53 protein-coding genes and 1 pseudogene (1 of these 54 only partly in view) are annotated in these 57,472 nt (G+C 42.2%); 29 read left to right on the forward strand and 25 right to left on the reverse strand.

What is annotated here, in order from left to right:
• Both trhO and aimA read left to right on the forward strand, forming a co-directional pair.
• A protein-coding gene (gene trhO / locus ACLGGR_RS12825; protein WP_142946547.1) for an oxygen-dependent tRNA uridine(34) hydroxylase TrhO crosses the window boundary here: on the forward strand, positions 1-197 show its 3' end. Its footprint begins 772 nt before the window's first position; only the last 197 of its 969 coding nucleotides appear in the window; the start codon falls outside the window, past its left edge; it ends in the stop codon at positions 195-197.
• A 337-nt stretch (positions 198-534) separates the two neighbouring features.
• The gene (gene aimA, locus ACLGGR_RS12830; RefSeq protein ID WP_251216782.1) at positions 535-2,154 is read left to right on the forward strand and encodes a glutamate/serine transporter AimA; all 1,620 of its coding nucleotides are present in this window, start codon (positions 535-537) and stop codon (positions 2,152-2,154) included.
• Between the two features lie 35 nt (positions 2,155-2,189).
• Here aimA and ACLGGR_RS12835 read toward each other — a convergent pair whose 3' ends face one another.
• Entirely contained in the window at positions 2,190-2,390 is a 201-nt protein-coding gene (locus ACLGGR_RS12835; protein ID WP_142946545.1) for a hypothetical protein, read from the reverse strand.
• A 187-nt stretch (positions 2,391-2,577) separates the two neighbouring features.
• Here ACLGGR_RS12835 and licT point away from each other — a divergent pair, with 187 nt between their 5' ends.
• From licT to ACLGGR_RS12850, 3 genes are all read left to right on the forward strand, one after another.
• The gene (gene licT, locus ACLGGR_RS12840) at positions 2,578-3,414 is read left to right on the forward strand and encodes a BglG family transcription antiterminator LicT (RefSeq protein ID WP_048238207.1); all 837 of its coding nucleotides are present in this window, start codon (positions 2,578-2,580) and stop codon (positions 3,412-3,414) included.
• Positions 3,415-3,649: 235 nt separating this feature from the next.
• Complete coding sequence (locus ACLGGR_RS12845) at positions 3,650-5,509, forward strand: beta-glucoside-specific PTS transporter subunit IIABC (protein WP_410973200.1); 1,860 nt, start codon at positions 3,650-3,652, stop codon at positions 5,507-5,509.
• Between the two features lie 19 nt (positions 5,510-5,528).
• A complete protein-coding gene (locus tag ACLGGR_RS12850) occupies positions 5,529-6,950 on the forward strand; it encodes a glycoside hydrolase family 1 protein (RefSeq protein WP_410973201.1) in 1,422 nt (473 codons plus the stop codon).
• Positions 6,951-7,139: 189 nt separating this feature from the next.
• On the opposite strand, the gene ACLGGR_RS12855 is transcribed toward ACLGGR_RS12850, so the two are convergent.
• Both ACLGGR_RS12855 and ACLGGR_RS12860 read right to left on the reverse strand, forming a co-directional pair.
• Positions 7,140-8,075 (reverse strand): MBL fold metallo-hydrolase, encoded by a 936-nt coding sequence (locus ACLGGR_RS12855; RefSeq protein WP_410973202.1) that lies wholly within the window; start codon positions 8,073-8,075, stop codon positions 7,140-7,142.
• 548 nt (positions 8,076-8,623) lie between these two features.
• On the reverse strand, positions 8,624-9,028 hold the full coding sequence (locus ACLGGR_RS12860) for an Rrf2 family transcriptional regulator (protein ID WP_251216787.1): 405 nt from the start codon (positions 9,026-9,028) through the stop codon (positions 8,624-8,626).
• Between the two features lie 167 nt (positions 9,029-9,195).
• Here ACLGGR_RS12860 and ACLGGR_RS12865 point away from each other — a divergent pair.
• Together ACLGGR_RS12865 and arr are read left to right on the forward strand one after the other, a co-directional pair.
• Positions 9,196-9,414, forward strand: a pseudogene (locus tag ACLGGR_RS12865) (FMN-dependent NADH-azoreductase); the annotation flags it as partial.
• A 459-nt stretch (positions 9,415-9,873) separates the two neighbouring features.
• Positions 9,874-10,290 (forward strand): NAD(+)--rifampin ADP-ribosyltransferase, encoded by a 417-nt coding sequence (gene arr / locus ACLGGR_RS12870; protein WP_024424404.1) that lies wholly within the window; start codon positions 9,874-9,876, stop codon positions 10,288-10,290.
• 54 nt (positions 10,291-10,344) lie between these two features.
• Here the strand turns inward: arr and ACLGGR_RS12875 are convergent, their stop codons facing one another.
• From ACLGGR_RS12875 to ACLGGR_RS12900, 6 genes are read right to left on the reverse strand one after another with little or no spacing between them, the layout of a single operon-like run.
• Positions 10,345-12,264 (reverse strand): BglG family transcription antiterminator, encoded by a 1,920-nt coding sequence (locus tag ACLGGR_RS12875; RefSeq protein WP_410973203.1) that lies wholly within the window; start codon positions 12,262-12,264, stop codon positions 10,345-10,347.
• Positions 12,261-13,145, reverse strand: coding sequence for an ROK family protein (locus ACLGGR_RS12880; protein ID WP_410973204.1), 885 nt, complete (start codon positions 13,143-13,145; stop codon positions 12,261-12,263). Before ACLGGR_RS12880 ends, ACLGGR_RS12875 begins: the two co-directional genes overlap by 4 nt.
• A 57-nt stretch (positions 13,146-13,202) precedes the next feature.
• The gene (gene mngB, locus ACLGGR_RS12885; RefSeq protein WP_410973205.1) at positions 13,203-15,866 is read right to left on the reverse strand and encodes a mannosylglycerate hydrolase; all 2,664 of its coding nucleotides are present in this window, start codon (positions 15,864-15,866) and stop codon (positions 13,203-13,205) included.
• A 28-nt stretch (positions 15,867-15,894) separates the two neighbouring features.
• Positions 15,895-17,013 (reverse strand): PTS fructose transporter subunit IIC, encoded by a 1,119-nt coding sequence (locus tag ACLGGR_RS12890; protein WP_024424401.1) that lies wholly within the window; start codon positions 17,011-17,013, stop codon positions 15,895-15,897.
• Between the two features lie 36 nt (positions 17,014-17,049).
• Entirely contained in the window at positions 17,050-17,379 is a 330-nt protein-coding gene (locus tag ACLGGR_RS12895; RefSeq protein ID WP_024424400.1) for a PTS fructose transporter subunit IIB, read from the reverse strand.
• A complete protein-coding gene (locus tag ACLGGR_RS12900; protein WP_410973206.1) occupies positions 17,376-17,897 on the reverse strand; it encodes a PTS sugar transporter subunit IIA in 522 nt (173 codons plus the stop codon). The genes ACLGGR_RS12895 and ACLGGR_RS12900 overlap by 4 nt, the downstream gene beginning before the upstream one ends.
• A gap of 179 nt (positions 17,898-18,076) precedes the next feature.
• On the opposite strand from ACLGGR_RS12900, the gene ACLGGR_RS12905 reads away from it, so the two are divergent.
• Both ACLGGR_RS12905 and ACLGGR_RS12910 read left to right on the forward strand, forming a co-directional pair.
• Positions 18,077-20,743: a S8 family peptidase gene (locus ACLGGR_RS12905; protein WP_410973207.1), complete on the forward strand. Its 2,667-nt coding sequence runs from the start codon at positions 18,077-18,079 to the stop codon at positions 20,741-20,743.
• Between the two features lie 108 nt (positions 20,744-20,851).
• Positions 20,852-21,334 (forward strand): Ig-like domain-containing protein, encoded by a 483-nt coding sequence (locus ACLGGR_RS12910; protein ID WP_251216794.1) that lies wholly within the window; start codon positions 20,852-20,854, stop codon positions 21,332-21,334.
• Between the two features lie 170 nt (positions 21,335-21,504).
• On the opposite strand, the gene mmuP is transcribed toward ACLGGR_RS12910, so the two are convergent.
• Positions 21,505-22,908: an S-methylmethionine permease gene (mmuP, locus tag ACLGGR_RS12915; RefSeq protein WP_142946533.1), complete on the reverse strand. Its 1,404-nt coding sequence runs from the start codon at positions 22,906-22,908 to the stop codon at positions 21,505-21,507.
• A gap of 46 nt (positions 22,909-22,954) precedes the next feature.
• A complete protein-coding gene (gene mmuM / locus ACLGGR_RS12920; RefSeq protein WP_251216796.1) occupies positions 22,955-23,893 on the reverse strand; it encodes a homocysteine S-methyltransferase in 939 nt (312 codons plus the stop codon).
• Positions 23,894-24,229: 336 nt separating this feature from the next.
• Between mmuM and ACLGGR_RS12925 the strand changes: the two genes are divergently transcribed.
• The 4 genes from ACLGGR_RS12925 to ACLGGR_RS12940 all read left to right on the forward strand — a co-directional run bounded on the left by ACLGGR_RS12925 (position 24,230) and on the right by ACLGGR_RS12940 (position 26,223).
• Positions 24,230-25,060 carry a YitT family protein gene (locus ACLGGR_RS12925; protein WP_034283328.1) on the forward strand — a complete coding sequence of 277 codons (831 nt, stop codon included), beginning with the start codon at positions 24,230-24,232 and terminating at the stop codon, positions 25,058-25,060.
• A 98-nt stretch (positions 25,061-25,158) separates the two neighbouring features.
• Entirely contained in the window at positions 25,159-25,476 is a 318-nt protein-coding gene (locus ACLGGR_RS12930; protein ID WP_024424392.1) for a PadR family transcriptional regulator, read from the forward strand.
• Entirely contained in the window at positions 25,469-26,056 is a 588-nt protein-coding gene (locus ACLGGR_RS12935; RefSeq protein WP_251216797.1) for a DUF1700 domain-containing protein, read from the forward strand. Before ACLGGR_RS12930 ends, ACLGGR_RS12935 begins: the two co-directional genes overlap by 8 nt.
• Positions 26,053-26,223, forward strand: coding sequence for a hypothetical protein (locus ACLGGR_RS12940; protein ID WP_196774883.1), 171 nt, complete (start codon positions 26,053-26,055; stop codon positions 26,221-26,223). Before ACLGGR_RS12935 ends, ACLGGR_RS12940 begins: the two co-directional genes overlap by 4 nt.
• 210 nt (positions 26,224-26,433) lie before the next feature.
• On the opposite strand, the gene ACLGGR_RS12945 is transcribed toward ACLGGR_RS12940, so the two are convergent.
• Positions 26,434-27,651: a multidrug effflux MFS transporter gene (locus tag ACLGGR_RS12945; protein WP_251216798.1), complete on the reverse strand. Its 1,218-nt coding sequence runs from the start codon at positions 27,649-27,651 to the stop codon at positions 26,434-26,436.
• Positions 27,652-27,865: 214 nt separating this feature from the next.
• Between ACLGGR_RS12945 and ACLGGR_RS12950 the strand changes: the two genes are divergently transcribed.
• A complete protein-coding gene (locus tag ACLGGR_RS12950) occupies positions 27,866-28,414 on the forward strand; it encodes a GNAT family N-acetyltransferase (RefSeq protein ID WP_142946529.1) in 549 nt (182 codons plus the stop codon).
• Positions 28,415-28,461: 47 nt separating this feature from the next.
• Here ACLGGR_RS12950 and ACLGGR_RS12955 read toward each other — a convergent pair whose 3' ends face one another.
• Positions 28,462-28,665, reverse strand: coding sequence for a hypothetical protein (locus tag ACLGGR_RS12955; RefSeq protein WP_142946528.1), 204 nt, complete (start codon positions 28,663-28,665; stop codon positions 28,462-28,464).
• Positions 28,666-28,776: 111 nt separating this feature from the next.
• On the opposite strand from ACLGGR_RS12955, the gene ACLGGR_RS12960 reads away from it, so the two are divergent.
• On the forward strand, positions 28,777-29,316 hold the full coding sequence (locus tag ACLGGR_RS12960; protein WP_410973208.1) for a DUF402 domain-containing protein: 540 nt from the start codon (positions 28,777-28,779) through the stop codon (positions 29,314-29,316).
• Positions 29,317-29,357: 41 nt separating this feature from the next.
• Here ACLGGR_RS12960 and ACLGGR_RS12965 read toward each other — a convergent pair whose 3' ends face one another.
• Entirely contained in the window at positions 29,358-30,971 is a 1,614-nt protein-coding gene (locus ACLGGR_RS12965; RefSeq protein ID WP_323650085.1) for a S8 family peptidase, read from the reverse strand.
• A 187-nt stretch (positions 30,972-31,158) separates the two neighbouring features.
• Here ACLGGR_RS12965 and ACLGGR_RS12970 point away from each other — a divergent pair, with 187 nt between their 5' ends.
• The 3 genes from ACLGGR_RS12970 to ACLGGR_RS12980 all read left to right on the forward strand — a co-directional run bounded on the left by ACLGGR_RS12970 (position 31,159) and on the right by ACLGGR_RS12980 (position 34,377).
• Positions 31,159-32,640: an amidase gene (locus tag ACLGGR_RS12970; RefSeq protein WP_410973209.1), complete on the forward strand. Its 1,482-nt coding sequence runs from the start codon at positions 31,159-31,161 to the stop codon at positions 32,638-32,640.
• 37 nt (positions 32,641-32,677) lie between these two features.
• On the forward strand, positions 32,678-33,250 hold the full coding sequence (locus tag ACLGGR_RS12975; protein WP_410973210.1) for a TetR/AcrR family transcriptional regulator: 573 nt from the start codon (positions 32,678-32,680) through the stop codon (positions 33,248-33,250).
• 104 nt (positions 33,251-33,354) lie between these two features.
• The gene (locus ACLGGR_RS12980) at positions 33,355-34,377 is read left to right on the forward strand and encodes a quercetin 2,3-dioxygenase (protein WP_410973211.1); all 1,023 of its coding nucleotides are present in this window, start codon (positions 33,355-33,357) and stop codon (positions 34,375-34,377) included.
• A 407-nt stretch (positions 34,378-34,784) separates the two neighbouring features.
• Here the strand turns inward: ACLGGR_RS12980 and ACLGGR_RS12985 are convergent, their stop codons facing one another.
• Positions 34,785-35,222: a MarR family winged helix-turn-helix transcriptional regulator gene (locus tag ACLGGR_RS12985; RefSeq protein ID WP_012008812.1), complete on the reverse strand. Its 438-nt coding sequence runs from the start codon at positions 35,220-35,222 to the stop codon at positions 34,785-34,787.
• Between the two features lie 263 nt (positions 35,223-35,485).
• Between ACLGGR_RS12985 and ACLGGR_RS12990 the strand changes: the two genes are divergently transcribed.
• The 4 genes from ACLGGR_RS12990 (at position 35,486) to ACLGGR_RS13005 (ending at position 39,882) form a co-directional block, all read left to right on the forward strand.
• Positions 35,486-36,994 carry a class I adenylate-forming enzyme family protein gene (locus ACLGGR_RS12990; protein WP_410973212.1) on the forward strand — a complete coding sequence of 503 codons (1,509 nt, stop codon included), beginning with the start codon at positions 35,486-35,488 and terminating at the stop codon, positions 36,992-36,994.
• Positions 36,995-37,060: 66 nt separating this feature from the next.
• Positions 37,061-38,443, forward strand: coding sequence for an amino acid permease (locus ACLGGR_RS12995; protein WP_073203643.1), 1,383 nt, complete (start codon positions 37,061-37,063; stop codon positions 38,441-38,443).
• 100 nt (positions 38,444-38,543) lie between these two features.
• Complete coding sequence (locus ACLGGR_RS13000) at positions 38,544-38,909, forward strand: VOC family protein (protein ID WP_410973213.1); 366 nt, start codon at positions 38,544-38,546, stop codon at positions 38,907-38,909.
• Positions 38,910-39,021: 112 nt separating this feature from the next.
• Positions 39,022-39,882, forward strand: a complete 861-nt coding sequence (locus ACLGGR_RS13005; RefSeq protein ID WP_251216808.1) for an alpha/beta fold hydrolase — start codon at positions 39,022-39,024, stop codon at positions 39,880-39,882.
• A 38-nt stretch (positions 39,883-39,920) separates the two neighbouring features.
• Here the strand turns inward: ACLGGR_RS13005 and ACLGGR_RS13010 are convergent, their stop codons facing one another.
• Together ACLGGR_RS13010 and ACLGGR_RS13015 are read right to left on the reverse strand one after the other, a co-directional pair.
• Positions 39,921-41,348, reverse strand: coding sequence for an alanine/glycine:cation symporter family protein (locus ACLGGR_RS13010; protein ID WP_142946521.1), 1,428 nt, complete (start codon positions 41,346-41,348; stop codon positions 39,921-39,923).
• A gap of 33 nt (positions 41,349-41,381) precedes the next feature.
• Positions 41,382-42,362 carry a glutaminase gene (locus tag ACLGGR_RS13015; protein WP_044333602.1) on the reverse strand — a complete coding sequence of 327 codons (981 nt, stop codon included), beginning with the start codon at positions 42,360-42,362 and terminating at the stop codon, positions 41,382-41,384.
• Positions 42,363-42,879: 517 nt separating this feature from the next.
• Between ACLGGR_RS13015 and ACLGGR_RS13020 the strand changes: the two genes are divergently transcribed.
• The 3 genes from ACLGGR_RS13020 (at position 42,880) to ACLGGR_RS13030 (ending at position 46,386) form a co-directional block, all read left to right on the forward strand.
• Entirely contained in the window at positions 42,880-44,166 is a 1,287-nt protein-coding gene (locus tag ACLGGR_RS13020) for an ATP-binding protein (protein WP_410973214.1), read from the forward strand.
• 4 nt (positions 44,167-44,170) lie between these two features.
• Positions 44,171-45,109, forward strand: a complete 939-nt coding sequence (locus ACLGGR_RS13025) for a response regulator (RefSeq protein WP_142946519.1) — start codon at positions 44,171-44,173, stop codon at positions 45,107-45,109.
• Between the two features lie 191 nt (positions 45,110-45,300).
• The gene (locus ACLGGR_RS13030) at positions 45,301-46,386 is read left to right on the forward strand and encodes an SEC-C metal-binding domain-containing protein (protein WP_212044191.1); all 1,086 of its coding nucleotides are present in this window, start codon (positions 45,301-45,303) and stop codon (positions 46,384-46,386) included.
• Positions 46,387-46,433: 47 nt separating this feature from the next.
• Here the strand turns inward: ACLGGR_RS13030 and ACLGGR_RS13035 are convergent, their stop codons facing one another.
• From ACLGGR_RS13035 to ACLGGR_RS13050, 4 genes are all read right to left on the reverse strand, one after another.
• Positions 46,434-47,474: a DUF4352 domain-containing protein gene (locus ACLGGR_RS13035; protein WP_047203442.1), complete on the reverse strand. Its 1,041-nt coding sequence runs from the start codon at positions 47,472-47,474 to the stop codon at positions 46,434-46,436.
• Positions 47,475-47,787: 313 nt separating this feature from the next.
• Positions 47,788-48,444 carry a response regulator gene (locus ACLGGR_RS13040; protein WP_410973215.1) on the reverse strand — a complete coding sequence of 219 codons (657 nt, stop codon included), beginning with the start codon at positions 48,442-48,444 and terminating at the stop codon, positions 47,788-47,790.
• Positions 48,441-49,655, reverse strand: coding sequence for a sensor histidine kinase (locus ACLGGR_RS13045; RefSeq protein WP_410973216.1), 1,215 nt, complete (start codon positions 49,653-49,655; stop codon positions 48,441-48,443). The genes ACLGGR_RS13040 and ACLGGR_RS13045 overlap by 4 nt, the downstream gene beginning before the upstream one ends.
• Before the next feature lie 18 nt (positions 49,656-49,673).
• Positions 49,674-50,138: a DUF1453 domain-containing protein gene (locus tag ACLGGR_RS13050; RefSeq protein ID WP_410973217.1), complete on the reverse strand. Its 465-nt coding sequence runs from the start codon at positions 50,136-50,138 to the stop codon at positions 49,674-49,676.
• Between the two features lie 159 nt (positions 50,139-50,297).
• On the opposite strand from ACLGGR_RS13050, the gene ACLGGR_RS13055 reads away from it, so the two are divergent.
• Complete coding sequence (locus ACLGGR_RS13055; protein WP_410973218.1) at positions 50,298-51,227, forward strand: aldo/keto reductase; 930 nt, start codon at positions 50,298-50,300, stop codon at positions 51,225-51,227.
• Between the two features lie 31 nt (positions 51,228-51,258).
• Here ACLGGR_RS13055 and ACLGGR_RS13060 read toward each other — a convergent pair whose 3' ends face one another.
• A complete protein-coding gene (locus tag ACLGGR_RS13060; RefSeq protein ID WP_410973219.1) occupies positions 51,259-52,224 on the reverse strand; it encodes a sensor histidine kinase in 966 nt (321 codons plus the stop codon).
• A gap of 11 nt (positions 52,225-52,235) precedes the next feature.
• Entirely contained in the window at positions 52,236-52,937 is a 702-nt protein-coding gene (locus ACLGGR_RS13065) for a LytR/AlgR family response regulator transcription factor (protein ID WP_410973220.1), read from the reverse strand.
• A 161-nt stretch (positions 52,938-53,098) separates the two neighbouring features.
• On the opposite strand from ACLGGR_RS13065, the gene ACLGGR_RS13070 reads away from it, so the two are divergent.
• From ACLGGR_RS13070 to ACLGGR_RS13080, 3 genes are all read left to right on the forward strand, one after another.
• Positions 53,099-53,839 carry an ATP-binding cassette domain-containing protein gene (locus ACLGGR_RS13070; RefSeq protein WP_025092774.1) on the forward strand — a complete coding sequence of 247 codons (741 nt, stop codon included), beginning with the start codon at positions 53,099-53,101 and terminating at the stop codon, positions 53,837-53,839.
• A complete protein-coding gene (locus ACLGGR_RS13075) occupies positions 53,839-55,014 on the forward strand; it encodes an ABC transporter permease (protein ID WP_251216816.1) in 1,176 nt (391 codons plus the stop codon). Before ACLGGR_RS13070 ends, ACLGGR_RS13075 begins: the two co-directional genes overlap by 1 nt.
• A gap of 133 nt (positions 55,015-55,147) precedes the next feature.
• On the forward strand, positions 55,148-55,483 hold the full coding sequence (locus ACLGGR_RS13080; protein WP_251216817.1) for a hypothetical protein: 336 nt from the start codon (positions 55,148-55,150) through the stop codon (positions 55,481-55,483).
• Positions 55,484-55,528: 45 nt separating this feature from the next.
• On the opposite strand, the gene ACLGGR_RS13085 is transcribed toward ACLGGR_RS13080, so the two are convergent.
• Together ACLGGR_RS13085 and ACLGGR_RS13090 are read right to left on the reverse strand one after the other, a co-directional pair.
• Positions 55,529-55,864 carry a hypothetical protein gene (locus ACLGGR_RS13085; protein WP_410973221.1) on the reverse strand — a complete coding sequence of 112 codons (336 nt, stop codon included), beginning with the start codon at positions 55,862-55,864 and terminating at the stop codon, positions 55,529-55,531.
• A gap of 97 nt (positions 55,865-55,961) precedes the next feature.
• The gene (locus ACLGGR_RS13090) at positions 55,962-57,023 is read right to left on the reverse strand and encodes a DUF4352 domain-containing protein (protein WP_098677395.1); all 1,062 of its coding nucleotides are present in this window, start codon (positions 57,021-57,023) and stop codon (positions 55,962-55,964) included.
• Positions 57,024-57,472 lie beyond the last annotated feature (449 nt).

Genomic DNA, 57,472 nt, shown 5'->3' on the forward strand with positions numbered 1-57,472 from the left:
TGAACTGTGCGAACCCTGCATGTAACCGCAAGATAATTGCCACTGAAGAGAGTGAGCATAAGTATATGCGCAGCTGCAGTCATGAATGCCGCACAAGCGAACGTAACCTGTACGTAAAACAGCACAATTTATCAGAAGAAGAAGTTCAAGAAAGACTAGCTGTCATTGAAAAAGAACAAGCGATTTCACAAGGATAGAGGGAACCCCCTTTATCCTTTTTTTCTTTACATGGCGTGGGTTAGAAGGAAGAGGAAGTCATTTCCTCTATCTTTTTTGTTTTGTTTTTTTCAAAATAAGGGTAAAGGTAGTTATTCAGTCTAATAGATTGAACAGGTGAAAAAGCGCTTTCTTTTGAAATAAGCATGTTCGACTATTTCAGAAAATGAAGAATTGAGAGATAATATAACAGGCGAAAAAATGAACAAGGGTAAATGTTCATCAGAAGAAATATTTGCCATTTTAAAGTGAGCTGCTTTGAAAGAAAGACGCTTGCTTGACACATGCTCTGTATTTTAATCGAAAGGTGTTATGAACATGAATCATTTGCATCGTAGGATGGGAACTTTCGCTTTAATGATGGTAGGTCTTGGTTCAATCATTGGTTCAGGATGGCTCTTCGGTGCTTGGCGTGCGGCTCAAATCGCCGGCCCTGCTGCTATTTTATCCTGGTTGATTGGGATGGTGGTGATTTTATTTATCGCTTTGTCTTATAGTGAACTCGGATCGATGTTTCCAGAGGCAGGCGGAATGGTGAAATATACGCAATATTCACACGGATCTTTTATTGGGTTTATTGCAGCTTGGGCGAACTGGATCGCGATTGTCTCTGTGATACCTGTTGAGGCGGTTGCTTCCGTCCAGTACATGAGCTCATGGCCTTGGGAGTGGGCAAAGTGGACAACCCACTTGGTCACAAAAGGGGTGTTGACGACAGAAGGTCTTATGGTCGCCAGTGTGCTTCTTGTGATTTACTTTCTGCTTAATTATTGGACAGTTGGGTTATTTTCAAAAGCGAATACATTCATTACCGTGTTTAAAATTGTCATTCCAGGATTAACAATTGGTGCGCTCTTATTCGTAGGTTTTCATAGTGAGAATTTTACTTCTGGAACAAGTATTGCTCCTAACGGCTGGGCGAGTGTGCTCACAGCTGTTGCGACATCAGGGATTGTGTTTGCCTTCAATGGCTTCCAAAGCCCGATTAATATGGCCGGTGAGGCAAAAAATCCAGGCCGGTCGATTCCAATTGCCATTGTCGGATCGATTTTCATTGCGACTGTGATTTATGTACTTTTACAGGTCGCCTTTATCGGTGCTGTTGATCCATCTATGATTGTGAATGGATGGAGCCATTTGAATTTTAATTCGCCATTTGCTGACCTTGCCATTGCGCTTGGGATTAACTGGCTTGTTCTGATTTTATATGCGGATGCGTTTGTGTCACCTTCTGGTACAGGAATTACGTATACCGCAACAACGTCTCGTATGATTTATGGAATGGAAAAAAATAAATATATGCCAAGTGTGCTTGGCCGTCTGCACCCTATTTACGGCGTGCCTCGTCCAGCAATGTTTTTTAACTTAGCTGTATCGTTTATCTTTCTGTTTTTATTTAGAGGCTGGGGTGTACTTGCTGAAATTATCTCTGTCGCAACACTCATTTCGTATCTGACGGGACCAGTGACCGTCATGACGCTGAGAAAGACAGGGACAGATTTATATCGTCCGCTTAAAATAAAAGGACTCAGCATCATTGCTCCTCTCGGTTTTGTCTTTGCCTCATTGACGCTGTATTGGGCGAGATGGCCGTTAACAGGGCAGGTGCTGTTCATTATTCTCATCGGTCTTCCTATCTATTTTTACTATCAAGCAAAAGCGAAATGGAAAGGCTTCGGCCGCAACTTTAAAGCGGGTGCTTGGATGGTTGTGTACCTGCTTGTGATGATGACGATTTCCTGCCTTGGCAGTGACAAATTCGGCGGTTATAACATCATTCATTATGGCTGGGACATGGCACTTATTACAGTGGTTGCTCTGCTATTTTATATGTGGGCACTCAAAAGTGGATATGAAACAGAGTTTTTAGAGGATGCGAAAAAAATCAATGATGAGCTGCGTGCTTCTCAGAAAGAAGCTGCAGCAACAAAAGAATAAAGAAGCGGCTGCCTGAACATTCGGGGCAGCCGTTTTTATTTGGATGATTGGTACATTACATGCCGCTTCAGCCAAATGGTGACTCCGTGCAAAACGGCCGCTGTGACAAGTGAAATGAGCACATATCTCCAAAGCTGACCTAAGCCTTGTCCACTCAGCCAGAACACGATGCCTAGAATGATGAGGGTAAACATGAGCAAGAATAAAAATGATGCAGACCAGAAAAAAGACTTCACAGAAGGTCACCTCCTCAGAAGTATTGTATGCAGGCAATTGAAGGAACAGACCAGCTATGAAAGGGTAGAATCATGGTGAAATCTATTGCAAAAGTCATATAAAAAACACCAAGTGATTTGACAGTTGTGTTAAGATGAGAGCATATTTTGAGTGAAGATTGTGGTTCATAGACGGAGGTGTTTGGGGTTGCAGATACAAAAGGTTCTAAACAATAATGTCATTAGTGTCATAGATGAACAAGGAAAAGAAATTGTCGTCATGGGCAGAGGCATCGCTTTCAAGCGACGTCCCGGGGACCCGGTGGACGAAGCGTTAATTGATAAAGTCTTCCGCCTAGAGGATCATTCCGTTCACGAGCGGATGAAAATGCTGCTTCAAGAGGTTCCGTATGATGTGGTCAAGGTGACCGAGGAAATGATTCAATATGCACATACAAAGCTAAACCGAAGATTAAACGAAAGTCTGCATGTATCGCTGGCAGACCATATTCATTACGCCATCGAACGGCTGAAGAAAAATCATCTGATTGAGAATTCGCTTATTTGGGAGATTAAACGCTTATACAAAGATGAATTTCTTGTGGCAAAGGACTGTCTTGAGATGATTGAAGAGCGTCTTCATATTGAACTGCCTGAGGATGAAGCAGGCTTTATTGCCATGCATATCATTAACGCAGAGCTCAATGAGGATATGAATACGACGGTCAATATCACAAAGGAAGTCAATGCCATTCTCACCATTGTGAAATATCATCTCAACATGGAATTTGATGAAGACTCACTCAACTTTTATCGTTTTCTCACGCATTTGCGCTTTTTCGTCCAGCGTCTGATTAACGAAACACTGCTTGTCAGCGAAGATCAAGATTTATATCAGCTGATCAAAGTGAAATATCCGAAAGCGTACGATTGCGCAAAGAAAATCGCAGAATATGTCTATCAAACCTATCACCGAGATCTCACATCAGAGGAGATGCTGTATCTATCAATTCATTTGAATCGACTGATCAAACGAGAAAAATAAAGATAGATTTTAAAAGAAAGCGTTGACATGAGAAAAGGTGAGTGGTACTATTTCCTCATAAACATAAAAGAATACGGTTTCACAATGATCGTCTTAGAGGATTGTGACTGTTCGGCAGGCAAAACCTAAACGTTCACTGAAAAAGCGCAACAGCAAGCTGCGACTATTTTTGGTGCCCGTTTAGGTTTTTATTTTGCCTAAAAACGTATTTTTTTGAAAAAAAGGGGGTTTTTGTATGAATTATCGTCAATTAGCAGAAGACATTATCAAACACATTGGCACAGAGAAAAACGTTCATTCATTGGTGCATTGTGCCACAAGGCTTCGCTTCACACTAAATGACAGATCAAAAGCAGATAAAGCAGCCATTGAAAAATTAAATGGTGTCGTTACAGTTATGGAAAGCGGCGGCCAATTTCAAGTGGTCATTGGCAATACCGTACCAGAGGTTTATCGAGAAATTGGAGAATTTACGAATCTATTAGAGGATTCCGCTACATCATCTGCAAAATCAGGTGAAGAGAGCACAAGCCTTTTCGGAAAATTCGTTGACATTGTATCGGGGATTTTCACACCACTTCTCGGTGTCATGGCGGGTGCAGGTATTTTAAAAGGTCTATTAGGCATCTGTATCAACGCGAAATGGCTATCTCCTGAAGATACGTCGTATCAAATTTTATTTGCTGCGTCAGACAGCTTGTTCTACTTCCTGCCATTATTGCTCGCATTCACTTCTGCTAGGAAGTTTAAAGCGAATCCGTTTGTCGCTGTGACGATAGCAGGTGCACTTATTTACCCAGCCATTCAAGAATTGTCAAAAGGCGGCGGAGATGTGACCTTCTTCGGGATTCCGGTCGTCTTAATGTCTTATACATCTACGGTCATCCCAATCATTTTGGCAGTGTTTGTCATGGGATATATCGAACGTTTCTTTAACAAAGTCATTCATGAAAGTGTCAAAAACTTTATTACTCCACTGATTTTACTTGTCACGGTTGTTCCGCTGACACTCATCGTATTTGGACCATTTGGTGTGTATGCAGGGAATGGCATTGCAGCTGTTTTGCTGAAAGTATTCTCCTTTAGTCCTACACTTGCAGGTGCTTTAATTGCGATGGCTTGGCAGGTACTTGTCATCTTCGGTATCCATTGGGGACTTGTGCCAGTCATTTTAAATAATATCGCAGTCCATGGGAAAGATCATATCAAGCCGGCCACTGCGCCAGCTGTATTCTCACAAGCCGGAGCTTCTATCGGTGTTATGCTGAAAACAAAGAATAAAAAACTGAAATCATTGGCTGGATCGACAGCAGTTTCTGCTGTGTTTGGGATCACAGAGCCAGCTGTATACGGGGTCACGCTTCGTTTGAAAAAACCATTTATTGCAGCCGTTATCTCTGCCGGAGTCGGCGGTGCGATCATCGGTTATTCACAAAGTATTGCGATTGCGTCAGGCCTACCAAGTTTACTGACACTTCCGATTTTCTACGGTCAAGGCTTTACAGGTTTCATCATCGGTATCTCGGTCTCGTTCGTCCTTTCTATCATCTTAACTTATTTGATTGGATTTAAAGATCCAGTAGATGAAGATGAAACGCCGGCAGCCGCTTCTGTACCAGCAATTGAAAACGAACATGGGGTCAAAGCCGCTCATGTGAAAAGTCCTTTAAAGGGCGAGGTCATCAAGCTGGAGGAAGTGCAGGATAAGGCATTCTCATCTGGTGCACTAGGAAAAGGCGCAGCCATCATCCCATCAGAAGGAAAGCTGTTTGCGCCAGTCTCAGGAGTTGTGACAACGGTGTTCCCAACTGGACATGCGTATGGTCTAACCTCTGAAAGCGGGGCAGAAGTACTCATTCACATCGGACTGGATACCGTGCAATTAGGCGGAAAGCATTTTACTCCGAAGGTTGTTCAGGGGCAAACCATCACAGAAGGCGAACTGCTTGCAGAGTTTGATATCGAAGCCATCGAAGCTTCAGGCCTGTCAGTCACAACACCCGTTATTATTACCAATTCAGGTGAGTTTAGCGATATCATTGAAACAGAAGAGAAACAAATCACACCAGGACAATCATTTTTACATCTAGTTTAATCAAGAGGAGGAAAGAATCATGAGATATTCAACACTAGCATCATTTCCAAAAGACTTTTTCTGGGGCGGATCTACTTCCGCCTATCAGGTAGAAGGTGCGTGGAACGAGGATGGCAAGGGGCCTTCTGTTATTGACATGAGAGCAAGTTATCCTGAAGGGACAACGGATTTTAAAGTCGCAAGCGATCACTATCACCGTTATAAAGAGGATGTGAAGATGTTTGCAGAAATGGGTTTGAAGGCTTATCGCTTTTCCATTGCGTGGACACGGATCATTCCAGATGGAGATGGGGAGATCAATCAAAAGGGGATTGAATTCTATCATTCACTCATCGATGAATTGCGCCGCTATGACATTGAACCCATCGTGACAATGTATCATTTTGATCTGCCTCATGCGCTTCAAGTAAAGGGCGGGTGGTCTAACCGCGGGACAGTGGATGCGTTTGAACGCTATGCAGAGGTGCTATTCAAGGAGTATGGTCAGAAGGTAAACTATTGGCTGACCATTAATGAACAAAACATGATGATCTTACATGGATCAGCGCTCGGTACACTTGATCCAAACTTAGAAAATCCGAAAAAAGAACTGTATCAGCAAAATCACCATATGCTCGTTGCACAGGCAAAAGCCATGACGCTTTGTCATCAAATGCTGCCTGAAGCGAAAATTGGACCGGCGCCAAACATCGCGCTCATTTATCCGGCTTCTCCAAAGCCTGAAGATGTGCTTGCTGCGGCGAATTACAATGCGATTCGCAACTGGCTTTATCTTGATATGGCGGTGTTCGGCCGTTATAACAACCTTGCTTGGGCGTACATGAAAGAAAAAGACATTCTTCCTGTCATCGAAGAGGGAGATATGGATATTTTGAAAAGTGCAAAGCCAGATTTCATTGCCTTTAACTACTACACCTCTCAAACGGTTGAAGCGAGTAAAGGAGATGGCAACGACGAATTTGCACGCGGTGGAGATCAGCATTTGAAATCAGGTGAAGATGGCGTCTACAAAGGCGGCAACAACCCATTCTTAAGTAAAAATGCGTTTGGCTGGGAGATTGATCCTGTCGGCTTCCGTTCAACGATGCGGGAAATTTATGACCGCTATCAGCTGCCGCTTATTATCACAGAAAACGGATTGGGTGCATTCGACAAATTAGAAGAAGATGGATCGATTCAGGATGATTATCGAATTGACTATTTAGAAAAGCATATCGAACAAATCAAATGGGCTATCACAGACGGCGTCGAGGTTTTCGGATACTGCCCATGGTCTGCAATCGATCTAATCAGCACACACCAAGGATGCTCCAAGCGCTACGGATTCATCTACGTCAACCGCGATGAATTTGACCTAAAAGACCTAAAGAGAATTCGTAAAAAGAGCTCTTACTGGTATGAAACATTAATTCAGCAAAATGGAGAGAACATCGGGGAATAACAAATAAAAAAGCCAATCACCTTATGCGGGTGGCTGGCTTTTTTTCGTTCACTTTATTGGCAAGTTCATAAGAACAAACTCATCTGTTTCCTAAAAAGCTGAACCAAGCTGAGAAATGCCTTGGTTCAGTTTTGGAAAGTAAGTTATTGATTTACAATGAGGTTTTTTCATACTAAATCAAGACCAGTATTAAGGCCATCTCATTTCGCCTTTTATTACTTTAGCACTTGTTTCTAAGTTACCTTTGCCTCCGACAGGATAAGCCTTTTCCATTGCTTTAATTAGCTCAGTTGAGTTTTTTGCCACTTTTGCTTCCTTTTCAAACTTGGCAATATAATCACGTGTAAAAGCAACGCCAGAAATATCGTTTGTGTCTTTACCTAAATAGTGTCCAGGAATAACATGTTCCGGCTTTAGCTCAAGTATTTGATCTAAAGAAGCTCTCCAGTTATCTCTGCTCTTTTGTGTTTGGGTGTCAGCAATCCAAACATGCATATTATTGAATACAGGAATTCCACCTAGAACTGTCTTTTTAGAAGGAATCCAGAGGAACGTGCGTGCTGGGTCAGGACCTTCAAGACCAATGATATTTACACTTTCACCGTCTACAGTTAATTTTTTTCCTTCTAAAACATCAGGAACAACCTTAGTTTCGGGTGCGTTTTTCCCGAGAATCGGGTTCCAATAATCATTTTTCAACTGAATGGTGGATTTGATACCTTTTACTGTTGCAGGAGTTGCAACTATTTTGGCATTTGGAAATGCTTTCTTTATTTCGGATAATCCAAAATAATAATCCGGATCCTGGTGACTAATATATACAGTTGTTAATTTCTTTTTTGTAGCTTTAATCATTTGAACAAGCTTATCAGCATCATTTTTTTGGAACTGAGCATCCACAAGAATCACTTCATTAGGACCTTCAATAATGTTAGAGGTGACTGGAAAGATCCCTTTTTCCTGTGGGTTATATGTGGTAATTTTCAAGTCGACCGTTTTACTTTCCTTTTCTTTTGTTTTGTTAGACGCTCCTGTATTTGATGACTGGGATGTGCTTGCACATGCGCTCAACATTAATAGAGTACAAAGTACAGTAATGAATCCAAATATTTTTTTGTTATACATATTTAATATCCCTTTCTTTTTTCTTAATTCGTGGAAGTTTTTGAGTCAATATCTTGTTTTCGTTAGTAGGTTTTTTCAAATGGCATATCTTTATACATTAATACTTCAATTCAATTTGTATAAGACCCCTCAAATTATACGCTGGTGGAAAACTCTAACTGAGTACAGAAGAAGTCAATGGCACGTATGTTAAGGAATGTTATCTAATTTGCTCCTTTCTTTCTCTTCGAGATACCTGTAACAGTTGTGGTTACACCTTTCACATGTAACTATAACTGTTACAATTATTTGTGTCAATATTTTTTTGCATGAGCACATTTTTGTTTCATAGCATATACATAGAGGCTTAAGTACATTTCTACATAAGTTTTTTTAACAACTTTCCGATTTGTGAATAAGGAAAACCTGTCCTGCTATACAGGGCAGCACCACAATATCTATGAATGACTTACCTGTACGAAAGACAGCATAATGATGTACTACTTCATTTTTAGTATTGCTTTCAAAACTGTAGTCAACATTTTAAAAAATAAAAATAAACCATCTCCCTATTCAGTGAGATGGTTTATCACGTCTTGTAGTGTTTTCGACTTTAACTCGTTTTCCATTGCTTTTTGAACACTATCAAAGGTTGTATTTAATGTATCCTGGATTTTTTCTCCTACATGGCATTTAGGATTAGGATTATTATGGATAGAAAACAATTCTTTTTCTAAATGTACAGCTGTATAAATATCAAATAAAGTAATTTCACTAGGATCTCGCGTTAGGGAAGAACCTCGTATACCAACTTTAGAAGTTAAAATTCCAGCTTTTTTTAAATCACTGCTTATCCGTCTTATGACAACAGGATTTGTATTTACGCTGCCGGAAATCTCTTCCGAAGATAGCGTGGCATCTGAAGAAACCAAAGATAAAATATGAATAGCTACAGAAAGGCGTGTATTTAACATATGAGTCACCACCTGTAATTTTTTTAGTTACATATAAATTTGTGTTTGACTTTTCTTCTATCTGTAACAATTATTATTACAACTCGCCGTTCCTTCATATTAACAAAAACGAATAAAAAATGTAAGGAGGAAAGGAAGTAGAGCTAAAATGGCAACAGTATGATAGTATCGCTACAGAAAAAGCGTTTATTGATCAAGTAATTCATATTGATTTATATAAAGAAAATATTCCTCACATTGATGAAGATGTTTTTAATGGGTGGGGGGAACTTAGTTCAGGATCAAGTTTCGGGGAGCTTTTAGAGGACGAGAAATTAAAAGTAACTCGCCTTAGTGAAATAAACGAGCAGTTTATTACGGCTGACAAGTTTGTCTTTATTATGCCATTTTAGAATTTCTCAAATCTTCATGTAATGATGAATTTCTTTAATGTCCCTATTTTTGAAGGTCTATTTGTCGAGGGCACAATAAGGCTCCTGAAAGAGCAGTGTATTTCGTTTCAGCGATGGAGCGCGCTTTTTATTACGAAGGAAAAAGCCTTAGTGCTGGAGAAACTTATTGGGGGATAACTATTGCTCATAATCTTGATCCTGATTTAGTTATTGAACGGATGAAGGTTCAAGATATTATAAATGATGCTTATGCTGATAGAGGATGTTTTTTTGTGTGGTCTATGTACAATGCGTATTTAAATGAACAGGTGAAGGGTTACATTAGGAGTTCACAACATCTAACTCTCTACTATCATTATACCCCGAATATAATTAAATTTATAGACTGTTACTCGCCCATATCTAGCCGTATACTGTTATACGCAAGTCAAAAACGATAAGGGGTGTGGCTGTATGAATGACAAGCAAAAGGTGTTAGATCCTGGGCCATTTTTTCATGGGACAAAAGCGGAATTGAAGATTGGGGATCTGCTTGAACCGCTGCATTTATCCAATTATCAGGATAAAAAATCGAACCATATCTATTTCACCGGAACACTAAACGCGGCCAAATGGGGTGCTGAATTAGCTAGGTCTGATGCGAAAGAGAGAATTTATATTGTAGAACCGTTAGGCGAGTTTGAAAATGATCCAAATGTGACTGATAAAAGATTTCCTGGCAACCCAACACGTTCTTATCGATCGAAATCTCCGTTGAAAATAGTCGCTGAATTAGGTTCGTGGGAAAGACATTCCGACGAAGAAATCAATCATATGCTGAGCTCCTTAAAAAAATTAAGTGAAGAAGGAAAAAATGTCATATACGATTGATGATACGAATAACACGATGGCCGCCTCATGAATTGGGCGGCCTTTTGGTTGATCTTATTGAAACAACGCATCCATCAGCTCATCAAATGTTTTGGCTTGCTTGAGAGAGTGAATGCGGTCTGGATTGTCCAATAAATCGACGGCCTGTTCAAAGAATTGGTTCATGCAGGCAGCGTCATCCTTATGAATCGCTAATAAAAAGACAAGTGATACTTGATCTCCCTGCCAGTCAATCGGCTGTTTTAAGCGTGCGATGGCTACAGAGGAGGTGCCTTCATTTGTGATGAGCGGGTGCGGCATTGCAATGCCGCTGCCAAGATAGGTAGACGACATTTGCTCCCGCTCAAGCACCGAGGACCGAAAAGAAGACGATACTAGCTGATGCGCCTCTAAACGGCTGCATAATATATCTAATACCTCATCCTTGCTGCTTAGATCAGCATTCAGTAAAGTCAATCGCTCTTGAAAAAACGCCATCAGCTCTTTTGAGGGTGCCCCGTGTCCATTTAATAAATGAATGACTTCATTTACACGCTGTATATCATGATGTTCAAAAAAGGCGCTGACCTGAATGACTGGTTTCCCCTTTGATGTGAGTGGAACGGTTGTGATGATGACGTCACACGGCAAAGAGGTGCTCATGAGATAATCCTGATAGGAATAGAGCTCAACAATGTCGAGCTCGTGCTGAAAGGCTGCCTTCAATTTAATTTCAAGCAGCCTTGCCGTCCCTAGTCCAGACCCGCACACGATAATGGCTTTCTTTTTTTGCGAGGTATCGAGCTGACTTCTTTCAAATGAAGCAGCGATATGCAAGGCAACATATGCGGCCTCGTCTTCATTTGGTGTTCGCACTAGCTGTAAGGCATTTAGTCCGCTGACAGCCAAATCAAACGGGTAAGGATAGGACGCTTTGATCTCATGTAAAAGCGGATTTTGTAATGATACGCCATATTGGATTCGATTTAATAGCGGCTTCATATGAAGCATCAAGTCTTGCTGCAGGATGTTGTCATCAGCAAAACGATGGCCGCTTGTTTTCTCAATGTGCTGTAGAAAGACTGTAACCGCCTGTTGAACTTCCACTGTCGTCTGATGCTGGGCGGCTTCTTTCCAAGTTTGATTCGCTAATAGATGCATGACTAAGTAATCTGTTTCATCCTCTGATAAGGTCACATAAAAAGTGTCACTCACCTGCTGTATGATTTTTTGTGCAATTCTCATCAAAACTGGTGATCTTTGTGTGCGGGCGGTACTGGCGGATATCCGCTGGTTTTTTCGTGTTTGCTGAATCGCAATGGCTAAGTGAATGACTAAATTTTTTAAGGCAATGTCTTTAATGAGCAATGACTCTTGATGCAGGTTCGTCAAAACAATAGATCGAATGGTTTCAAGTGAAATATCAGGAAAATGGAGCTGCTCCCGCTCGGTGATATGAGAGAGTGCAGGCTCTTCCTCAAGAAGTAAGTCTGCATAGCACGTTCTTTTTTGCAGTTCATCTCCTTCAATCTTTAAGCCAAATCCAGGCTTTGATACAAGGGTCATGCCGTAACGGGCTAACAGCTCTCGTCCTTTTTTTAAATCACTGCTGACCGTCATGCGGCTGATAAACAGTTCTTCAGCCAGCTGGTCAATTTTTAAGTAATCGGATTGAAGCAACAGCTTTCTCATCATAAATCGTACACGCTCTTCTGGCATGACGGGGACAAGAGAGCGGGCAGGAAGCTTTTGTTGATGTAGCCAAAGCAGGAAAGCGTCTTGGTCACTCGTTAAAAGAGTATATCCCTTTCCTCGGATCGTTTTAATCATGGCTCCTGCTTCCTTTAAATACTCATTTGCTTCCTTGATTAAATTGCGGATAGAGCGGTCAGATAAGCGAAAAGAGGCAGTGAGCTCCTCCAGCTTCACGAACCCCTTTGTTTCAAATAGCCGCTGAATCAGCTGATAGGTTCGAGGATCTGCCGTCATCATCATTGCGCGGCTCCTTGCGCCTGTAAGGCATCAGTTCCAAGAGCGATGGCGCCCATTAAACCAGATAATCCATCAAAGGATGGTTTTGTGATGATTTCATGTAAAGGCTTTGGCAGCTGCAAATAGCCGTGAAGCCGTTTGTCTGTTTCATCAATTATAAGCGGCAGCATAGCCGGCTGTTTCATCACGCCTCCACCTAGAATGATGCGTTCTGGTGAAAGGGTGAGCAGCAGGTTAGCAGTCATCTGCCCGAGATAGTAAGCATGAAGTGACCAGGCAGGATGATCCTCTGGCAGCATTGGTGCCAGTGTATGATAGCGTCCTTCTATGGCAGGTCCAGATGCCAGTCCCTCTAAACAGTCATGATGTATAGGGCAGCAGCCTCCGTAGGTGTCATGAGGATGCCGCTGAACGGTGATATGACCCATTTCTGGATGCAGCAATCCGTGAATAAGGCGATGTTCAATATAGGCACCGCCGCCTATTCCAGTTCCAACGGTGATGTAGACCAGAGAAGCAGGCTTTTCTGCTTCAGTTGAAAAACGGGCTTCTCCGAGTGCTGCACAGTTTACATCGGTATCAAGCTTCATCGGGAGCCCGAGGGCTTGTTTTAAGGTAGAGAGGAAAGGGAATTGGCGCCAGGCTGTTTTTGGTGTGTCTAAAATCGTCCCATAGCGTGGGCTTTGCTCTTTCACATCGACAGGCCCGAATGCCCCAATGCCAATTGCATCGACACGATGCTTTGTAAAGTAATCGATCACTTGCCGGCATGTTTCATCTGGATTCCCTGTTGCAAAGGAAGTCATGTGTTCAATCGTTCCGTCTGTCGTTCCGTAGCCGCAGACAAATTTCGTTCCGCCTGCTTCAATGCCTCCAATTCGCATGATCAATGCCCTCCATTAAAGAGGGGCGGAATCCAAATGGATCCCGCCCCTACATGTTCATTTTTTCTTTACAATGTAGGTTTGTACCTGACAAGGTGTAAGCGGTTCAATGTGTAATGATCCATGTTGTGCTTTGAGTATTTGTCCTTCAGGTGTTTCTCCTAAATTCGCTGTTTCTCCGTGTTGTAGAGATGAACTATTGATTGAAGCGGCTGTTTGACGCGTTAAATATGGATTGAAGAGACGAATGACAATGCCTGTTCCATGCTCTTCTTTTTTCAGAGCGCTTAGAATGGCTCCGTCTGTCTCAATGTCAAGCAGGCTATAAGTAGATTGTAAGTCTTCTTTTTCATCTCGGAAAGAGAAAATTAAACGACCGTTTAAAAAGTCTGCCCGCTCGTAGCATTGAACAGGGGTGGTGTAACGTTTGGCAAGCTTCGCTAAGTGTCCCTCGCTGACTGCGTCCTTGCTATAGTGCATACCAAATGAGAATGACAGTGCACCTTGCAGCTGAGCGTCAGGTGTCTCCACAATTTTTTCCCCAGATGCGCGTCCTGGACGATAAAGGAGATTTTCTTTCCCCATTTTTCCGAAACAGCGGAAGAGCGTATACGCAATCGTTGTGTAGCCTTCTCCTGTGATCTGGTATTCTCTCACGCAGTCGGTCAACAGAGCGGCACCATATGCTTCATCACGAAGTGCGACAAAGGATTGCATCGGTTCAATAGTGATCGGTTTTTCTTCCCAATGTTCATTGTTCCACCATTCTAGCTCTTGCGTCAGCTCTGTTGGGCGTTCGATTGTACCAAACTGCTGATCGCTCAGTGATACGTTTGATGCGATGCCTGTATCAAAGAGAACGCGCAGGCGATGATCTAACGCATGGTTGTCCACATCTACATGAAAACGGATGACAGCATCGTCTTTGTTTAATGCCACCTTCGCTGTGATCGGAAGTGAAGTCGCAGCCGATTGCTTAGAGCGCGCCTCTAGGTCATAAGGGACAGCGAGCTGAAGCTTGATGGTCAGCTCTTGCTGTAGGCCGCTTTTAGCCACTGAGATGTCTGCTGATGAAAGATCCTTGGATGACACATACAAGTCCTCACGAGGTGGTGAATAGTTATAGGAATCCCCATCGTCTCCGTTGTCTTCAAAGATCATTTGCTCAGAGAATGTCCGCCCAGTTTGTTTATCTGTGATGTCCAGTGATCCGTTGTCATTTGCCGCAATGCGGTAATACGTATTTTCAATCACTCGTTCTTCAGTTTGTTCCCATAGAGATTCGCTTGATTCATCGAAGACCATGCTGACCTGTGTATAACCAACTGACGGTAAGTCGATGGCTTCAATCAGCAGAACGGCTTTCCATACTTGCTTTGGCATGTACACTTCTTTACTTGGGTTAAGAGAAATTTGCTGTGCCAGCACATAATCTGTGACATCGGTTTTGCTTTTCACTGTGTACTGAAGTGTTCTTCCATTTGCATCCTTTAGCGTAAATGGACGTTCTGTGATAAAGGTTTCGACTTCAATGACTTCAGAACGCTTTGAAGGCAGTGTATTGAACAACGTGAATGTGATTTCTTGCTCTGTTTTCAGTCGAATTGTGATGAGACGCATGTGCAAGTCCACAAGATTCTCGGCGATTTCCTTTGCCTGCTTGTAGCGGAAGAATACATCTTGGTTTGTCGTATCACTATTACAGCCGCCAATGCTGTCATGCGCTGCATTTTCAAACATGAGGTACCAAATATCGCGAACCGTATCATGCGGATAGTCGTGTCCAAGCGAATAGCTGATCGTAAGGATAGGCTCCATCACATTCACGAGATAGTTTTCAATTTGGTTGTTTAAGATTTTTAAATCCGCTCGTGTTGAAAAAATAGATTTATGAATCCTCATATGCTTCGCATGAATGAGCTCTCCGTGTAATGTCTCGAAAGATGTCCGCTCTTTTTTCACTGCTGCAATATAATCTTCTAAACTGCTGATTTGATAGTGGTGCTCGTCAAGTTCATTGGCTTTTTCTAATAAGTCAGGCAGGTTTTTGCGGATCGGTGCTTGGTCAAAACCGTTCGGGAAATAGACATTCTTTGTGGTTGCCTTTGCTTGCAGCGCACCGATTTTTTCAGATAAAAAGGCTTGTAAGTCCTCATCTTTCTCAGGGATATTTCCACCGTAGTAGTAGCCAAATGGCAGATTCACAGCAAAGACTTCACTGCCGTCAGCGCCGCGCCAATTGAATTCAGTATGATTTGTCATATGGTCAGAAACGCCCCGCCAAAATGCTGTATCGACAATGCCGAATCCGCGATAAATTTGAGGCATTTGTGTGGATTGACCGAAGGAATCAGGGACATAGCCGACTTTCATCACGTGTCCGAATTGCTGACAGCGTTCAATTCCATATTGCAGGTTCCGCACAATCGATTCACCTGAAATGACGAGCTGGTCGGTTTGGGTATACCATGGGCCGATGATGAGACGTTTCGCTGTGACAAGCTTCTTGATTCGATTTTCATCCTCTGGACGCCATTTCAAATAATCATCTAATAAGGATGCCTGGGCATCGAGCATGAAGTAATGGAACCTTTCATCTGTTTCAAGGGTATCTAAGATATCCATTACGTTTTTCATTAAGTAGATACGGGAGCGGGAGGTGGTGAAATACCATTCCCGGTCCCAGTGAGTATGTGGAATCACATGTACATTGACAGTCATTGATCAACGACACCTTTCTTCGTTCAAATTATCCTTCTAGCACAAGGTCAAAATCGTCTTCTTCTTTCTGCTTTTGATCATGTTCCGGCGTTTTAGGTTCTTTTTTCTCAGAGAAATTCACAAGCAGGTTGGCGCCAATACCGATGACGAGTGCGCCAGTAAGGGCTCCGATTAAATAAGCCCACCAGTTTCCGACTGAGAAGAAGCCGTATAGCCCGCCAATTGGCGGCATGATGTCATGAACTCCTAATAATGCAGCGACCCCGCTTCCTACAGCACATGCGACAACATTGAGCGGAATCAATTTCAAAGGATTGACGAGGGTAAAAGGGATCGCCCCTTCCGTAATACCGATAATCCCCATGACAAGACCGCCTCGTCCGGCTTCTCTAAAGGTTGGGGAGAAGTTGCGTTTTCGAATCAATGTCGCAAGCCCGTATCCAAGCGGTGGAATGACAATGGCAATATTGACGAGTATGGCAGGGAGATAGACGCCTGATAGGAAGAGCGCGTTACCAGCCATCCAAGCTGATTTATTCACCGGTCCGCCAAGATCGAAGCCAATCATCGCCCCTAAAATCAGAGCGAGTGCGAGTGTGCTTGTTCCATCAGCGACCATGCCTTTGATCCATTCAATTAATGCCGTGTTCAAAGCGCCCAATGGTCCGCCCAGAAGAACGGACATAAGAAGCCCGGTTAAGCCAACGGTAATGAGCGGCAGGATGAGCAGAGGGACGAGCCCAGCTGCAGAGCCTTGAATTTGAATTTTTCTTTTCACAAAAAGAGCAACATATCCTGCGAAGAAGCCTGCAATGACGGCACCTATAAATCCAGCATTGGTTGAGCTGGCGAGGGCTCCGCCGATAAAACCGGCCGCAAGCCCTGATTTATCCGCAATCGAATAGGCGATAAATCCAGCGAGCAGGACGTTCATTAAGCCAATACCTGTCCAGCCAACCTGCTCCATTAAATAGGCGCCGTGCAGTATGCCGCCAGCATCCTTATAGGTGTTTAAATCTGAAACACCAAACCCTAACCCGACCAGTTTTGCTAAACCAACGATAAGTGAGGCACCGATGATTACAGGAAGAATATAAGAAATACCGGTCATAAGATGGCCTTCAATGACTTTTAATTTTGCTTTCATTTTGCTTTGCTCCTTTCTATATGGCATTGCTCATGTTTATTGAGATTCAGACTTTTTCTTTTCTACAAGTGCTACAGCTTTGGTGATGATTTGTTCGGCATTTTTTAAGGCACGTCCGATTTCGACACGTACAGTGGGAATGCCTGAGAAGCGTTCAGCATCGTTAATATGCTGATTTGAGGCAATGATGCAGAGGTCTGCCTGCTGTGCTTCCTCTGCTGTAATGCCGTTCACCTGTCCCATAATCCCTTGCTGTTCGATTTTGATCTCGTGTCCGAGCTGTTTACCCGCATTTTCTAACGCTTTGGCTGCCATTGGTGTATGAGCTAATCCTGCTGGACATGAAGTGACACCGACAATTTTCATTGTGTAATCCCCTCTTTCAATTGTTGTTCAATGACTTCGTAATAGTAATCAGCTGTTTGACCCGGTTGAATCTTTTCGATAAAAGCAGGTTCCATTAGGCTGGTCGCAATACCTGACAGTAATTTCAGATGTGTGATATTTGCTTCCTCTAGTGGAACGAGCAGTGTAAATAAATAGCTTGTGGGCAAATCGTCGAAGCTTCCCCATTCAATGGGTTGTTCAAGTTCTAAAAAAAGAAGTGAAGCCGTTTGTACAGCGGAGCTTTTTGTATGTGGAATGGCGAAGCCTTGCTGAAGTCCTGTTGAGACTTCGTCTTCGCGTGTCAACAAATCTGCTAATAGCCCCGCCTGATCGTTTGTAATCTGAAGGTCTTCAGCTTTCTCGGAAATATATTGTAAAATCTCATTCTTTGATCGTCCGTTTACTTGTGTGAAAACATGATCTTTTTGGAACAAGCTGATCCCTTCTCTCTTGTTTGTTAAGCGCTTACAAGTTGATTGTAATGTACTTTTCATCATGGTTAAATAGCATCATTTTCCGTTTGAAATGGCAAAAAGTTTATGAAGCTATCCGTCTTGCTGACTGATTATCTCAAATCCTAGCTTAAAACGAGTTTAATTATGTAATAAACAGATTCTACTAAATGTCTTTCTGTGATATTCTTCCAAGGTATCATAAAAGATAAGGGGGTCTTTTCATGTTCAAAAAGCAGGTCAAATCCTGTGTGGTCGTACTCATGGCCATGATTCTATGTATGGCGGCATTACCTGGATACGAGGCAGCAGCTGCCAGTAATGGAACGAGTGTCAATGAAGCCATTGGGTTAAAAAATGGTGAAGTCATCTCTGATACATTACAGAATGAAAAGGAAGAGTCGTGGTACCAAATCACGCCATCTGCACAAGAGGTGGCAAAACATACACACATGCAAATTTCTGTAAAAAGTAAACAAATGCTGTCCGTATCGGTCTATCCAAGTAAGGACAGAGCGATGAAGGATGACACATATTCAAGATACCGGGTGGACACAGCAAGCGGAGAGACAGAGATTAACTTCCCGCATGCATGGTCAGGTCCCTATTATGTCAAAGTGCTCTATTTAGGGTCTGAGGAAGACAGCCGTGATGAGGAAGAGGATGCGGCATATACAATCGGATATAAAGGAGCTAACCTCCCGCCTTCTGAACCCGTTTTCCCTGAAGACGATGAGCCTGAAATCATCATTATAGAGAAAAAGTACGGGCGTGAAATTCTCCAATCGATTCGTACAATCGAAGATAAACGATTCAATGAAACAGCAGAGGGCCAGAAGCTGACGCGTCTGCTCCAAAAGACAAAGCCGTTTCTCAAATCGAAGCTCATCAAACATCAAAAAGAGCAGCAAAAGGTATACAACCATCTGCTCACATTAAAAACACTGCTAAGTGACGTAGAGAAAAATGGTGCATTTAGTGGTCATATCGTAACAGAAAAAGAACAACAGGCGATCCTGTCCCTTTTTGATATGCTCAAAGAAGCAAGTCCGGCTTATTTAAAAAAGGAATTAGAAGCCGTCAGTCAAAAAATTGGCATCGATCAGCTTGAAGGAAAATCAGCTGGTTATGTATTAGAGAAACAAAAGCTAGTAAAAGAAGAGAAGGTTAAAACGAATAAGATCATTTTTAAATTAAAGGATGGCCAAACACTTCAATCTGCGAAAAAGAAGATGAAAAGCTACGGCATCCAAGAAAACCGTGTGACATCACAGTCAGTCAGTCCTTTATTCAAAGGAATGTATGTCTATGATGTGCCAGCAGGGCAAGAATCAGCTGGAAAGACACTAAAAGCAGGCAAAGCGGTCATCAAAAGCACGGCAAGAAAGCTTTCCAGTATGCCGAATGTTGAATTTGCAGAGCCTGTTCAAACCTATCGCGCGCTAAGCAACGACGCGCAGTATGGTTATCAGTGGCCGCTGAAAAACAGTGCGCAAAACAGCGGGAAAAAAGGCGCTGACGTCAAATTTGAACAAATGAATACACTGATTGGCACAAGCAAAATGAAGCAAACATTAATTGCTGTTGTGGATACAGGTGTAGACAGCCGTTTGACGGATTTAAGCGGGACTGTTCGTACAGACTTAGGTGCGAATCTCATTGGACGAAACAAAGATGCGATTGATGATAATGGACACGGTACGCATGTGGCAGGCATCATTGCCGCAAAATCCGATAATCATTACTCAATGGCAGGCCTTAACCAACATACGGGCATCATTCCAGTGAAGGTACTGGATGCCTATGGCTTTGGCGATACAGAGCATATTGCACTTGGAATCAAGCATGCAGTGGACAAAGGCGCAAAGGTCATCAACATGAGCCTTGGCGGCTACTACAGCAGGGTGATTGAATATGCAATGAATTACGCTGCACAAAGAAATGTACTAGTGGTCGTGGCGAGTGGCAATGATGGCGTACCAGAAATGGGCTACCCTGCGACATCAAAATACGCAATGGCGATTGGCGCAAGCAACCGTATGGATATTGCCGCTGAGTTCTCAAGCTATGGCAAAGGACTGAGCATGTCAGCACCGGGTTCTGATATTCCGAGCTTAATGCCTGATGGGAATGTCTCATACCTGAGCGGGACATCAATGGCGACACCATATGTGGCAGCAGCAGCAGGGTTACTGCTTTCTAAAAATCCATCCTTGAAGCCAAATCAAGTGAGAAATCTTTTGCAAAGTACAGCAGATGACATTTCATTTAAATCGATTGATGGAAAAGATGACGTTTTCTATGATGAAAACGAGGAGCCAATTGTGGATCCGAAAATCCCGGGTATCGATTGGATGACAGGACATGGGAGACTGAATGCATTTGCTGCATTAAGTGCTGTCGAATTGAATGCATCTGTAAGCAAAGTGGAGGATCAGCATCAAAAGGTGACAGGTAAAGCAAAAGCCGGCGCTGCTGTTTCTGTGTATAGAGGCAAAACCCTGCTTGGAAAAGGCACAGCAGGCAAAAAGGGAACCTTTAGTGTGAAGATGAAGCATCAGAACAAAAACAAAGTCCTTCACATTAAGATTTCAAAGGGAAAGGCCGCAACGACGCTCAAAACAGTCGTGAAAAAAGGCAAAGCACCAGCTAAGCCGAAAGTGGGCAAAGTAACGGTCAAAAGTAAAACGGTTAAAGGGACTGCGGGTGCAGGCTTGACCATTAAAGTGAAAAACAAATCAAAGAAAGTCATCAAAACGGTAAAAACAAATAACAAGGGCGCATTTACTGCCCAAATCAAACCGCAAAAAGCCAAAACAGTCTTGTATGTGACCGCTTCAGATGTGAGAAAAAGAGAAAGCAAAGCAGTAAAAGTGGTTGTGAAAAAATAAAAGAAGGACTTCCCTTTCTAAAAAAAGGGAGGTTTTTTTGTTTTTAACTGGAAAAATACCAATTAATGTCGATAGTAATATAGTAGGAAAAAAAAGGAGGATTTATCGATGAAAAAAATCATGTTTGCTTTCTTTCTATCATTGCTTCTCGTATTCCCAAGCTTTGCACATGCTGAAGAAACAGGTGCAGTGCCAGCATCCGTTCAAGTAACAAGTGTCACAGCAGCCGATAGTGGAATAGTGAATTACGGCTATGGCAGTAAATATCGCGTGGGTTCTTATTATCCAGCTACGTTTAAAGGAACACTAAAAGATACAAGTGGAAACCTCATGCCTAATCAGCCGATCCAGCTTTATTTTGAAGCAGCAATCAAATCATATGCTCAAACAGCGACAGGCACAACAGATGAGAACGGACAGTTTTCACTGACGTTTCAAGTTCCAGCAGGTGCAGGCTACCAATCATACAATAATGCAGGCTGGTCAACACATTACTACGATATCGTTCCAGTGACGTTCACGTCAAACGACATCAAACTATCTTCAAATGTCACAAGTGTGTACCATTTGGCGTATACATCACGTTACTAATTTTATAGAAAAAAAGGATGTCATCGAGTGACATCCTTTTCTTTTTGTTAGCAAACCTGCTGGGCGGCAACCGAAAGAGTCGATAAACAAACACTCATCAGCCGTTATTCCCAGATTCAATCGAGCGTTTAACTTTTCATCTTGAGCTTTGATAGAAAAAAACCTGATGTTTATACACCAGGTTTTTCTCGTTTTTTCTGAACCCAAGCTGTCACGTAATAGGCAGCATAGCAGAGCGCAATGAAAGGAATGCCGCAGATGAGGGCAATCCGCTGATTTGGATCAAAGGCAATGCCGATGACAGATGCAAGACATAGGAGGAAGGCTGCAATCGGAACTACTGGATAGAGCGGTGTTCGAAAGGATAAATCATGAAGCTGTCCGCCTTCCTGTAAAAATCTTTTCCGAAACATAAACTGTGAGGCAGCAATCCCCATCCATACGACCACAACGGCCAGTCCAGAGATTGAAACAAGGACAAGGTATACCGTTTCTGGTGCGATTACACTCGATAGCAAAGAAAGAATACCACCGATCATACTTAAAATGAGTGCATTCAAAGGAATTCCTTTTGACGTCAGTTTCGCCAGTTTTTTAGGAAGTGTCCGTTCCTCAGAAAGCGACCAAAGCATACGAGATGATGCGTATAATCCTGAGTTTGCGGCAGATAAGATCGCGGTCAGGATGACAAAATTCATGAAATCTGCCGCATAAGGAATTCCGATACGATCAAATACCACGACAAATGGGCTTTTGATCACCCCGGCTTCTTCTACTGGAATCAAGCCAGCCAAAACAACGATCGTTCCAACGAAAAACAGGACGAGACGCAGGACGGTTGTGCGAATTGCTCTTGGAATGGTCTCGTCAGGATTGACGCTTTCACCCGCAGCAATCCCAATCAACTCCGTACCTGAAAAAGCAAAATTGACCGCAAGCATCGTCATTAAAATCGGTAAAAAGCCGTTTGGAAAAAGTCCGCCTTCCCCAGTGAAATTAGAAAAGAACGGAGCGGCCTCACCGCCCTTTAATGGGATCAAACCAAACATTGCAGCTCCGCCAAGAATAATAAAGAGAATAATAGCCATTACTTTAATACTGGAAAACCAAAACTCTGATTCTGCAAAAAACTTGACTGTAAATGCGTTAAGTAAAAAGATGAGAAGAGCAAAAACACCACTCCACATCCAAACTGAAGTGTCTGGAAACCAGCGCTGCATTAATAGTCCTGCCGCTGTAAATTCCGAACCGAGTGCCACTGTCCACGTCAGCCAGTATAGCCAAGCGACCGTATAGCCTGTACCAGGTCCAATGTATTTTGTTGCATACGTATGAAAAGCCCCTGTGACCGGCATTGCGACAGACAGCTCACCTAAACAAAGCATCACGAGGTACACAATTAATGCCCCGACAAGATAGGCAAGAATGGTTCCCGCAGGTCCGGCCTGATTGATGGTATACCCAGAGCTTAAAAAGAGCCCTGTTCCAATGACGCCGCCTAGAGAAAGCATGAACAGGTGCCGGCTTGTCATTTTTCGTTGATATTGTTGTGACTGATCTTTTGCTTGTTCCATGTCTTCCCGCCCTTTTGCTTAGAAGTATGTGTGATGATTCATGATGCTATGATGTGGTTCGTTTTAAGATGTCATTGATATCTTCTGGAGTCGTCCGGCAGCAGCCGCCGATGATATGCGCGCCGTCTTTGTACCATTGATACGCACATTCGCCAAAAGTAAGGTGTGACGTATCTCCACTCCATACCTTTTCTTCAGGGTCATATACTTCACCTGAATTTGGATACACCACAATCGGTTTGCTCGTTCCTTTTTTCATCTCTTGAATAAGAGAAGTGATAAATTGCGGCGGCGTACAGTTCACGCCGACAGCAGCGATTTGTTCATAAGGATCAAGTGCCTGTACACATTCTCGTATGAAATCACCTTCACTAATGTGCAGGCCATCCTTTGCGCTGAATGTGATCCAAGCAGATACCCCGCTGAATTCATCGTGCAGCAGCTTTGCGATGGCTGTTGCTTCAATCAGACAAGGAATCGTTTCACATGCAAGAATATCTGCACCCGCTTCTACTAATGCCTGAATTCTTGGTCTGTGGAAATCAATGAGCGCCTGCTCAGAAAGTCCGTAATTTCCCTTATATTCTGAACCATCAGACAAATAAGCGCCGTATGGCCCCACAGATCCAGCGACAAATGGTTTTGTCCGTCCTTCACGACCCGCTTCATCCTGCCAAAAAAGATCGCGTGCCTCTTTCGCTAAAGTGACAGAGCGTTTCATGAGTTCAATCGCTTCTTCTTTTGTATAGCCTTTTTCAGCAAAGCCTTCAATCGTTGTTTGATAGCTGGCGGTTGTTGCGCAGTCAGCACCTGCTTGGAAGTAGTCCAAGTGTACTTGCTGAATCAATTGTGGCTGTTCAATAAGTATTTTGGCTGACCATAAACGATCGTTTAAGTTACAGCCCTTTCGTTCAAGCTCTGTTGCAAGTGCACCGTCTAAAATCAAAGGTGCGTGAGCCTGTAAACGGCTTTGAATAGGATTCATCGTAATCAGACAGCCTCCTTTTTAGATCGGAAATGATGGATATGATATGAGGCAGTAGTTTAAATGACTAAAGTGTTTTTGTCAAGGAGAGGAAAAAGCATAATAGGGCGGAAAAACCCTGAAAACATGCGGGTTTTGATGCATAAAAATGCAGTCAAAATAATAGACAACCAAGTCATTGACAGCCTCTAAAAAGAGATATATATTATGGAAAGATTGATTTCAGAAAGCTTCATCAAAAGGCGCCGTCTTTTGATTTTTATGTTGTCCAACGACTGTCTTCTTTCGTGCAGAAAGAGGGTTTTTTATATGCTTAAAAAAGGAGGAAAGAAGAAATTGAAAAAATGTGTAAAAGATATAGCGATGATTCTGGTTGGTTCTTTTTTATTTGCCGCAGCAGTGAACATGTTCGTCATTCCGCTTGAATTTGGTGAAGGCGGCGTAACGGGGCTGTCCATCATTTTTTATTATTTGTTTGAGATTGCACCGTGGCTGACGAATCTCGTGTTTAATGCCATCTTGCTGCTTGTCGGCTATAAGTATTTAGACAAGAAGACCACGATTTATACTGTGGTTGCTGTTGCAAGTAACTCCCTATTTTTACACCTGACCACAACATGGGTCGTGAATGTACATGAATTGATCATTGGAGCAATTTTTGCAGGGATTATCATCGGAATTGGGATTGGTCTTGTGCTGAGAGCCGGTGGAACAACGGCGGGTTCTGCCATTCTCGGAAGAATTGCCAACAAGTATTTAGACTGGAACGTGAGCTATGCCATCTTGTTCTTTGATTTGATCGTTGTATTTGCTTCCTACTTTATTATTGGTGCGGAAAAATTAATGTTTACCATTGTGATGCTGTACGTGGCGACAAAGGTGATGGACTTCGTGATAGAAGGGCTTAACACGAAAAAGGCAGTGACGATTATTTCTTCATGCAAAGATGATATTGCGGAAGAAATCAATCACACCTTAGATCGAGGCGTCACAATTTTAAACGGGCGCGGTCATTATTCAAAGGAATCGAAGGAAATTCTTTACGCAGTCATTCAAAAGCAGGAGCTCATGCGCCTCAAGAAAATTATTAAGAAAATTGATCGAGACGCATTTGTTGTTGTCCATGACGTACGCGATGTGTTCGGAGAAGGATTTGTAAATATATAAAAATGAAAAGACCCGAAAAAGGGTCTTTTTTTATTCTCTATACCTCTTGTCACACAATACTATGTAATGTATAGTATGAAGAGTTAGGAGTTGTAAACATGAATGCACAATTAAAAAAAGGGTTACTGGAATTTTGTGTACTGGCGGTATTAAAGAAAGGCGATTCCTATGGTTATCAAATTATTAAAGATATGTCCCATTGTATTGAGATTTCAGAATCGACATTATATCCGATTTTAAAGCGTTTAGAGCAAAACAATTATGTGGAGACCTATTCCCAGGAACATAACAGTCGATTAAGAAAATACTACCGCATGACAGAAAGCGGGCGGGAGCATATGGCGCAGTTTTTAGAGGAATGGGATCAGGTGATGGCGATTTACGACTTTATTTCTGGAGGACAGGGCAATGAATAAAAAAGAATTTTTAAGCAGCTTAAAGAAGCATCTGCATCGTTTAGGCGAAAAAGAAAGTGAACGGTTTATCGAATACTACGATGAGATGATCGAGGATTATCAGGAAGATGGCTACAGTGAACAGGAAGCGGTTCAGCAGGTCGGGCAGCCTGCCATCATCGCCGAAGGGATTATGAGGGAACAAGGAATAAAAACCGTTCAGGTGCCGACGTATGGAGAAAAAGCCACAAGACTCTCCATCCTCATTTTAGGCTTTCCGTTATGGGGCAGTATTCTAGCAACAGTCTTCCTGCTGATTCTTTCTGTATATATGGTGATTTGGTGCATTCCGCTCGTGACAGGTACAGTGACGCTGGTTGGTCTGCTCGGCGGTTTTTGGAGCATCATTGGTTCTCCATTTATCTTTCAGGACGGTTTGCATGTGGTGGTGACGCAGATTGGCGTTGGTATTCTTCTATTAGGTGTCGGATTATTAAGTGGCATAGCCACGGCGTATTTGACAAAGCTATTTGTTCAAATGACTATTCAAACCACTAAGGCATTCATGGGAATGTTTAAAAAGAAGGTCGTGAGAGTATGAACGTGAATGATTTAAAAAAGCAATGCATCAAATGGGGGATCATCTTCACCGTTGCCGGAGGAATTGTCATGGCAATTGGTTTTGGATTATCAGGCTTTGATTTAGATGCATATCACAACAATGACCAGAGCAACGTGTTCCGCACCATCAATTGGAGCAAGCCATAATAAATGAAAAACCCCGCTTATGTGGGTCTCAGCGTGTAGACAAACCCTCGCATTCTTTGTCAGTTCTGCGCTCCGGTGCTCACGAATGTCAAATTCGCTCCGCTCCGATGCTCGTCCTTCCTAGGGCTGCAAAGGTTTTCTATCACGCTGAAAAGAAGACAAAGAGCTAAAATCAAGATCATTTTAGCCCGTCTAAAAACCCGAGCCCGCTTATGCGGGTCTTTTTTTCGCTCGGACCACAAAGAAGAAATAACAGCAAAGTGCGCCTAGATCACAAAGCATAATGATCAGCCCCATTGGAAAGGCTGTTTGGCTTCCGGCTAGTCCGACAAGAGGTGTCATGCAAGCGCCTAGCAGCATTTGCGCCACACCGATAAGGGCGGCCGCACTTCCTGCATGCGCTCCGTGATGCTGCATTGCAAGAGACGGGGCAGAGGTGCCGACAATTCCAACGCTTGAGACAACAAAAAACAGCGGAATCAGAATGCCGTACAATCCTGCATCAATCGAGATCATGAAAAATAAAGTGACTCCCCCTAATGCAGCTGTCAGCAATCCAATGCGAAGAACTTTCTCTTCACCAATTTTCGCAGCGACTCGGGCAAATACTTGTCCAGCCGTGATGATTCCAAGACTATTTACCGCAAAGGCAGCACTAAATCCTTGTGGAGAAAGGTTAAAAATATCCTGAAGCACAAACGGTGAACCAGAAATATAGGCAAACATCGCTGCGAATACAAGACCTTGCGAGAGAGCATATCCAACAAAGAGACGATCGCTCGCTAGAATTTTCATCGCACCTAGGATCTGTTTGAAGCCCCCAGTCTGTCTGCGTTCCGCAGGTAAGCTTTCTTTCAATGAAAACATTGATCTTAGGAGCATTAGCGCTCCGAGGATACCTAGAAGAACAAACACACCCTGCCACGTCGTGAACCGTAACATTTGTCCACCCACGATAGGTGCCGCAGCCGGAGCAACTCCGTTGACTAACATGAGCAGAGCAAAGAATTTCGTCATTTCTGAGCCTTCATAATGATCTCGCACGATGGCCCGTGCAATGACAATGCCTGCTGATCCAGCAAGTCCTTGAATCAATCGAAGAAGAATGAACGTCCAAATCGATGTGACCACTGTACATAAAAGAGATGCTGCAATAAAAATGATCAATCCAATCATGAGTGGCTTTCTTCTGCCGACTGTATCACTGATTGGACCTGCAATCAGCTGTCCAAGCGCAAGTCCAATCAAACAAGCCATGAGACTTAACTGAGACAGCGCCGTGCTTGCTTCAAAGTCACGGGCGATATTAGGTAAAGCAGGTAAATACATATCCATTGCCAGCGGAGCAAGGGCTGTTAAAGATCCGAGCAATGCGGCAAGGAGAAATCGATTTTTTTTCGATTCTTGGGGATAAGATAAAGAACTCATATGATGACAACACTCCTCGTATACTTCCTCAACACAGCATAATGAATCAAGCGTTCCTTTTCAATAAAAAAATTTTCAGAGATGATTCCATGCAAAATGATTGATCTTTCGAATGAGACTCTTTACATTGAATGAGTAGAGAAAAGAGGAAGGCTATCGCATGCAGTGATTGCATGATACGTATATCCACTAATAGAGTGCAGGAGGTGCTGACATGAAGCAGCAAGAGCTGATTATTCGTCAAGCAGTCAAAGAAGATCATGAGGCCATCAGGAACGTGCTGATCAAATCCTATGCACAGTATGCGCCTCAATTTACAGAGGAAGGCTGGCAAGATTATTCTGCGGCGCTTGCAGCAGCTGTAGATAATCCGAACATGGAGCTGATGCTGGTGGCGGAGCTTGACGGCAAGGTTGTGGGGACGCTTCAAATGTTCCGGTCATCAGAGCAAGCATATGACAATCCCGAAATGGGCATTACATCAGCCATCGTCCGGTTTTTAGGAGTAGATCCCGATGTGAGGGGAAAAGGCATTGCAGAGTCATTGCTGCGTAAAAGTATTGAACTGACGCAATCATGGGGCGAAAATGTCCTGTATCTGCATACATCTGATAAAATGCAGGCCGCCATTCGCCTATATGAAAGAATGGGCTTTGAGCGTGCGCTTGATAAAGATTTTGTGAGCCCGAGTGGGACGCATGTCAAGAGCTATCAATATGTGATCAAGAAAGAACAGCCGGCAGGTTCATCACATCACGCGTAATAAAAGGAAGAGCAAGTCCTGCGTGGACAGCTCTTCCTTTTTTCAATTTACGCCCACAGTACCAGCGCCCAATATGATACCCCCCACGAGATTAAACCGAACATGACAAAGAATTTTAACATGCGCTCATAAGGAGACAGCTTTCGTTCTCTCTTCGTTTTCACCAGCTGCCAATAAAGGATATAGCCGCAAATCATGAGGATGATTTGTCCAAGCTGTGTAAAATTTTCAAGAATCGTGATTCCGTTCATTTATTTCACCTCATCATAGGTCTTCCATAAGTAAATGAGGCAATCCTTTATTTCTTCAAAAAAAATCGGTGTATACTGGAAAGAGACCAAATGTTTAGAGGGAGTTGTGACATGTTGTTTTCGCTGCATGCGAATCGTTGGGATAAAGTCATCGAGAGAAAAATCAAATACGATCAGAAAGTTGTGGAACATACTTGTCAGCTGTTAGATGCACAGGGACAGCAGGCTGTGCTGTTTCACAAGATTAAAGACCCGTTTACGATGAGGGCAGGTGATGGTGCTCTGACCATTCCAAAAGGAAGCTATACGACCGCTTATTATTGGAAGGATCGTCCTTACAACATATATTTCTGGAGAGATGAACAAGGGAAGGAACTAGGGTCTTATTTTAATATGGTGGGAGAAACACAGTTCAATGGCCAGCTGGTCATGTTTGAAGACCTCATTATTGATCTTCTCGTTCTTCCAAATGGTGATGTCTTTGTGCTGGATGAAGATGAGTTGCCGGAGAGTTTAGCAGATTTTGAACACGGTACAGTGCGGCGGGCACTAGAGAGCGTGACGGCTTCGTTAGAAAGCATTCTCGATCAAGTGAGGGCAGATGCCGAAGGGAAATATCATCACAGCTTGTTTGAGCCGATGTTGATATAGAAAAAAAACGATTCCTCGCTGAAAGGAATCGTTTTTTTCTGTTAAACCTTAATACGGTTTAATCGTTTTTGTAAATTGGTTTTTGTTTTGGAAGCTTTTAGCTGTTTGACAGCGCTTTGAGCCGCTGCTTTTGTTTTCTTTGTTCGTTTGGCTTCCGCTTTTTTGACCTTTTGTTTAGCGTCTGTCACTTTCTTTTGATAAGCGACTTGTTTTTTGACTTTGTCGAGCCGGTTTTGCAGGCTTGTTTTTTCTTTGCCTTTGTTTAGTTTTTTGATGGCCGTTTGAGCACTTTTAATAGCACCTTGTGTTTTGTTCTTTTCGGCTGTTTTAACCTTTGCACGTGCCGAGCGGATATCAATGGCTGCTTGGACTTTCTTCACCCGTTCTGTGAGTGCTGTTTTTTGCTTGCTTGCAGTGAGCCTGTCAATTCTTGTTTTTGCTTGATTGACATCTGCCTGCTTTTTAGATGTTTCGGCTGTTTTGACGGCACTGGCCGCAGCCTTTAAAAAGGTGGATTGCGGCACATATTGCACGCGGCCATAGCCGAATTGTGGATCCTTCCCTTTTGCGCCAAGATCCACTGTATAGCTGCGCAATAAAGTGCGAAGCTGTGCATTTGTTTTCTTCGGATGAAGCTGCTTTAACAGTGCCAGCATTCCTGTGACATGCGGTGCAGCTTGTGATGTACCCGTTGCATACCAATATTCATTTTTCAAATAGGTACTGATGACGTTCTCACCAGGGGCAGAAAATTCAATCCCTTTCCCTGTATTCGAGATAGACGAAAGTTTGTCTTTGTCAGTCGTTGCAGAAACGGCAATGACGCTATTGTAAGCGGCTGGGTAGCTAATATGATTCTTTTTCCCATCATTTCCGCTTGCAGCAACCACGAGCAGTCCTTTTTTATAGGCTTCATCCACTGCTGAATGCAAGATGGGGATATTGTCTTCAAAGCCTAAACTTAAATTAATAATGTCCATCTTGTTGGTAATCGCCCAATCGATGCCTCGAAGCAGACTATATAGGTCGCCTTCTCCCTTTTTATCTAACACTTTCACAGCATACAGCTTCACACCAGAAGCGACGCCGACTGTTCCATAATCGTTATTAAGCGCACCAATCGTGCCGGCGACATGTGTGCCATGTCCTTCATCATCTTTATAAGAGGATGTGTAGTTCACGAATGATTTACCGCCGGATACCTTTAAATCCTCGTGTGAGAAAATACCAGTATCTAAAACAGCTACTTTTACATTTTTACCAGTGACGCCTTCTTTTATTGCTTGCTTAATATTTAGTTTTTGCAGATTGTAAGATTTTTGTACCAATGCATCCTGATTAGTAGCAGCGGCTGTTTTCTTTACAGTAGAAGCCGCGAGTTTGACCTTTACGTTTTTTGAGACGTAAGCGATGTTTGGGTCTTTTTTGAGTGAGGTGACCGCTTGTTCATCTGCTGTCACAGCGACAGCGGGAAGATGTATGTACTGTGCGTTCACTTTCTCACTTTCCTCAATCGCTGTTTGTTTTCCTTTTTGATTTTTATAGACGATGATGACATCTGTTTCTTTTGGCGGTGCAGCTGCCTGCGAATGGAAGGGCAAAGCAGTTGTCAACGCAAGAAGAAACGCAATGACGATCAGTAATTTCCTTTTCAAGGCGTGGCTCCTCTCATCCGATGACCTCGGTCTTTTTTTCTCTATTATATCGGAGAAAGCAGAAGGATGGGATAGTAGAATTGTCGTCTTGTTCAGAAAGTTATTTTTACAAGTAACCTGAAATTGAAATTCATAGAATTCTAGTAGACAATAGAGACATCATGATAAGAGAAAGAAGGACATGCTGATGAACGCAAAAGAGTATATGACGTATGATGCGGCTGGCTTGGCAGCACTTGTGCGGAATAAGCAGGTAACGCCTGAGGAGCTTATGCAGGCGGCATTTGATAGATTGAATGAGGTCAATCCAGAACTAAACGCTGTGATACGGACGAGACAAGATCAAGTTTTGAAAGACATCAAGGAGTTACATGAGTATCAGCCATTTGCGGGCGTTCCGTTTGTGCTAAAAAATATATCACAAGGGATTAAAAATGAACCGCTGACAGCAGGCGCTTTGCTGTTAAAGGATGTAAAAGCAAATTCTGACTCGCACTTTGTTGATCGATTGAAGCAGGCTGGTTTTCTCATGATTGGACATACAAATACACCGGAGTTTGGTTTAAGGAATGTGACGGAACCTGCGTTACATGGTCCAACGAGAAATCCTTGGAATACGGACTATTCTCCGGGCGGCTCAAGCGGCGGGACAGCAGCAGCTGTTGCAAGCGGCATTGTACCTGCTGGCGGAGCAAGTGATGGCGGTGGTTCCATTCGGATTCCAGCATCCTTTACCGGTTTGTTCGGCCTTAAGCCTACGCGAGGGAGAACGCCAGTAGGCCCAGGCGCAGGAAGGCAGTGGCAAGGGGCTTCCATCGACTTTACACTCACAAAAACAGTACGGGACAGTGCAGCCCTTCTTGATCTTCTTCAAGTCATTCAGCCTGAAGCTGCTTTCCAAACCCCATTATACGATGGCAGTTACCAAGAGGATTTGGTGAAACGTACATCTTCTATGCGAATTGCTTACAGCGTAGAATCTCCAGTTGGCACGAAGGTCAGTGAGGAGGCGAAGCGGGCGGTTCAGCAAACAGTGAAATGGCTGAGTGAGCAAGGCCATCAAGTAGAAGAAGCCAAGCCGGAAATTGATGGGGTTCATCTCATGCAGCAATATTACGTGATGAACAGCGGAGAAATGTCTGCGTTATTCACTTCCTTGGGTCGTTCGTTAGGGCGTCCAGTAAAGCCGGAGGAAACGGACATCGTGGCATGGGTGCTGGCAGAGGCTGGCAAGAATGTGACCGCTGCTGCTTATACAGAAAGTCTTGATGCGTGGGATCGGGCTGCTGCACAAATGGCGTCATTTCATCAAACCTACGATCTCTATGTGACACCAGCTACTGCCTATTCAGCTCCAAAGGTTGGTGAACTTATGCATTCAGATCAGGAAACAGCCGCACTTTTACGTGTGTCATCTCTTTCAATGCAAGCACAGCAGGATCTTATTTATGACATGTTCCTCAAGAGCCTGACCTACACCCCATTTACACAGCTTGCCAACTTAACAGGTCAGCCATCAATGAGTGTTCCTGTTCATCTCACTAGCGCGGGCATGCCTTTAGGGGTACAGGTGACAGCGCCTAAAGGGAAAGAGGACTGGCTGCTCAGGCTTGCGGCGGAAATGGAGACATCTTCGATTTGGAAAGGAACTAGTCAATTAAATCGATAACGCATGATCAGCGACTTTGGTCTATGGAGGGAAAAGAGTGTCACACGTGAGTACGAAGGACAAAATCATTCAAACGGCAGCACTTCTTTTACGTAAACAGGGATACCATGCGACAGGATTGAATCAAATTATCAGAGAGAGCGGCACGCCTAAAGGCTCTCTTTATTATTACTTTCCAAATGGAAAAGAAGAGCTGGCCATTGCATCTGTTAAATACATTAGTCAAAAGGTTATCAATCAAATTGAAGAAGGCTTTGCCTATTCGGATGACCCATATATCGCCATCGATCGTTTTATGACAAAGATCATTCGAGGATTTATGGAGAAAGAAAGTGAAAGAGGGATTCCAATTGTCTTGCTTGCGGCAGAGTCCAAGCCGGAAAACACACAGCTCCATGCTGCATGCAAACAAGAAATGATCCGCTGGCAGGAGCTTGTAAAAGAAAAGCTAATGAACAGTGGGTATGAAGAAAACAAAGCGAATGAGCTGGCTTCTCTCCTACACTCAATGGTGATCGGAGGTCTATCTATGACCACTGCACTCAAACAAACGACCCCTTTAGAACACGTAAAAAGTTACCTTAGACACTTATTTATGCGAGAAGAGTAAAATCTCTCGCATATTGTCTATCTATTATATCAATTGGTCTATATAATATAGATAGTCAATTAGTCAATTAGTCAATTAGTCAATTAGTCATGAGGAGTGATGGGATGTCGGAGCAACCGCAATCGATCAAGCAATCCGAAGGTACCTCTTTTTATACCATGTCTGGTTCCGGAAAGCTGTATGGGCTGGAGAATCAGCTTGTTCATATGCTGGCAGAAGCAAATCAAACGAATCAGCTGTTTGAGCTTGCCTTAATCACAGGTGGGAAAGGAGCTTATTTCCCGCTGCACTGTCATGAACACTTATTTGAAACCATTTTTGTGCTGGAAGGAAAGCTTGAAGTGATGCTGGACGGTAAAAAATATATGGTAACAGCCTTTGATTATATTCATATCCCGCCCAAAACGATTCATGGCTACAGAATGCATAGTCACAAAACAAGGTTTATTTCATATTCGTTGGGCGGACAAATGACAGATGTCTATCAGCAAATTGGGAAGAGGCTTATTCAGAATAAATGGTCTATGACTCATCATGCTTTCAATGCTGCCAGCTTTCAGCAGGCTGAAAAAGAAAGCGATATCATCCTGATGCATGGAATCAGAGAACTGTCCAATACAACGAGGCCCTCCGTTTTATTTCATAGTCAGCTCCCTCACGAGGTACAGCCCTATGTGTTAGAGGCTGGTGAAGGGAAGCAATACATCATTGATGGTCAGATTCATGAGCTGATTGCAACAGCAGAAACAACAGGAGGCGGATTCAGTCATTTTGTGATTGAAGGAGCGAAAGAGAAATATTTCCCGCCGCATTATCATCAAGTTCATACTGAAGCACTCTATTGTGTTGAAGGGAAAATGAACGTTCATTTGAACGGAGAGGATATTTGCTTGATGCCGGGTGACTTTGCCTATATCCCGCCGGATACGATCCACTCTTATGAATTCGTATCTCATACAAATAAAATATTGGTTTTACTGCTTCCGGGAGAAATTGAGCAGGTGTATGAGCAGTTTGAAGAATCTCCAAGCCCAAGTATATGTCCTTATTTTATTCAAGGAGGGAACTTCATGTTCAATCGGGAGACTTCAACTCAATATGACTTGTTTTTTGTCGAAAAAGATTAACTGTGTAACGCGTTACACAACATCATGAGTCTGTCGAAACAATCGACGGGCTTTTTTTGTTTTTTGCCTCCTGCATATAATTTTCTAATTTGATGAATGAACCATTCATTCAAGGGAAGCTATGTAAAGATGACTTGAGCTAAAGGAGGAAATGCATGTGAGGAGCTGTTACTTATCAAGGGAAAAATAGCATTGCAGTGAGGAAGGTAGATGCACCGGCTATTCAAGATCGGGAAGATGTGATTATACGGATTACTTCAACATCAATTTGTGGATCCTAGAGCGATTATCAAACACAAATTGCCATTAGATGAAGCTGCTCATGCGTACCACATCTTCAACGAAAAACAGGATGATTGTGTAAAGGTCGTTTTAAAGCCATAAAAAAATAAGGCTTAGGAGTATTCCTAAGCCTTTAATGTGTGCTCGTCCATCATTTTTTCGATTAATTCAAAAAATGTCTTTTTATCTTCCTCTGAAAGGTGGTTGAATAATTGATTCACAAGCAGCTGGCGATTGTCGATCATTTGTTTAGCGATTTGTTCGCCCGATTCAGAGAGTTCAATCCACACAGTACGGCGGTCATTATTATTTCGAGAGCGGATAATCAGCCCTTCGTCTTCTAAGTGATTGAGAGCGGTTGTTGTTGCAGAGGGAGATAATGAAACTTCCTGTAGAATATTTTTCACAGTACATGATTGATGGCGGTAGATGATACGTAAAATAAACCCTTTGACATTCGTCACGTTTTTCGGAATATTTTCTTCATCTATTTGTTTCGTCGCCTTTAAATACTTCGTCAGTGCATGGTCTAACAAACTTGCCTCTAGCTCGAAATGTTGCATTCTCCATACCTCTTTTCCTATTGCATTCGCATTTTCCGATCAATTACTAGGTCTATCTTATCATAATAATCATCATGATTTAAACCAAAATGGAAGACGGCTATAAAATTACCTATATTATCAATTAATATAAAGAACAATTCCAAAATGAAATGATTTTACTTTCAGCTATTTTTATTTTAGAATGTGAATGAGATAAAATCTACCAACCCAATTCACTGGAAATTTGGCTATTGGAAATCAAACGTTTGGAGATGAAGATATTGAATACTTTACAGGCATTACTAAACGATAGAATGGAACGATCTTCACAAATTGAAGCGGTAACTGGCGGAGGTGTGTCTTATACATTTGAAGAATATGCAAAACGCATCGACCAGCTTGCTCATTACTTACATCAAAAAGGAATTCGAAAAGGTGACCGCGTTTGCTTTATTTGTCAAAACCATCATCACTTTTCAACAATAATGCTGGCAGCCATTAAAGCAGGTGCAGTCGCAGTTCCGCTTAGCTGGCAGCTTACTTCTTTTGAGCTGGAAGGTATTTTGAAAAAAGCAGAGCCAAAGGCTTTATTTTTTGACCGAGAATTCCGTGACATGATTGCTGCGGTGGATGTGTCTTTAGACAACTGCCTCATGGTGGAATCTGGTGTGAATGCGAAAACAACGCAGCTGTTTGAAGACCTATTGGCTTCAAATGATGGCAGTGATCTTGGGGAAAAGGTATCAGAAGAGGATCTAGCGATGATCTTATTTACCTCTGGGACAACGGGTAATCCAAAAGGCTGTATGGTCGGACATGGACGAATCTATCAATTTTTAACAAGACGCGGGAATCGAGGATTTGACTTGAAAGGAAAGCGGTACTTGGCGAGTCACCCTCTGTATCATATGAGTTCAATTAATCACCTGATCGCTGCTGCGATTGAAGGGTATACGCTTGTTTTCTTACATGATGCAACACCGAAGCGTATTTTAGAAACCATTGAAAAAGAAAGAATTACGTTCATGATGGCGTTCCCATCAGCTTATACGTACATGCTGGAAGAAATGAAACGCGGTTCGTATGATCTTTCATCCTTTGAAATTGCGATTTCTGGCGGTACGAAGGTGCCGGTTCGTTTGATTAAGGACTACAAAGAAGCAGGCATTCAGATGATGCATGGCTACGGAAGCACGGAAGCATGGGTTGTCAGTGCGTGGCATCCTGCGATGGGTGAGGATAAAATGGGCTCTGCTGGTAAAGTGGATCCAGATGTAGAAGTGAAAATCGTTCATCCTGAGACTGAGGAAACACTGCCAGCTGGAGAAATTGGCGAAGTCGTCATGAGAAGCCCATTTTATTTCTTAGGCTATTATCATCAGCCTGACGCTACTGCGAAGGTGCTCAAAGATGGCTGGTTCCATATGGGAGATGCAGGCTATCTAGACGAAGACGGTTTTCTATTTATCACAGGCAGATACAAAGATGTCATTTTATACGGCGGAGACAATATCTATCCTGACCAAGTAGAAGAAGTCATTGAGCAAATTCCAGGTGTGATTGAATCAGCTGTCATCGGGGTACCGGACGAATTATATGGTGAAGTGCCAAGTGCATATATCGTAAAAGACGAATCCGCCGATTTCTGCGAAGAAGATGTGGTGAACTATTGTCAGGAACGTTTGGCAGATTACAAAGTGCCATCCATTCATTTCATCAGTGATCTTCCAAAAAACAAGCTTGGTAAAATCATGAAGAAAGATTTACGTGAATTGGTTGTGAATGCTTAGTACCTATTCTGCTATAATGAAATTTGAATGATTTTTTGTTTTTCTAACGTTTTGGAGGGAAAGGGTTTGCGACATATTCTTCGTAAGAAACACGTTCACGATTTGTTGGAACAGAGCAGACAGCAAAAGGTAAAGAAAACGCTGGGCGGGCTCGATCTCACGCTTCTTGGTATAGGGGCAGTGATTGGTACAGGGGTTATGGTGTTAACTGGAATTACAGCGGCTAAGGATGCAGGACCAGCTGTCATTTTCTCCTTTGCGATTGCAGCCATTGTGTGCAGTTTGGCAGCACTTTGTTATGCAGAAATGGCTTCAGCGCTTCCTGTATTCGGCAGTGCATATATTTATTCATATACGACCATGGGCGAGCTTGTAGGCCATTTAATGGGATGGACCTTATTATCCGTCTATATGCTGACTGCTTCAGCTGTAGCCAGTGGCTGGTCGAGCTATTTCAACAGCCTGCTTGAGGGATTTGGAATTTCGATTCCCCATCAATTCTTAGCGGGGCCGGAGCAAGGCGGATATATGAATCTGCCGGCGATTATCATTGCTTTACTGATTGCGTGGATCTTATCTAGAGGAACGAAGGAAAGTAAAAAATTTAATAATATCATGGTGTTTGTGAAACTCGGTATTATTGTTCTTTTCATTGTAGTAGGCGGCTTTTATGTACAGCCAGCCAATTGGCAACCGTTTATGCCGTTTGGTGCAGAAGGCGTCATTGCCGGTGCTGCTGCTGTATTTTTTGCCTTTTTAGGGTTCGATGCAATTTCTGCTTCAGCAGAAGAGGTGAAAAATCCGCAGCGGAACCTGCCAATTGGGATCATAGGTTCATTACTTATTTGTACGATCATTTACATTGTCGTTTGTTTGGTCATGACAGGCATGGTGCACTATACACAGCTGAATGTCACAGAGGCTATGTCCTATGTCCTGCAAAGTGTACATCAAAATAGCGTGGCTGGTATTATTTCTGTTGGTGCCGTCATTGGATTGATGGCTGTGATTTTCGCCAATAATTATGCAGCAACTCGAATTGCCTATGCGATGGGTCGAGACGGACTTTTGCCTAAAGTGTTTTCAAAAACAAACAAAAGCGATACGCCTGTTGCTAGCATATGGATGATTGGCGGAATGACAGCTGTTATTTCAGGCTTTATTGATTTGAAGGATCTGTCCAACTTAGCGAATATCGGTGCGTTATTAACGTTTGCAATGGTCAGTTTATCTGTGCTTATTTTGAGAAAAACACATCAGCAGCTTGAGAGGGGCTTCAGGGTTCCTTTTGTGCCTGTTTTGCCGATTATATCAATGGGCTGCTGCTTGTTCCTAATGCTCAACTTACCAGGTCGGACATGGCTTTATTTTGGGGTTTGGCTGTTAATTGGTGTCGTCATGTACGCAGCGTATTCAAACAAACATAGTGAATTAGCGAAATCTTCATGAGAAAAAGGTGCAAATCCGTTGACGATTTGTGCCTTTTTTCATACGATTTGGGATAAGCTATAAAAGAGATGATGGACGGAACAAGAGGAGGATGAGGGATATGATTAATGTTAGTCCTTATATTGTTGTAGAAGATGTGAGAGAATCTCTTCAATATTATCAAGGGATTTTTGGTGGGGATATTCAAATCTTAAATGAACATCAAGACCGTGTCCTGCATGCTGAATTGCATCTTGGGGAATCACTGCTTCATTTTTCAGATACGTTTGGACGTACACCAAAGCCAGAGAATCTTAGATTGATTATGCAGTTTGACAATGAAGAAGAACTAAAGGCTGTATATGAAGCGCTGGAAGCTGATGGGGATGTACTGGTCGAATTACAGGATACTTTCTTTGGCGCACTTCACGGACAAGTACAGGATCGGAAAAATGGGTTGATCTGGGTTCTGAATTATATGAAATAGGCTAAGACCTTCACCAATGTGAAGGTTTTTTTGCGAGTGTTTTTATTTTCTGAAAAATGGAAAATATGCTATGTTGGAAGAATAAAAGGACAAGGAGAAGGGTGGCAAAGGAATGGAACAAATTGAGTTTCAATCAATCCAAACAAATGGTGTAACACTTCATACAGCAATGGCTGGACCGGAAAATGGCCCGCTGCTTGTGCTGCTCCACGGGTTTCCTGAGTTTTGGTACGGCTGGAAAAATCAAATCATCCCCTTGGCTGAGGCAGGCTATCGTGTGGTCGTTCCTGATCAAAGAGGCTACCATTTAAGTGACAAGCCAGAAGGAGTCGAATCCTACGTATTAGATCAACTGAGAGATGATATTGTGGGTTTGATCAAGACGCTGAGCCCTAATCAAAAGGCGATTGTCGGCGGACATGACTGGGGCGGAGCTGTTGCTTGGCATTTGGCTTCAACCCGTTCTCAATATGTCGAGAAATTAATCATTGTTAATATGCCGCATCCGCGGGTCATGATGAAGGTTCTTCCTTTTTATCCGCCGCAGTGGAAGAAAAGCTCCTATATCGCTTTTTTTCAGCTTCCGAATGCTCCAGAGGCGGCACTTCAAGAAAATCACTTTCAAAAGCTGGATGATGCCATTGGGCTCTCGGCAAGACCACATTTGTTCACGAAGGAAGATGTCTCAAGCTACAAGCTCGCTTGGACGCAGCCGGGCGCCTTGACCTCAATGCTGAATTGGTACCGAGCCATCAAAAAAGGCGGCTTTGAAAAGCCCATTTCCAAACGAATTCTCGTTCCTGTTCGCATGATCTGGGGGATGGAGGACAAATTTTTAAGCAGAAAGCTGGCGAAGGAAACGATTAAGATCTGTCCAAATGGCCAGCTGATCTTTGTCGATGATGCCTCTCATTGGATCAATCATGAAAAACCAGAAGTCGTCAACAAACTCATACTCGAATTTTTGACATAAAGAAAAAGCTCTGATCAGACGACCAGAGCTTTTTTGATTTATCCGATTTGATTCTTTTTTAATGAAGCAGGTTCGTCGTCCCAGCATTCAATTTTCTCATTGTTTGGAACGGCATTTTTATAGAAAACAGGATCTTTGCCTTCTTTTTTCTGTTTCATGTAATCCTTCAGTGCTGCAAAGGCGACCTTAGACAGCATGGTAATGGCGATGAGGTTAACGATGACCATGAGTCCCATGAAGAGATCGGCTAGACCCCAAACGAGAGGAACAGTGGCAACCGCACCGAACAGAACCATTCCAATAACGGCAATTCGATAGACGTTCAGCCAAATTTTGTTCGCTCCAAGGAATTCAATGTTCGTTTCCCCATAGTAATAGTTACCGATCAATGTACTGAACGCGAATAGGAAAATCATGATGGCAAGGAAGCCAGAAGCCCATGGTCCAATGTGCTGACTGAGAGAAGCTTGCGTTAATTCAATCCCTTGCAGATTCGTTGTTTTATACGCATCAGAGAACAGGACAAGAAAGGCTGTGCTTGTACAAATAATTAACGTATCTGTTAATACGCCGAATGCTTGGATTAATCCTTGTTTAACAGGGTGGCTCGTGACAGCCGTTGCTGCTGCGTTAGGTGCACTACCCATACCAGCCTCATTTGAGAAGAGACCGCGTTTAATCCCTTGTAATAATGCTCCGCCTAGTGTACCGCCAGCGAACTGTTCAAATCCGAAGGCGTGTTTCACAATCGTGCTGATGACACCAGGAAGTTCCGTGATATTTGTGACAATCACAAAGAACGCAATGCCGATGTAAGCCAATGCAAGCACAACGACAATGTATTCAGAGGCCTTTGCGATCGCTTGGATTCCTTTGAAAATGATCGCTGCAAAAATGACAGCCATCACAATACCAACTGTTAAACGGTCTAAACCAAAGGAGTTTTTAAAAGCAACAGTGATCGTATTTGATTGAACCGCGTTAAAGACGATTCCAAAAGAAATCGTAATCAGGATGGCAAATAAAATCCCCATCCAGCGCTTGTTTAACCCTTTTTCCATGTAATAAGCAGGTCCACCGCGGAAGCCTGTTTTGTCTTTTACTTTATATACTTGAGCTAGTGTACTTTCAACGAAACTTGAAGCAGACCCGATAATGGCTACGATCCACATCCAAAAGATTGCACCAGGGCCACCAATGGCAATAGCGATGGCAATCCCTGTGATATTCCCTGTCCCTACGCGTGCTGCCATACTGATGGCAAATGCTTGGAACGGTGATATTCCCTCTTTTTCTTTTCTGCCTTCTTTCAGGACACGCACCATTTCTTTGATCATTCTCACTTGGAGGAAGCGTGTTCTATATGTGAAGTACACCCCAACACCAAGTAATAGAGCAATCACAATATAAGTCCAAATAAAATCATTTGTATGTGTTAAATAAGATAGCAAAGCTTTTTCGTTCATAACATCACCTCTTCGAATTCATCACTGTTCTTTTTAAAAAATACTGAGATCCCACTCTTTAGCGAGCTTTTTCAGCATCATGACACCGGTAATACTATTTCCGCAATCGTCAATGGCAGGACCGTAAATGCCAATTCCACAGCCTGTCTGAAACGGGAACTCTCTTCTTGCGCTTGGCGGAACGCAAGCCATAATTCCTCCAGACACACCACTTTTGGCTGGAACGCCTACGAAAGCAGCGAAATTCCCAGACGCATTATACATGCCGCATGTCAGCATCAATGCCTTTGTTAGTCTGGCGATATCCTTTGGGATGACTTGGACTTGTTTAAAGGGATGGTAGCCATCACTTGATATAATCAGTCCAATCAAGGCGATGTCCTCTGTTGTGACCTCGATGGAACATTGCTTTAAATACACTTCTAACGTGTCCTCGACATCCGATTCTAAATAATTGGTTTCTTTTAAATAATAAGCAAGTGCCCGATTTCGATGTGCAGTTGCCCATTCTGATTGATAAACCTCTTCATTAACAGAAGGACGCTTACCTATTAAGTTTTCGATTAAATCGAAAATATATGCTAGCTTTTCTGTAGAAGTCTTTCCGGGAAGGATGGAGGATACGGTAATAGCTCCAGCATTAATCATTGGATTAAAGGGCTTCCCTGGTTTATGCATCTCAAGACGGTAGATGGAATTAAATGCATCACCAGTTGGCTCTACATCTACCCGGTCCAAGACGTAAGGTACGCCTCTTCCTAAACAGGCAGCTATAAAGCTGATGACTTTTGAGATACTTTGCAGGGTAAAGGGAACGTCCCAATCACCATATCGTACAGATGATCCATCTGGGCCTATCACGCTGATACCAAGTTGAGAGGAATTCACTTTTCCAAGTGCTGGAATGTAGCCAGCATTCTGCCCGTTTATGTAATACGGACGTATTTCTTCTGCCCATTGATCAACAGAAGACTGGCATGCGTGTTGTGTATTATTAGAAATTGCTGTTTTCATACGATTCCTCCAATCAAAAATCAAAAAGTACCCTATTGAATTGGCGGATGACAAAAAATGCGATCAAATAGGCACGAAAACATGTTACACATCTTCAAAGAACTTGTCATGCGCTGCTTGCACCACTCCTTTACACCTAAATATATGTTCAAATGAAGGCATTGTCGGCGGAAAAACAAAAAGGGTTTTTAGTGAAAATTCAGAAAACGCTTACATATAGTTTCACTAAAATTGTTCATTCAATTTATCTTGGAAACTACACAATCTGACGTAAATCTACAGAAAAACTTACAAATAAAAATCAGTCTGTCGATTATTGTCTAAACAATTCCTATGATTGTCGTCAATGATCAAAACACTGAATAGCTGAAAGGTCACCTTGCTGCCTCGGAGAATAGTCATAAAAAAGGATTTTGGAGATAAAAGGAGACATGAAAATTATTTTTTTGCACATTGTGGAGAAAAGAGTCTCCTTGTATACTGTGGCTATGCAAACAGGGGAAGGGATGTCAGTCATTTGAGTTTAAATCAGCTTGTCAAAAAGGACGCATTCATTTTAATTTTTATGATGGTCATTGTGCCGCTTGCAGGAGAGCTGAAGTTTTATCCTGTGAATGAGACGTTTCGCATCAGCTTTGGCGCACCTGCGTTTTTCTTTTGTTTATTACTCTTAAGAAAATCTAGACCGCTATTGCCGGGATTTTTAACAGGCGCAGCTATTGTGCTTTTTCGGGTAGGCTTAGATTTGATTCAGCAGAATGCTGATCTGGCTTCATCATTTTATCAGCAATTCCCAAGCTTCTTTTTCTATTTCACTTATGCTTTCCTGTTTTTTGCCGTCCGTACGGGACGCTTTAAACAGCGCTCTATTTTCATTGGGATCATCGGTCTGATGATCGAATTAGTTGCTGATTTTGTCGAGCTGTTTGTACAATTTTTAGTGTTTGATACAACGATGACCTTATCAAAGCTGAGCGATATGTTCCTCATTGCGTTTGCTCACAGCTTTGTGGTGATCAGTTTTTTTAATATGATGAAGCTGTATGAGGCTCAATCAAGAGAAAAGCAGATCATGAAGCAAAATGAGCATATGATGATGGTCATTTCGAATTTATATGAAGAAACGGTGCATTTAAAGAAAACGTTAAAACATACAGAGCATATTACGCAGGAATCATACCGGCTTTATCGTCTGCTGCATGAACACGAAGCAGGGAAAAAAGTGAGTCAGGAGCTGTTAAAGATCGCAGGAGAAATTCATGAAGTGAAAAAGGACAATCAGCGTATTTATGCTGGGCTTTCAAAGCTTATTTCGAAGGAAAATATGCAAGACTATATGAAGGCGGAAGAGCTCGTTCAAATTGTGATCCGGATTCAAGAGAAGTATGCTGTATCTCTTGGGAAAAATATCTCCTTTACATCTGATATAAAGGGCATTCACCTGCATGATTATCATGTGTTTATTTTCTTATCGCTGATTAATAATTTAATGGCCAATGCAGTCGAAGCTATAAAGGATAACGGGATGATCTCACTCGAATTGAAAGGAAGTCATGATAAAATAGAGATTCGGATTGAAGATGACGGACCGGGGATTCCTAAAAAAATGAGAGAGATTGTGTTTGATCCAGGTTACACCTCCAAATTTGACGCATTTGGAACACCGTCTACTGGGATTGGCTTATCATATGTGAGAGAGCTGGTTCAAGAGCTTGGCGGTCATATTCAAATCGAATCAAAAGAAACAAAAGGTACAGCTTTTCTGCTTGTCCTTCCTATACAAAATTTAATACAGAGAGGGTGAGTGTATGCGATTCTTCATTGCAGATGATGATCGTGCAATACGCTCGATTTTAGGTCAAATCATTGAGGATGAGGATTTGGGAGAGGTCGTAGATGAAGCTGATGACGGAGTTGGACTAGAGGCACATTCACTGAACCTAAAGAAAGTAGACATCCTTTTGATTGATCTTTTAATGCCTGCTAGAGATGGCATTCAAACCATCCGCCATATTCACCCTGAATTCAAAGGCAAGGTCATTATGATTTCTCAAGTAGAGGCAAAAGAAATGATGGCAGAAGCCTATGAACTAGGGATTGAATATTATATCCATAAGCCTGTCAATCGCATTGAAATCGTCAGTGTGATTCGAAAAGTCATGGAGCGTATCAAGCTGGAAAAATCGATTTACGATATACAAGCCTCTCTTCGCCATGTCCTGCCTTTAGAGCCTGTGATTTCTCAAGGTGCAGGCGCTGGGGCGAAGAGAAGAACGATGAAAGAGGCTGGGGAATTCCTCTTATCCGAGCTGGGTATTGTCGGTGAGAGCGGCTCTAAGGATTTACTGGAGATACTCACCTACTTACATGAAACACAGTCAGCCAATTCTCATGAGGTCAATTTTCCGCCGCTAAAGCAGCTGTTTATCAAAACAGCGGAAAGAAAGCTGGATCATGGTGCAACCGATGTAGAAGTGATGCGGGAAGTGAAAGCGGCGGAGCAGCGGATTAGACGAGCTATTCACCATTCCTTGAATCATTTTGCCTCACTAGGATTAACAGATTTCTCAAATCCTAAGTTTGAACACTACGCGTCGAAGTTTTTCGATTTTACCGATGTCAGCCAAAGAATGAAAGAAATGCAGAAGACATCTTCTCCCGCAGGATCGACAGGCAGAGTCAATACGAAAAAATTCGTTCAAATCTTTTATTTTGAAGCAAAGCAGTTATTCGAAGGAATGAGCTGAGGAAAATTTGTTGGTATGATTGGAGAAAATAAACAGAGGAAGGCTGTCTTTCCTAGGATCTGCCTTGCTCTTCAGGCGACTTTGCGATTTAACTGATCATTCTGATTTTTCTTTTTTCTTGAAAATAAAACCCTCCTGTGCAATCGTTTGTTAAAATAGTGAGGTTAGACTAGAATGTCGGAGGTTTTATTTTGGGAAAAATTAAACGAAATGCGCTCTGCCCATGCGGAAGCGGAAAAAAATATAAACATTGCTGTGGTCAAAAATCAGGCGGAGAACAAACGTCTGAGCTTGTGTTTAAGGAAGCTGTACAAGTTCAAAAGGATTTAATGAATTATGCTTTTTCTAAACATCAGAGAGCGATCAATCAATTCATTAATGAGTTTTCTTTCCTTGCAGATATGGATAAAGAAACGCAACAAATCTCAGTTTTTCATTTGAGTGTATGGGGCATCTTCTTCCGCCCATTAACTGATAAGAAGGAAACCATTTTCCAAGAATTCCTGACAAAGAAAGCAGAGGATATTACCCGTCCGAAAACAAGACAAGTAGTCCAATCTTGGACAGACATGGAACCATCTTTGCTTTTATTAAATGAAAAAACGGACGAGTCTCTTTACTTTGAGAATATGGTAACAGCGGAGAAGGTTGAAGTAGATGTAAAACCTGATCAAACGGTACTGCCTGAGAAGGGAAGTCTCGTGCTTGGTTTTCCTGTTCAATTTGAAGAAAAAGCAGAGTTTTTCATTCAATATACGATGTTTGCGAAAGAGTTTACAGATACTCTTCTTCTTCAGGTCCGCCAGCTTGTTGACGCATATGAAGCAAATGGAGGAGCACGCAGCACATTTATGAGAGAGTCATTCCCTGATGTACTGAAGTGTATGTTTGCGAAGCAAGAAGTAGAAGAGTCAGAAACACCTGCTCAAACAGAAGGTGATGCGGGTCTATCAGCAGATCGTATGGACTGGGCAAGTGACGTTCAGCTTGAAACAGCTAAGCTGATTGAAGACGGAATGAAGGAGCACGGTGACCAAAGCCTGACAGATGGTGCTTTAACGGTTTGGAAAGCCTACTGTGATCAGAAATCACCTGTGATCCGTAAAGCAGCGTCATTTGCTGCGGGAATCGAATACTACATTCATTCGCTTGCAAGCGATGCCCCGCTTTCTCAAGCACAAGTAGCGAAGAAGTATGGCATTAGTGCGTCGACTGTATCGAGCCGTTTTAAAGATATCGAAAAAGCGGTGAAAGAAGAGCAAGAGGCGACAGTATAATTTAAAAAGAGACGCGGCACCTTCAGAGGCCAGCGTCTTTTTTTAGATTATCTCGTTTTAATAAAACCACTCATGTACTGCTCTGTATTATAATCGTTGAGGTCTATTTTCCATTGACCATCCCCATTACGTTTCATTTTCACTTCATATTCAGCTGGGCTGGAGACGGGAGGAAGCTTTTCGAATTCAGATGCGTACATGTTTAAGCTTTTTTTATACAATTCTTCTTTTGAACGGATTTTCCCGTTGTAAAACTCGTCTCTTTGCTTGTCTAGCTTGTCTTTTAAGTTAGAAGCATCAATGCCTGTTACTTGAGCGACAACCTTTGCTTCGTCATCAGAGATGGTTTTCACACTTGTTTCTACTTTGGCTTTATCCTTCATAGTGTTTTGAATACGTTTGTACATAGACAGAATATCACGGTCACTCACTTCATTTCCGTATATTCCTGCACTTCTTTTGAAGTCTTTTACAAACATTTCATGGTATTTATTGACGACATCCGATTGGTTGTCACCCGTTAAATCTGCGAATTGATCGTTCTTTTTGTCAAAAACAATAATATCGGTATAAGCGGATAACGCTTTTGCTGGGTTATCCAGCTTTTTTGCTGAATCGAGTATTTTGTTTCCATCTAGGTCGATTTGGATGGAATCACTGTTTTTTTTGATGCTGTCCTGATACACGAACTGATATTTTTTCCCTTTGTCTACTAGGAAATAAAGAGCTCCTGAAAGTGATTTGCCTTTGTTCAATGAACCAAGGTCAAGACGGTCTTTACTGCCGTAGAATTTTAAATCAGATACTTTGGCATCGTCCTGATAAAGGGAGAAGTCGGAGTTATATAATGAAAGGGCCTTGTCACCTTTGTTGGTGATCGTCAGGTTGACTTTTAGCACCAATTCATTGTCTCTCAAGGTAGTTGTTGAGTCTTCTGGTAACGTATATTCGTAGCTATTGACTTTTACCTCTGCTGTTTTCGTTGACTTTTGATCAGCGTCGGTTGATTTGGCTGAGCTCTGGCAGGCTGCAGAGATGATCATCACGAATGAAATCATGAGGAGTGCACTTATTTTTTTAAGATTCACAGTTGAAGCTCCTTTGCTTTTCTTTCGTCATTTCATTCCCGCTATCTGACTAAGAAAAAAGAAACAGATAGATTGGTATATTCGGGTGTTAAAGGGGAAAATCTCCTAATGACGATTTGCACTATTCATTCTATCGAAATTCATTCATGATGAGGAATAGGTTTTAGTCCCTATTTTTGATAGTTTTTAACACAATTACCTATAAAAAAAGGTATTTGATAAGCATAATATACTAGTTAATAAGTATTGATTTGTAGATTTATTTTGGGTTTTAAATGTTTTTTGTATAAAAATCTTGAAATGAAGGTAGTTTTTATTTCACGAGGCGGTGCCGGATTGCGAAGACGACGGCCTGTGTGCGATCTTGTGCATTGAGCTTTTGTAAAATACGGTGCACATGCGTTTTTACCGTACTTTTGCTGATAAATAATTGATCAGCAATGTCTTCATTCTTTAAGCCATAGGCCATTTGCTGTAATACATCGCGTTCACGTTCTGTGAATGATTCGTGAAGCAGATGAGTGTGATGTGTATCATTTGCCTGCTGAAGAGCTTGTGCCATCATGTGCTCAGAGGCTGCCGTTCGAAAGACAGACTCACCAGCAAAGGCGGTGCGGATGGCCTCAATTAATTCTTCAGGCAGTGTATCCTTCAGCAAATAACCGGATGCCCCTGCACGAATCCCGTCAAAGACATATTCTTCCGTATCAAAGGTCGTGAGAATCACAACTTTTACATCTGGATGATTTTTTAAAATGCGCTCTGTTGCCGTGATGCCATCCATACCAGGCATTTGTACATCCATGAGCAGTACGTCTGGTGTGTTGATCGAGCAAAGCTCAACCGCCTCCTGACCGTCTGACGCCTCCCATATGACGTCAATATCCTCTTGAGCGCTTGCAATATAACGAAATCCTTGGCGGATCAGCGGCTGATCATCAATAATGCCAATCTGAATAGGGTTTGTCATGCCTCGGAGTCCTCCTTGATAGGAATTTGAATATGAATACAAAAGCCGTGCGGCTCGCGTATGGACGTCTTGAGGGAACCGCCTGCTGCGTCACACCGTGCCTTCATGCCTGACAGCCCAAAGCCAAATGAAAGATCTTTTTCGCTGGTCAAATATCCATCGTCTTCAATGTTCATCATCAGCTCATGCTGGTGGTTATATAGTGTAATGGTCATCGTAGTGGCCTTGGCATGGCGAATTGTATTGGTAATGGCTTCTTGTAAAATGCGATAAAGCAGCTCAGATACGGAGAGCGGCCATTTTTTATACGTAAGCTGCTCTGTATGAAAGTGAATGTCAAGCTCTCCCGATATCTCTCCTTGCTTGATGAGACTGCGAAGTCCGGCAAGTCCGAGACCTGCATCATCTGACGCCATATGATGAACTACAGAACGAACCTCTGTGAGACAATTTTTAGAAATATGAATGAGCTCTTGAAACGTCTGTGCCATCTGCTCTGGTTCTTCCTGCTTTAAACGGTAGGGCAAAGATTGCAGCTGGACAATCATTGAGGTTAATTGGTGACCAATGCTGTCATGCAGGTCACGTGCAATTCTGCTTCGCTCCTCAAGCACTGCAAATTGGAGTGACTGAACGGTCGCTTCTTCAAGCTCCATATGCGCCTGCTTCAATTGTTCATGGGCTTCTGATAATTCCTGGTGAACCAATTGCAGTTCTCCGAAGTGTTCTTCTTTTAATTCCTGTTCACGCCGCCGCATTCTAGAGATCAAGACAAGTGTATACACAAGCAGTTGGAATAGCGGCAGAGTGATCACCATGTTCCAAGAAAAATCGTTTATATAATAGCTGATCCCACTGGTGAAAAAGATGAAAGCAAATAGATAGGGGTGATGCGCCTCTGAAAAACGAAAAGCGATAAAGCCGATCATAAAAAAGGTCAGCCCAATACTGTCTTGAATCTGACCTGTCACCAGCCATAAGAGATGTGTCAGCACCCACATCAAGAGGAGTATGGAAAATTGTTTTTTAGGTGGCAGCTTGCTTTTTGGAAAAAGACATAGGAGAAACACCAAATAGACGAAGGTGCGAAACACCAATTCGCCTATTGTAAGGGGCACATACATTTGAATATACATATAAGTCAGTACAAGGCCTAATACGAATTTTCGCCTCATTTGACCTAAAAGCTTGAGTGGCTGCTGAAGGTTCATATCAAAAACTCCTGTCTGTCAGTTAATAGCAGCAGATGCCTTGATGCCCATATATCTCTTTAAAAGAATAAACCGCAATCCGATCATACTGCCGATTGGAAGGAATGTCAGGCCATTTGCGAAAATGATCAGGGAATGACCGCCATCCTGTACAATTGAACCTACTGTCATCCGGATCAGGATGATTCCGATGAAAAAAAGTGTTCCATAAAGTGAGCTTGCGGCATAAATACGTCCCGATTGTTGATCAAATGTTACTTTGTATAGTTTACCTCTCCATAGCCCGATTGCAAAACCTGCGAGTGCAAATAAAGTCATGACAAGCAAGCTTATCGCCGTAATTTCAATATGCTGAGTGATGGAATAAGAGAGAAAGCCTAATAAAATGAGCGGCCCTATGAGAAACCTGACGGGGCGGATTTCCTTTTCTTTGCCTGTTCTCAATAACATAATAATCATAATGATGACAATTTGAATGGTCATGAGAAGATCTCCTTTTCGTTTTAGTCTATCTTCATCATACGCATCTTCTATTTTCGCGGCGTCCACCCGCAGGTTGATTTTTAGAGAGCGGTATACTTGAATGTTAGAAATGATTCGTGGGAAAATAAGGATGATTATGTAGATAAGGGAGATGAGCTTTTGAAAAAGGTAACGCTTGGACGAACTGATTTACAGGTAAATCCGATAGGGCTTGGTACGAATGCAGTAGGCGGACATAATTTATTCCCGAATCTTAGTGAGGATGCTGGACGGGAGCTTGTGGAGACGGCTCTTGACCAAGGTGTCAATTTCCTAGATTCTGCTTTTATTTATGGGCTGGGCCGTTCAGAGGAATTAATCGGTGAGATCATTGCCAAAAGAGGCGGCAGAGAAAAGCTTGTCCTTGCGACAAAAGGTGCTCATAAGGAAGTAAACGGGCAAATTGAGCTTGATAACAGCCGTGATTTCTTAAGAGAACAGGTTGAAAATAGCCTGAAACGACTGCAAACAGATTATATTGATTTGTACTATATGCATTTCCCGGATGGACGTACGCCGCTCGAAGAAGTAGCAGGCACATTAAAGGAATTAAAGGATGAAGGGAAAATCAGGGCAATCGGTGCATCAAACCTTGATTTTGAACAGCTTAAAGCCTTTAACCGAGATGGCTACTTAGACGTGCTTCAATCTGAGTATTCTCTGCTGAAACGTCAGGCAGAGCAGGATCTTCTTCCATACTGCGTCGAGCATGGTATCTCCTTTATTCCTTATTTCCCATTGGCATCAGGCTTGTTGACAGGGAAATTTACAAAGGATGCGACATTTGATGATATTCGAGCAAAGGACCCGCTTTTCCAAGGCGATGCATTCCTTTCAAATCTCGAAAAAGTAGACAAGCTGAAAGCCATTGCTCAATCAAAGAATGCAGAAACAGCACACGTCGCACTCGCTTGGCTCTTAGCGCAGGATGGCATTGATGCTATTATTCCAGGGGCAAAACGAGCAGACCAAGTGCTGCAAAACCTAAAAACAAACGATGTTCAATTAACAGAAGAAGAAATCAATCAAATCGATAAGATCTTCTCTTAACACTAAAAAAGGTGCAGCTATGCACCTTTTTTTATGACATTGTGAGAGGGATTTTGATGACGAGCCGTAAATTTGGAGAACGGTAAGTGAAATCAAGTGTACCGTCTGCCTTTTCAACAAGCTGATGAATGATATACGTCCCCATGCCTTGATGATCGCCGCCTTTTGTCGAACGGCCAAAAGTTTTGAACAAATGATCTAACACGTGTTTTTCCATACCTTTTGTGCTGTTTTCACAATGGATTAAAAATAGTCCGCTCCGAATAGAGGTTGTGACCGAGATGCTGCCTTCTTTTCCGGCGTGCTTCGCTTCAATCGCTGCATCTAAAGCATTATCAAGCAGGTTGCCAGTAAAACTAACCTGATCCGCCTTTGAAAAGGGAAGCGATGAAAATGGAGCTTGAAGGTCTAGTGAAAGTGCAATGTCCTCTTTCTCAGCCCGCTCCAAAAAGGGATGTAGGGTTGAGGCCAAATATGCATTTTCTCCTTTCATCCATGGGAAATGTTTGACGTATTGCTGAATCAAATCTTTGATCTCATGCTCGTCTTTCGACGCGGAAAAGGCATTTAAATGTCTGGCTGTTTCATGATGTTTACTGCGCAGCTCAAGAAGTAATTCGTTGGTTCTTGATTCTGCGTTTATGAGTTCTTGAAGCCGCCCATTTAACTGTTTCTCTGTCTGCATGACCTTCAATGAGAGGATGTCGACTGTCACCATCATGATGAGCGCCAAAAGACAGCTCAGCCCATTCTGTTGCGTTAAAAACAGCAAAAGACCTGCGCAGGTGATGAGTATAAAGGCGCCTAATATCACATCACCACTCGTATGAGGCAAAAATCTTTTGTATATGAAGAATGTATAAACACACATCACACAAAAGGTAAAAACCCACAACACAATTGATGATAACGGCAGAAAAGCTTCAGCAGCTGCATGAAACGCAAGTCCCAGCCATATGAGAGCATAAATGCGAAATCCAAGATAGAAAGCGTTCACGTTTGTTCTCCTTAAAAATAGTATTTCTTAAAAAATTCTAATTGCTGCTTGGTCATTATGGCTTTTTTATCTGTACCTTCAAAAGACACGATATACGAATTTTTAGCATACGCCGAGAAATTCTTAATGTAATGAATATTGATAATAAACGATCGGTGGGAGCGGATAAAATCCTTTTCAGCCAGATCGCCCTTTAACTCGTTTAATGTCTGGTAGGTCTGAATATCTCCTGTCGTTGTCACGATAGTTGTTGACCGGCCCGTTCGTTCAACAAAAATGACATCCTTTTTCTGCAGCACATGAATATCTGACTGCTGTTTAATGAGAAGCCGTCCATGAATGCTTTTCTCCTGCTTAGTGGACATATAACGCTCTAAGCATTTCGCAATTCGATCAGCTTGGTAGGGCTTCATAATATAATCATGTACATTCAAATCAAACGCATGGACTGCATAACCACTGTTTCCTGTCACAAAGACCACATCGACATTCAGTGCGTGAGAGTGAATGAGGTCCGCTAATTCATAGCCGGACATTCCAGGCATTTCAATGTCAGCGAACAACAGATCAATGTCCCCTTGTTTGACCTTCTCATATGCATCCTCTGCTGACTGCGTGACAAAGACAATGTCCACAGCCTCCATCCTGCTTACAATGGCGTGCAGCTTTTCTAAATCTACTCGGTAATCGTCGACGAGACCTACTTTTATCATAAAAATCACCTATGACTATTCTTATTATTTGTCTATTTTACCATTTGTTTTTTTGAAATAGATCATTTCAAGACAGAAAAAGGACGTTTCGCGACATTTTTATATCAGGCAAGCGTTATTTTTTCTATCATAGACTTAGAAAGTTGAAAGGGGCGAACCACATGATTACTCTCAGCGATTGCAGCTGCTGGTTTAAAGATAAGAAAAAAGTCGTGAAAGCGATGAAACACATGACGTTCTCCGTGAAGGAAGGGGAAGTCGTTGGCATTCTAGGAGAAAATGGTGCAGGAAAAACGACATTACTGCGCGCCGTAGCCACATTATTAGAGCCTACACACGGAACAGTCACTGTCGCAGGCTTCGATACAGTGAAAGAAGCAACAGAAGTGAAAAAACGAATTGGTGTTTTGTTTGGCGGAGAGACGGGGCTTTACGATCGTTTGACGGCACGAGAAAACCTTGAATACTTTGGCAAATTGTATGGCTTAGATCAGCATGAAATCAAAGCAAGAATAGAGGATTTGGCAAAGCGTTTTGGGATGAGACAATACATGGATCGCAAGGTGAAAGGATTCTCAAGAGGAATGAAACAAAAGGTGGCGATTGCCAGAACCCTAATTCATGATCCTGACATTATCTTATTTGATGAGCCGACAACAGGCTTAGATATTACATCAAGTAATATTTTCAGAGATTTTATTCATCAGCTCAAGCAGCAAAATAAAACGATCCTTTTTTCAAGCCACATCATGGAAGAAGTCAGCCAGCTTTGTGACAGTGTCATGATGATTCATCAGGGAGAGCTTGTGTATAAAGGCACACTTCCAGAATTATATGCACAGGAACAAAGTGAAGACTTGAACTATATCTTTATGTCGAAGCTCGCTAGGGGGATTTCATAATGTGGAAAACCGTCTTTTTAAAAGAAATGACAGATGCGCTAAGGGATCGAAAAACGTTGCTCTTAACTGTGCTGATTCCTCTTTTGACGATGCTTGGATTGGTGTTCTTTTATGAAAGCATGATTGCAGATCCAGGGGATAAAGCCTATACAGTCGCCATCAATGAACAGCTTCCAGCGGAAATGAACCAAATGATCAAAGAGGTCAAAAACCTACACCTTGAAACATTTGATGATCCGCAGCAAGCCGTCAAGGATGGGGAGGCAAATGCTTACCTGGAAATGCCGAAAGAAGCAGGTGATATGCTTCAGCATCAAAAGCCATTCGCCATCAAAATTCACGGATATACGACAGATGATGATTCGGTGATAACAGTCCAAATGCTGCAATCATTGCTGGAGCAATATCAAAACCAAGTAGTCGAGAAGCGTTTAGCAGCGGATCAAATCGATACGTCCGTTATTCATCCGTTTGAGGTGCAGTCTGTTGATGTAGAAGAAGGGGATGAAGGGGAAAACGGAGTGACCGCTATGCTGTTGTCGATTCTCCTTCCAATGATTTTGGTGACCTCCGTCATCTCAGGTGCTTTGCCGGCTGCGCTTGATATTGTAGCAGGTGAAAAAGACCGAAAATCAATTGAAGCCTTATTCCTGACACCTGCCAGCAGACTCCAGATTCTCATCGGAAAATGGCTCGCTGTCTCCATGTTCGGTATATTAAGCGGGATTGTGGCGATCGGCATGCTGCTTCTATCCACTTTGCTCTTTACAGAAAAGCTGAAGCAAGCTCTAAACTTTGGTGATCAAATGTGGAGCATTATCGGCGTCATGTTTGCGGCGCTTATCATTTTCTCCTTCATGGTATCGATGATTGAACTGCTACTCAGTGTCGTTTCAAGCTCAGTGAAAGAAGCGCAGTCGTACATGTCCATGATCATTACGCTAGGTGTGCTCCCAATGTTCTTTACTATGAGAGCAGGTGCTACGCAGCTAGATACGTATTACTTTGCGGTCCCATTCCTTAATATTCATGCGCTTTGTAAGCAACTGATGTTTGGTATCATTGATCCAATGTCCATCACCCTGACACTCGGTTCCTCGGCCTTGGCAGTCGTTATCCTGTTTGTCATCGTCAGAAGCTTGTTTATGAAAGAAAAGTGGATGCTTGCGAAATAAAGAAAGTAAAACTTGCAGATATATTCTGCAAGTTTTTTTATATTCAGAGATTCATATAAAAGAGGCTCGCGATAGCATGATGGAAGAGGAAATGATATAATTATCCTAATTTTACCAAATAGGGAGTTTGGGCATGTCTTATCAAACAAATGACGATGATGTGTTAGGACTATGTAATATATATGCCCAGCAAACACACCATTTTGAAGCCTTTATTTTGGGAAACAGGGTAGGTTTATTAGAATTAAGAAATGCAATAGACAAGGCTTTAGAAACCGGTAGTTCTACTGCAACGTTATTCCCTTCTGATTATGAGGGATATGAAGTCTATGTTGCTTTAGTAGACGACGAGCAAAGGTTTGAAAAATTAACAACTCCTTATGTAGAGGAATACGTACAAGAGGAAGATGCGGTTGATCCAATTGAGGTCATTAAAGAATATGAAGCTGAAAAGGGGAATTCCGTATAAAGAGATTCCCCTGCTTGTGAGCTCGTTTGCTAGTGAATCAAATGTCTATAGATTTGGCTTGTCATTGGGTTTTGTCCAGTACTTGATGTCTTCCAATGCTCTTTCAATGTCATCCATATCGTCAATTCCTAAAGTACTATCAAATTTCGAAGATAGTATCTTTCGTACTTTCGCGAGTCTTTGAGTGACCTCCCACTTATCTATAAATCGTGTGGTTTCTGTTTCATATTCTCCTCTATATGCTTCCTCACCATACTGATGAAATTTTTCACCATAATAAGAACCCATGTTATGCAAAGACAAAAGAATCAAATTCATTTCTATTAATATCTCTAACATTTCATCACCCGTGTAGGTGATGTTTTGATTAGACTTTAGCATTGACACCCACCCTTAAAATAAGAAATGTTGATATACGCCGCAACCAATACGCTTGTGCTCATCATATTAAAAAACCCCCGGAATCGGGGGTTTTTCTTTAGTTCTTGATGAATTTCTCAACTAATGAGCTTGTTTTGTAATCGTTCAAATCAAGTTTCCATTGGTCGATATCATTTTTCTTCATGTTGACTTCTACTGTTTCTTCAGTAGATGATGGTCCTAATTTTTTAAACTCATCTGGGTAAATCGAAAGTAAGTATTTTTGAGCTTCATCGTAAGAAGCTGAACGGTTTTTGCTGTAGAACTCAGTCGCTTTCTCTTTCAAACGATCGACAAGCGGGCTTGCATCGATTGGTGTAAGAGTCACAGTCACGACAGCTTTATCACCACTGATGGATTTTGTTTTTGTTGAAACTTTTGATTTTTCAGCTAATGTTTCTTTTACTGCTTTTAAAAGCTTATCAAGGTTTTCGTCCTTCGCTGAGCTAGAAGAAATACCTGATGACGTGATGTAACCTTGTTTGAATGATTTATCAAATTCGTTCACAACAGTTGATTTGTTATCACCTGTTAGTTTTTCGAAATCGTCGTTTTTCTTACCAAAAATCATCACATCAATATAAGAAGAAAGAGCTTTTGCAGATGCTTGAAGTGTATCTGCTTTTTTCATTAAGTCTTTTCCTTTAATATCGAATTCTAGTGTTTTGTCATCTTTTTTCGATCCACTACCTGGCTCTGTGTAAACAAGCTGATAGTCTTTTTCTTTATCAACAACAAAGAAAAGACCGCCTTTTGTTACTTTGTCTGCATTTAAAGAGCTTGAAGATAATACTTCATTGTAGTCATCTGGAGAAATCGTAGATACCTGTGCGTCATCTTGGTAAAGCGTGAAGTTGCTTTTATCAACATTGAGAGGCTCTTTGCTGATATTTTTTACAGATACGTTCACTTTTAGTACATACTGATCATCCTGTACAGATGTATCGTATTGAGGTGGTAATGTGTACTCAGCACTTTCTACCTTTACTTCTGCTGCATCAAGAGATTTTTTGGTATCGTTTTCTTTCGCAGCTGTTTTGTCTTTCCCACCACTACAAGCAGCAGCGACAACAGTGACACACAAGATCAGAAGAAACAGGGATAATTTCTTTTTAAACATGGCGTGTTTTCCTCCTCGGGTTTATGGTGAATTTCATTGAAAAGCTGTAGTTCATATCATTCTTTTTGCACAAAAAGAAAAATACTGTATGTTTTTTACTGTAGAATGAAGCGAAAGTACTGTCAATACCTCAGTGCGTTTCCGAGGTTGATTGGCTTCAAATAGTAAAAATGACACTAAGTTGAGAGGAGAAACTTGTAATTTATTATTTGATATCTCCTGTAGAAACTCAACATTTTATATTTTAAGGTTTTGAGTCGGATTATTGAATAGGTTCAAATGACTGTTTTTGAAGATGATGTCGCAATTAGAAGGATTTTTATGACTTGTAAATGAGTATATAGTAATGAATATTTTTTCCTGTTATGTGTATGGTCACTTGGTTTGAGTGTTGTTGGCAGCAAGACACATGTCCAGCAAATTTAGACAGGCTATCGACACTGAACGTG

The sequence above is a fragment of the Bacillus sp. BD48 genome, from assembly GCF_046566805.1.
Lineage (GTDB): Bacteria > Bacillota > Bacilli > Bacillales > Bacillaceae > Bacillus > Bacillus safensis.

What these genes read in the sequence shown, in the direction of transcription:
- ACLGGR_RS13025 (WP_142946519.1), top strand. Translation starts at nt 44,171, where the DNA reads ATGCGATTCTTCATTGCAGATGATGATCGTGCAATACGCTCGATTTTA.
- mmuM (WP_251216796.1), bottom strand. Translation starts at nt 23,893, where the DNA reads ATGAATCCTATTCAAAGCCGTTTACAGGCTCACGCACCTTTGATTTTA.
- ACLGGR_RS12945 (WP_251216798.1), bottom strand. Translation starts at nt 27,651, where the DNA reads ATGAGTTCTTTATCTTATCCCCAAGAATCGAAAAAAAATCGATTTCTC.
- ACLGGR_RS13070 (WP_025092774.1), top strand. Translation starts at nt 53,099, where the DNA reads ATGATTACTCTCAGCGATTGCAGCTGCTGGTTTAAAGATAAGAAAAAA.
- arr (WP_024424404.1), top strand. Translation starts at nt 9,874, where the DNA reads ATGAATGACAAGCAAAAGGTGTTAGATCCTGGGCCATTTTTTCATGGG.
- ACLGGR_RS12930 (WP_024424392.1), top strand. Translation starts at nt 25,159, where the DNA reads ATGAATGCACAATTAAAAAAAGGGTTACTGGAATTTTGTGTACTGGCG.
- ACLGGR_RS13080 (WP_251216817.1), top strand. Translation starts at nt 55,148, where the DNA reads ATGTCTTATCAAACAAATGACGATGATGTGTTAGGACTATGTAATATA.
- ACLGGR_RS13050 (WP_410973217.1), bottom strand. Translation starts at nt 50,138, where the DNA reads ATGACCATTCAAATTGTCATCATTATGATTATTATGTTATTGAGAACA.
- ACLGGR_RS13005 (WP_251216808.1), top strand. Translation starts at nt 39,022, where the DNA reads ATGGAACAAATTGAGTTTCAATCAATCCAAACAAATGGTGTAACACTT.
- ACLGGR_RS13075 (WP_251216816.1), top strand. Translation starts at nt 53,839, where the DNA reads ATGTGGAAAACCGTCTTTTTAAAAGAAATGACAGATGCGCTAAGGGAT.
- ACLGGR_RS12985 (WP_012008812.1), bottom strand. Translation starts at nt 35,222, where the DNA reads ATGCAACATTTCGAGCTAGAGGCAAGTTTGTTAGACCATGCACTGACG.
- mngB (WP_410973205.1), bottom strand. Translation starts at nt 15,866, where the DNA reads ATGACTGTCAATGTACATGTGATTCCACATACTCACTGGGACCGGGAA.
- aimA (WP_251216782.1), top strand. Translation starts at nt 535, where the DNA reads ATGAATCATTTGCATCGTAGGATGGGAACTTTCGCTTTAATGATGGTA.
- ACLGGR_RS13000 (WP_410973213.1), top strand. Translation starts at nt 38,544, where the DNA reads ATGATTAATGTTAGTCCTTATATTGTTGTAGAAGATGTGAGAGAATCT.
- ACLGGR_RS12970 (WP_410973209.1), top strand. Translation starts at nt 31,159, where the DNA reads ATGAACGCAAAAGAGTATATGACGTATGATGCGGCTGGCTTGGCAGCA.
- ACLGGR_RS12900 (WP_410973206.1), bottom strand. Translation starts at nt 17,897, where the DNA reads ATGATGAAAAGTACATTACAATCAACTTGTAAGCGCTTAACAAACAAG.
- ACLGGR_RS12905 (WP_410973207.1), top strand. Translation starts at nt 18,077, where the DNA reads ATGTTCAAAAAGCAGGTCAAATCCTGTGTGGTCGTACTCATGGCCATG.
- ACLGGR_RS13090 (WP_098677395.1), bottom strand. Translation starts at nt 57,023, where the DNA reads ATGTTTAAAAAGAAATTATCCCTGTTTCTTCTGATCTTGTGTGTCACT.
- ACLGGR_RS12950 (WP_142946529.1), top strand. Translation starts at nt 27,866, where the DNA reads ATGAAGCAGCAAGAGCTGATTATTCGTCAAGCAGTCAAAGAAGATCAT.
- ACLGGR_RS12955 (WP_142946528.1), bottom strand. Translation starts at nt 28,665, where the DNA reads ATGAACGGAATCACGATTCTTGAAAATTTTACACAGCTTGGACAAATC.
- ACLGGR_RS12880 (WP_410973204.1), bottom strand. Translation starts at nt 13,145, where the DNA reads ATGCGAATTGGAGGCATTGAAGCAGGCGGAACGAAATTTGTCTGCGGC.
- ACLGGR_RS13015 (WP_044333602.1), bottom strand. Translation starts at nt 42,362, where the DNA reads ATGAAAACAGCAATTTCTAATAATACACAACACGCATGCCAGTCTTCT.
- ACLGGR_RS12960 (WP_410973208.1), top strand. Translation starts at nt 28,777, where the DNA reads ATGTTGTTTTCGCTGCATGCGAATCGTTGGGATAAAGTCATCGAGAGA.
- ACLGGR_RS12875 (WP_410973203.1), bottom strand. Translation starts at nt 12,264, where the DNA reads ATGATGATGACGGCAGATCCTCGAACCTATCAGCTGATTCAGCGGCTA.
- mmuP (WP_142946533.1), bottom strand. Translation starts at nt 22,908, where the DNA reads ATGGAACAAGCAAAAGATCAGTCACAACAATATCAACGAAAAATGACA.
- ACLGGR_RS12935 (WP_251216797.1), top strand. Translation starts at nt 25,469, where the DNA reads ATGAATAAAAAAGAATTTTTAAGCAGCTTAAAGAAGCATCTGCATCGT.
- ACLGGR_RS12845 (WP_410973200.1), top strand. Translation starts at nt 3,650, where the DNA reads ATGAATTATCGTCAATTAGCAGAAGACATTATCAAACACATTGGCACA.
- ACLGGR_RS12890 (WP_024424401.1), bottom strand. Translation starts at nt 17,013, where the DNA reads ATGAAAGCAAAATTAAAAGTCATTGAAGGCCATCTTATGACCGGTATT.
- ACLGGR_RS13010 (WP_142946521.1), bottom strand. Translation starts at nt 41,348, where the DNA reads ATGAACGAAAAAGCTTTGCTATCTTATTTAACACATACAAATGATTTT.
- ACLGGR_RS13065 (WP_410973220.1), bottom strand. Translation starts at nt 52,937, where the DNA reads ATGATAAAAGTAGGTCTCGTCGACGATTACCGAGTAGATTTAGAAAAG.
- ACLGGR_RS12895 (WP_024424400.1), bottom strand. Translation starts at nt 17,379, where the DNA reads ATGAAAATTGTCGGTGTCACTTCATGTCCAGCAGGATTAGCTCATACA.
- ACLGGR_RS13085 (WP_410973221.1), bottom strand. Translation starts at nt 55,864, where the DNA reads ATGCTAAAGTCTAATCAAAACATCACCTACACGGGTGATGAAATGTTA.
- ACLGGR_RS12855 (WP_410973202.1), bottom strand. Translation starts at nt 8,075, where the DNA reads ATGTATAACAAAAAAATATTTGGATTCATTACTGTACTTTGTACTCTA.
- ACLGGR_RS13045 (WP_410973216.1), bottom strand. Translation starts at nt 49,655, where the DNA reads ATGAACCTTCAGCAGCCACTCAAGCTTTTAGGTCAAATGAGGCGAAAA.
- ACLGGR_RS12860 (WP_251216787.1), bottom strand. Translation starts at nt 9,028, where the DNA reads ATGTTAAATACACGCCTTTCTGTAGCTATTCATATTTTATCTTTGGTT.
- ACLGGR_RS12940 (WP_196774883.1), top strand. Translation starts at nt 26,053, where the DNA reads ATGAACGTGAATGATTTAAAAAAGCAATGCATCAAATGGGGGATCATC.
- ACLGGR_RS12850 (WP_410973201.1), top strand. Translation starts at nt 5,529, where the DNA reads ATGAGATATTCAACACTAGCATCATTTCCAAAAGACTTTTTCTGGGGC.
- ACLGGR_RS12910 (WP_251216794.1), top strand. Translation starts at nt 20,852, where the DNA reads ATGAAAAAAATCATGTTTGCTTTCTTTCTATCATTGCTTCTCGTATTC.
- ACLGGR_RS12980 (WP_410973211.1), top strand. Translation starts at nt 33,355, where the DNA reads ATGTCGGAGCAACCGCAATCGATCAAGCAATCCGAAGGTACCTCTTTT.
- ACLGGR_RS13040 (WP_410973215.1), bottom strand. Translation starts at nt 48,444, where the DNA reads ATGACAAACCCTATTCAGATTGGCATTATTGATGATCAGCCGCTGATC.